At 38.5% G+C, this 51,678-nt stretch carries 49 protein-coding genes and 1 rRNA gene (1 of these 50 cut by a window edge); 48 read left to right on the forward strand and 2 right to left on the reverse strand.

Going from position 1 to position 51,678, the window contains the following annotated elements:
• The 33 genes from Q0E08_RS06820 to Q0E08_RS06980 all read left to right on the forward strand — a co-directional run.
• Window positions 1-764: the 3' portion of an ATPase, T2SS/T4P/T4SS family gene (locus tag Q0E08_RS06820; protein WP_294778292.1), read on the forward strand. Its footprint begins 235 nt before the window's first position; the window shows 764 of its 999 coding nt (coding positions 236-999); its start codon lies beyond the left edge, outside the window; it ends in the stop codon at window positions 762-764.
• A complete protein-coding gene (locus Q0E08_RS06825) occupies window positions 748-1,143 on the forward strand; it encodes a stage III sporulation protein AB (RefSeq protein WP_294778294.1) in 396 nt (131 codons plus the stop codon). Before Q0E08_RS06820 ends, Q0E08_RS06825 begins: the two co-directional genes overlap by 17 nt.
• A gap of 11 nt (window positions 1,144-1,154) precedes the next feature.
• A complete protein-coding gene (gene spoIIIAC, locus Q0E08_RS06830) occupies window positions 1,155-1,349 on the forward strand; it encodes a stage III sporulation protein AC (RefSeq protein ID WP_078768393.1) in 195 nt (64 codons plus the stop codon).
• Between the two features lie 2 nt (window positions 1,350-1,351).
• Window positions 1,352-1,732, forward strand: coding sequence for a stage III sporulation AC/AD family protein (locus Q0E08_RS06835; protein ID WP_294778296.1), 381 nt, complete (start codon window positions 1,352-1,354; stop codon window positions 1,730-1,732).
• Entirely contained in the window at window positions 1,729-2,865 is a 1,137-nt protein-coding gene (locus Q0E08_RS06840; protein WP_294778297.1) for a hypothetical protein, read from the forward strand. Before Q0E08_RS06835 ends, Q0E08_RS06840 begins: the two co-directional genes overlap by 4 nt.
• Complete coding sequence (locus tag Q0E08_RS06845) at window positions 2,862-3,290, forward strand: hypothetical protein (RefSeq protein ID WP_294778298.1); 429 nt, start codon at window positions 2,862-2,864, stop codon at window positions 3,288-3,290. Before Q0E08_RS06840 ends, Q0E08_RS06845 begins: the two co-directional genes overlap by 4 nt.
• Window positions 3,280-3,798, forward strand: a complete 519-nt coding sequence (locus tag Q0E08_RS06850) for a hypothetical protein (RefSeq protein ID WP_294778300.1) — start codon at window positions 3,280-3,282, stop codon at window positions 3,796-3,798. The genes Q0E08_RS06845 and Q0E08_RS06850 overlap by 11 nt, the downstream gene beginning before the upstream one ends.
• Window positions 3,799-3,802: 4 nt before the next feature.
• On the forward strand, window positions 3,803-4,504 hold the full coding sequence (locus tag Q0E08_RS06855) for a SpoIIIAH-like family protein (protein ID WP_294778302.1): 702 nt from the start codon (window positions 3,803-3,805) through the stop codon (window positions 4,502-4,504).
• A gap of 63 nt (window positions 4,505-4,567) precedes the next feature.
• The gene (locus Q0E08_RS06860; protein ID WP_294778304.1) at window positions 4,568-4,960 is read left to right on the forward strand and encodes an Asp23/Gls24 family envelope stress response protein; all 393 of its coding nucleotides are present in this window, start codon (window positions 4,568-4,570) and stop codon (window positions 4,958-4,960) included.
• A 56-nt stretch (window positions 4,961-5,016) separates the two neighbouring features.
• On the forward strand, window positions 5,017-5,400 hold the full coding sequence (gene nusB / locus Q0E08_RS06865; protein WP_294778306.1) for a transcription antitermination factor NusB: 384 nt from the start codon (window positions 5,017-5,019) through the stop codon (window positions 5,398-5,400).
• Window positions 5,400-6,314, forward strand: coding sequence for a peptidase M22 (locus tag Q0E08_RS06870; protein WP_294778307.1), 915 nt, complete (start codon window positions 5,400-5,402; stop codon window positions 6,312-6,314). Before nusB ends, Q0E08_RS06870 begins: the two co-directional genes overlap by 1 nt.
• Window positions 6,314-7,516: an exodeoxyribonuclease VII large subunit gene (gene xseA, locus Q0E08_RS06875; protein ID WP_294778309.1), complete on the forward strand. Its 1,203-nt coding sequence runs from the start codon at window positions 6,314-6,316 to the stop codon at window positions 7,514-7,516. Before Q0E08_RS06870 ends, xseA begins: the two co-directional genes overlap by 1 nt.
• Window positions 7,506-7,700, forward strand: coding sequence for an exodeoxyribonuclease VII small subunit (xseB, locus tag Q0E08_RS06880; protein ID WP_177665241.1), 195 nt, complete (start codon window positions 7,506-7,508; stop codon window positions 7,698-7,700). Before xseA ends, xseB begins: the two co-directional genes overlap by 11 nt.
• Before the next feature lie 2 nt (window positions 7,701-7,702).
• Window positions 7,703-8,587, forward strand: a complete 885-nt coding sequence (locus tag Q0E08_RS06885) for a polyprenyl synthetase family protein (protein ID WP_294778312.1) — start codon at window positions 7,703-7,705, stop codon at window positions 8,585-8,587.
• A gap of 30 nt (window positions 8,588-8,617) precedes the next feature.
• Window positions 8,618-10,453, forward strand: a complete 1,836-nt coding sequence (gene dxs, locus Q0E08_RS06890) for a 1-deoxy-D-xylulose-5-phosphate synthase (RefSeq protein WP_294778315.1) — start codon at window positions 8,618-8,620, stop codon at window positions 10,451-10,453.
• A 2-nt stretch (window positions 10,454-10,455) separates the two neighbouring features.
• Complete coding sequence (locus Q0E08_RS06895; protein WP_294778317.1) at window positions 10,456-11,265, forward strand: TlyA family RNA methyltransferase; 810 nt, start codon at window positions 10,456-10,458, stop codon at window positions 11,263-11,265.
• Between the two features lie 8 nt (window positions 11,266-11,273).
• Window positions 11,274-12,137: an NAD(+)/NADH kinase gene (locus Q0E08_RS06900; protein WP_294778319.1), complete on the forward strand. Its 864-nt coding sequence runs from the start codon at window positions 11,274-11,276 to the stop codon at window positions 12,135-12,137.
• Window positions 12,134-12,586, forward strand: coding sequence for an arginine repressor (gene argR / locus Q0E08_RS06905; protein ID WP_294778321.1), 453 nt, complete (start codon window positions 12,134-12,136; stop codon window positions 12,584-12,586). Before Q0E08_RS06900 ends, argR begins: the two co-directional genes overlap by 4 nt.
• Window positions 12,579-14,249, forward strand: coding sequence for a DNA repair protein RecN (gene recN, locus Q0E08_RS06910; RefSeq protein ID WP_294778324.1), 1,671 nt, complete (start codon window positions 12,579-12,581; stop codon window positions 14,247-14,249). Before argR ends, recN begins: the two co-directional genes overlap by 8 nt.
• Before the next feature lie 87 nt (window positions 14,250-14,336).
• Window positions 14,337-15,560, forward strand: a complete 1,224-nt coding sequence (tyrS, locus tag Q0E08_RS06915) for a tyrosine--tRNA ligase (RefSeq protein ID WP_294778327.1) — start codon at window positions 14,337-14,339, stop codon at window positions 15,558-15,560.
• 17 nt (window positions 15,561-15,577) lie between these two features.
• Entirely contained in the window at window positions 15,578-16,054 is a 477-nt protein-coding gene (locus Q0E08_RS06920) for a hypothetical protein (protein ID WP_294778329.1), read from the forward strand.
• Between the two features lie 127 nt (window positions 16,055-16,181).
• On the forward strand, window positions 16,182-18,155 hold the full coding sequence (ligA, locus tag Q0E08_RS06925; RefSeq protein WP_294778331.1) for an NAD-dependent DNA ligase LigA: 1,974 nt from the start codon (window positions 16,182-16,184) through the stop codon (window positions 18,153-18,155).
• A gap of 1 nt (window position 18,156) precedes the next feature.
• Window positions 18,157-18,993, forward strand: a complete 837-nt coding sequence (locus Q0E08_RS06930) for a hypothetical protein (protein ID WP_294778333.1) — start codon at window positions 18,157-18,159, stop codon at window positions 18,991-18,993.
• 21 nt (window positions 18,994-19,014) lie between these two features.
• Window positions 19,015-20,436 (forward strand): UDP-N-acetylmuramoyl-L-alanine--D-glutamate ligase, encoded by a 1,422-nt coding sequence (gene murD / locus Q0E08_RS06935; protein ID WP_294778335.1) that lies wholly within the window; start codon window positions 19,015-19,017, stop codon window positions 20,434-20,436.
• A gap of 1 nt (window position 20,437) precedes the next feature.
• A complete protein-coding gene (locus Q0E08_RS06940; protein ID WP_294778337.1) occupies window positions 20,438-21,454 on the forward strand; it encodes a M42 family metallopeptidase in 1,017 nt (338 codons plus the stop codon).
• On the forward strand, window positions 21,447-22,454 hold the full coding sequence (locus Q0E08_RS06945; protein ID WP_294778339.1) for a M42 family metallopeptidase: 1,008 nt from the start codon (window positions 21,447-21,449) through the stop codon (window positions 22,452-22,454). Before Q0E08_RS06940 ends, Q0E08_RS06945 begins: the two co-directional genes overlap by 8 nt.
• Before the next feature lie 26 nt (window positions 22,455-22,480).
• On the forward strand, window positions 22,481-23,200 hold the full coding sequence (locus Q0E08_RS06950; RefSeq protein WP_294778341.1) for a GNAT family N-acetyltransferase: 720 nt from the start codon (window positions 22,481-22,483) through the stop codon (window positions 23,198-23,200).
• Entirely contained in the window at window positions 23,197-24,468 is a 1,272-nt protein-coding gene (locus tag Q0E08_RS06955; RefSeq protein ID WP_294778342.1) for a methionine gamma-lyase family protein, read from the forward strand. Before Q0E08_RS06950 ends, Q0E08_RS06955 begins: the two co-directional genes overlap by 4 nt.
• Window positions 24,458-25,168, forward strand: coding sequence for a DUF2461 domain-containing protein (locus tag Q0E08_RS06960; RefSeq protein ID WP_294778344.1), 711 nt, complete (start codon window positions 24,458-24,460; stop codon window positions 25,166-25,168). The genes Q0E08_RS06955 and Q0E08_RS06960 overlap by 11 nt, the downstream gene beginning before the upstream one ends.
• A gap of 5 nt (window positions 25,169-25,173) precedes the next feature.
• A complete protein-coding gene (locus tag Q0E08_RS06965) occupies window positions 25,174-28,518 on the forward strand; it encodes a PD-(D/E)XK nuclease family protein (protein WP_294778346.1) in 3,345 nt (1,114 codons plus the stop codon).
• Window positions 28,511-32,020 (forward strand): helicase-exonuclease AddAB subunit AddA, encoded by a 3,510-nt coding sequence (addA, locus tag Q0E08_RS06970; protein ID WP_294778348.1) that lies wholly within the window; start codon window positions 28,511-28,513, stop codon window positions 32,018-32,020. Before Q0E08_RS06965 ends, addA begins: the two co-directional genes overlap by 8 nt.
• Window positions 32,021-32,136: 116 nt before the next feature.
• The gene (gene rpmE / locus Q0E08_RS06975) at window positions 32,137-32,340 is read left to right on the forward strand and encodes a 50S ribosomal protein L31 (RefSeq protein ID WP_177665206.1); all 204 of its coding nucleotides are present in this window, start codon (window positions 32,137-32,139) and stop codon (window positions 32,338-32,340) included.
• Between the two features lie 63 nt (window positions 32,341-32,403).
• The gene (locus tag Q0E08_RS06980; RefSeq protein WP_294778354.1) at window positions 32,404-33,024 is read left to right on the forward strand and encodes a YigZ family protein; all 621 of its coding nucleotides are present in this window, start codon (window positions 32,404-32,406) and stop codon (window positions 33,022-33,024) included.
• A 40-nt stretch (window positions 33,025-33,064) separates the two neighbouring features.
• Here Q0E08_RS06980 and Q0E08_RS06985 read toward each other — a convergent pair whose 3' ends face one another.
• Window positions 33,065-33,907, reverse strand: a complete 843-nt coding sequence (locus Q0E08_RS06985) for a metallophosphoesterase (RefSeq protein WP_294778356.1) — start codon at window positions 33,905-33,907, stop codon at window positions 33,065-33,067.
• 134 nt (window positions 33,908-34,041) lie between these two features.
• Between Q0E08_RS06985 and Q0E08_RS06990 the strand changes: the two genes are divergently transcribed.
• From Q0E08_RS06990 to Q0E08_RS07055, 14 genes are all read left to right on the forward strand, one after another.
• Window positions 34,042-35,046, forward strand: coding sequence for a deoxyguanosinetriphosphate triphosphohydrolase (locus tag Q0E08_RS06990; protein WP_294778358.1), 1,005 nt, complete (start codon window positions 34,042-34,044; stop codon window positions 35,044-35,046).
• A gap of 36 nt (window positions 35,047-35,082) precedes the next feature.
• Entirely contained in the window at window positions 35,083-36,825 is a 1,743-nt protein-coding gene (gene dnaG / locus Q0E08_RS06995; protein ID WP_294778360.1) for a DNA primase, read from the forward strand.
• 15 nt (window positions 36,826-36,840) lie between these two features.
• Window positions 36,841-37,962, forward strand: a complete 1,122-nt coding sequence (gene rpoD, locus Q0E08_RS07000; protein WP_294778362.1) for an RNA polymerase sigma factor RpoD — start codon at window positions 36,841-36,843, stop codon at window positions 37,960-37,962.
• Entirely contained in the window at window positions 37,962-38,183 is a 222-nt protein-coding gene (locus tag Q0E08_RS07005) for a DUF896 domain-containing protein (protein WP_294778363.1), read from the forward strand. The genes rpoD and Q0E08_RS07005 overlap by 1 nt, the downstream gene beginning before the upstream one ends.
• Entirely contained in the window at window positions 38,171-38,842 is a 672-nt protein-coding gene (locus tag Q0E08_RS07010) for a deoxynucleoside kinase (RefSeq protein WP_294778364.1), read from the forward strand. The genes Q0E08_RS07005 and Q0E08_RS07010 overlap by 13 nt, the downstream gene beginning before the upstream one ends.
• Window positions 38,835-39,728 carry a DUF2156 domain-containing protein gene (locus Q0E08_RS07015; RefSeq protein WP_294778366.1) on the forward strand — a complete coding sequence of 298 codons (894 nt, stop codon included), beginning with the start codon at window positions 38,835-38,837 and terminating at the stop codon, window positions 39,726-39,728. The genes Q0E08_RS07010 and Q0E08_RS07015 overlap by 8 nt, the downstream gene beginning before the upstream one ends.
• Window positions 39,721-40,179 carry a GNAT family N-acetyltransferase gene (locus Q0E08_RS07020; RefSeq protein ID WP_294778368.1) on the forward strand — a complete coding sequence of 153 codons (459 nt, stop codon included), beginning with the start codon at window positions 39,721-39,723 and terminating at the stop codon, window positions 40,177-40,179. Before Q0E08_RS07015 ends, Q0E08_RS07020 begins: the two co-directional genes overlap by 8 nt.
• 2 nt (window positions 40,180-40,181) lie before the next feature.
• Window positions 40,182-40,721: a DJ-1 family glyoxalase III gene (locus Q0E08_RS07025; protein ID WP_294778370.1), complete on the forward strand. Its 540-nt coding sequence runs from the start codon at window positions 40,182-40,184 to the stop codon at window positions 40,719-40,721.
• Window positions 40,690-41,286, forward strand: a complete 597-nt coding sequence (locus tag Q0E08_RS07030) for a 5-formyltetrahydrofolate cyclo-ligase (protein ID WP_294778373.1) — start codon at window positions 40,690-40,692, stop codon at window positions 41,284-41,286. The genes Q0E08_RS07025 and Q0E08_RS07030 overlap by 32 nt, the downstream gene beginning before the upstream one ends.
• Window positions 41,279-42,508: an endolytic transglycosylase MltG gene (gene mltG, locus Q0E08_RS07035; protein ID WP_294778375.1), complete on the forward strand. Its 1,230-nt coding sequence runs from the start codon at window positions 41,279-41,281 to the stop codon at window positions 42,506-42,508. Before Q0E08_RS07030 ends, mltG begins: the two co-directional genes overlap by 8 nt.
• Before the next feature lie 3 nt (window positions 42,509-42,511).
• Complete coding sequence (locus tag Q0E08_RS07040; RefSeq protein ID WP_294778377.1) at window positions 42,512-43,741, forward strand: U32 family peptidase; 1,230 nt, start codon at window positions 42,512-42,514, stop codon at window positions 43,739-43,741.
• A 43-nt stretch (window positions 43,742-43,784) separates the two neighbouring features.
• Complete coding sequence (locus Q0E08_RS07045; RefSeq protein ID WP_294778379.1) at window positions 43,785-45,287, forward strand: penicillin-binding transpeptidase domain-containing protein; 1,503 nt, start codon at window positions 43,785-43,787, stop codon at window positions 45,285-45,287.
• A 39-nt stretch (window positions 45,288-45,326) separates the two neighbouring features.
• Entirely contained in the window at window positions 45,327-46,319 is a 993-nt protein-coding gene (locus Q0E08_RS07050) for a YafY family protein (RefSeq protein WP_294778381.1), read from the forward strand.
• A gap of 109 nt (window positions 46,320-46,428) precedes the next feature.
• A complete protein-coding gene (locus tag Q0E08_RS07055) occupies window positions 46,429-49,962 on the forward strand; it encodes a leucine-rich repeat protein (protein WP_294778383.1) in 3,534 nt (1,177 codons plus the stop codon).
• Between the two features lie 48 nt (window positions 49,963-50,010).
• Here the strand turns inward: Q0E08_RS07055 and metA are convergent, their stop codons facing one another.
• A complete protein-coding gene (gene metA, locus Q0E08_RS07060; RefSeq protein WP_294778385.1) occupies window positions 50,011-50,925 on the reverse strand; it encodes a homoserine O-succinyltransferase in 915 nt (304 codons plus the stop codon).
• A 435-nt stretch (window positions 50,926-51,360) separates the two neighbouring features.
• Between metA and Q0E08_RS07065 the strand changes: the two genes are divergently transcribed.
• Window positions 51,361-51,678, forward strand: a 16S ribosomal RNA gene (locus Q0E08_RS07065); the annotation flags it as partial.

A 51,678-nucleotide genomic window follows, 5' to 3' on the forward strand; every position in this document is an offset into this window, starting at 1 on the left:
ACAGATTGTGTTCGTATTCGATTTACAGCAATATGAATAATCTTAAAAACGGATACATAACACTTGAAAACGGTTCTCGTGTGGGCGTGTGCTCAACAGCCGTATATGAGGATGACAGTCTTGTTTCGGTTAAAGACATATCTTCGGTTAATATTCGTATACCCAGGCAAGCCGTGGGTTGCAGCAGGGAAGTATTGAACAAGGTTTTTGCCGACGGTGTTTGCAGTGTAATAGTTGCAGGTAAGCCATCAGGGGGCAAAACAACTCTGCTTCGTGATATGGCAAAGGAAATATCCGACGGATTTAATAATGAATATAAAAAGGTTGTTATTGTTGACGAACGCAACGAGCTTGCCGGTAAGGTAGGCAATGAATTTACTCTTAAAATCGGAGCCAATGCCGATGTTATCACCGGGATTAATAAGGCAAAGGGCATAGAAAATGCAATTCGTACAATGTCGCCCGATGTTATCGTTTGTGACGAAATCGCAACCCAAAAGGAACTTGACAAAATTCGTTTCGGCTTTTCCTGCGGAGTAAGATTTATGTTGTCCGTTCATATCGGCAAAAAACAGGATTTGTACACAAAACCTTTTATATCTGATTTGCTTTCAACAGGTGAATTTGAAAAAATCATTCTGCTTGACGATAATTATTCGGCAAAAATTCTTGACGCACGGGAGATATTCAATGAAATTCGCAGGTGCAGTAATAATAATTCTTTCGTCATTGATGACGGGAATATATATGGCCGAAAACATTAAAGCCAAAATCAAGGTTTGCCGTGAACTCGTTGACCTTGCAAATTATATTTTGCCCGAAATCAAACTGAAGCAAACCTATGCTTTTGATTTGTTTGAGTCGTCAAAGTTTAAAAATCTCGATTATGTCGGACAACATATGCTCATTTTTGAACAGTCTGCCAAAACGCCGCTGTCGCAGGAAGAAAATAGGGCAATAGGCAGTTTTTTCTATTCGCTCGGCAAGTATGATGTAGATAATCAAATAAAACAAATCGAATTTTTTAAGGAATATATGTCGTCTTCCTTGCGTAAATATGAAGAGATGTATAAGTCAAAGGCAAAAATATATTTGAGCCTCGGATTTTCGATTGGAATTGTAATTACTTTAGTTTTGATTTAGAGGTGTAAAAAATGGAAGTCAATTTTATATTCAAAATTGCGGCAATCGGTATAATTGTCGCCGTGCTCAATACTTTGTTGGTGCGTTCCGGGCGTGATGACCAGGCTATGCTTACAACCCTTGCAGGGGTTATCGTGGTGCTTATGATGCTTATACCGCAGATAAAAGAACTTTTTTCAACCGTTAAATCTCTTTTTAATTTGTAGTTATGGCAAAGGTACTCGGAATATCGTTTTGCGTTTTGATGTGCAGTCTTGTTGTCAGGGAGCATAACAAAAGCTTTGCTTTCATCCTTTCCGTAGCAGGCGGCATACTTTCGTTTCTTACAATATCGGACAAGGTCGGCGAACTTTTTTCTTCTCTTATGAGCCTTTCTGCCTCTGTACCGTCAGGCGTTATGTATGTAAAACTTATGCTCAAGGTTCTTTGTATTGTCATCATTACGCAGTTTACGGTTGATATATGCAGAGATAACGGCGAAAATGCACTCGCCTCGTTCACCGAGGTGTCGGCAAAGGTGCTCGTTTTGTCGCTTGTTATGCCTCTTTTTGAAACGGTAATTTCTATGGTTGTGGGACTTGTTAAATGAAAAAGACAGTTATTTTTTTGTGTGCTTTGTTATTGTTTTTACTTATTCCCGTATCGTCCTATTCAATGGATTACAGCGAGGAAGAATATAACAAAACGCTTTCGTCTTATGATTTGTCGTCTTTTGAAAAAGAACTTGACGCCGATACATACAAAATGCTTGATGAACTCGGAGTTCTTGACTTTTCGTATGAGAGTATAACCGGACTTTCGTTTAACGATATAGTTGATTTGCTTAAATCACTTTTTCAAAAAAAGGCGGAACTTCCGATAAAATCAAGCGTTACGGTTTTGGTTTTTATATTGCTTTCGGCATTTCTTCAAAGCTTAAAGGCTGAATCGGACGATTCTGTAAATATGATTTATTCCACGGCAACGGCACTTCTTGTTGCCACCGTTGTTCTTGTAAAACTCACTTCAACCGTGTCGCTTGCTTCAATGGCTATATCCGTTGCTTCAAATTTTGTTTATGCATTTATACCCGTTTTTTGCAGTATAGTTGTTGCGTCGGGCGGCATAACAACCGGATTTTCAACAAATACAACGCTTCTTATTCTTGCACAGGGGCTTTCGTTTATCTCATCAAATGTTTTTATGCCGATTGTTAATTGCTATCTTGCACTCGGTGTAACATCTTCACTCAGATACGAACTTAACTTAGACAAGCTGCTTTCTTCTGTCAAGAAAATTATTACAACTTGTATATCGTTTGTGTCGGGCGTTTTCGTTTCGGTGTTGTCCGTAAAAACAGCGGTTGCCGGCAGGGCGGATATGCTCGGACTTCGTTCAATCCGCTTTGCGATTAATTCCGTTGTGCCAGTTATTGGCTCGTCAATCAGCGAGGGGCTTCTTTCAATTCAGGCTTATTCGTCGCTTATAAAAAGCAGTGTTGGTATAGTCGGAGTTATGGCGGTTGTTTTAGTATTTTTACCGTCGATAATTGAGGTTGTACTGTGGCGAATTTCGCTTACATTGTGTGTTATAGTGTCCGATGTTTTCGGCGACAAATCCGTGTCTGCGGTTCTTAACGCATTTCTTAATACTCTTTTGTTAATCAATGTTATTCTTATTTTGTCAATGGTAACAACCGTTATATCATTTGGCATTTTGATAGCGGCGGGAGGTGTCGGATGAATTTTGTAAAACAGTGGACCGTCTTTGTTTGCATAACGGTTTTGATGTGTGTTGTTTTTTCGTTTTTAACGCCAAAGGGAAGTATGGGCAGGTTTTATAAAACAGTAATCTCGCTTTTTATTTTTCTGTCGTTTCTTTATCCGTTTACACAGTCAAAAATTAACCTTGAAATCCCTGAATTTGAAGAAATTAATACATACAGTATAAATGATGAAATGGTAGAAAATCAAATCAAATCCTGCCTTACGGAGCATAATGTAACCGGCTCAAATGTAAATTGCACATCAAAAATCAACTCAAACAATGAAATTGAGATAGAAAGCATTATCGTGTCGGTTGCCGATGAATATGATACTTCCGTTGTTCAAAAAATTATTTACGACAATTTGTCGCTCAATGCCGAGGTGGTTCATATTGGAGAATAAAATTAAAGACTGCATCGCTAATTTTAAAAATATGAAGCATAAGGAAAAACTTCTTGTTTTTGTATGCATATTCGGTGTTGTGCTTATTCTTTTGTCGGAGATTTTACCGTCGGGCACTTCGGCAAGAAAGTCTGAAAGCACCGATTATCAACAGTATATTAGTTCGCTTGAAGAAAAAACGGAAAACATTATTTCTTCGATTGACGGCGTCGGCAAATGCAAAGTTATGATTACCTTGCAGGAAACAGACGAAAATTTTTATGCTCAAAATACGGATGAAAATACCGACAGCGGTTCTATTTCCAAAAAGAGCGAATATGTATTGTATGAGGATAACAACAACGATTCTCCCGTTCTTATCAAACAGTCGTTCCCAAAAGTTATGGGCGTTGCGGTCGTTTGTCAGGGCGGAGACAATGCAAATGTAAAAGAAAAGGTTATTTCTGCCGTGTCGTCGCTTTTCGGCATATCGTCGGCAAAAATCAGCGTATCAAAAATTAATAGGTGATTATATGAAAAGAAAAAACGAACAAACCAATCCGGAAGAGCAAAGCGTAAAAACCGAAGAAGAACAATTTGCGGAGTTTGAGTCGGAATTTAACGAAAACAATTCTGCCGAAGAACCGCTTGAACTTGTCAATCCCGAGGATAAAAAAGAGCGTAAAAAGCGTAAAAAATACATATCCGCCGTTGCCGCATTTGTGCTTATTTTGGGTGTCGGTGTTGTAGGTAATTGGTATTATCAAAACACCGATGTTAGTTCCACCATTCAGCCGATTATCGATTCGGCAACTGAAAAAACGCTCGGCAAGGCAGAACTTGTGGATGCAACCACAACCGATGTCAGCGAGGAAAATACATATTTTACAAAGGCTCGTATGGAGCGTAACACCGCAAGAGATACGGCACTTGAAAAGCTGCAAACAGTCATTTCCAACACCTCCGAAACCGAAGCCGCACGCACAGCCGCCGCAGAAAATGTTGCAAGAATATCCAATTTTATCACAATCGAAAATAAAATTGAAACTCTTGTTTGTGCAAAAGGAATCAATAATTGCATTGCCGTAATTAAAGATGACGGCTCGGGTGTGGATATTGTGGTTGATTGCGAAACGCTTGACGATACCACTATTCTTCAAATCAAAGATATTGCAATGTCGCAGCTTCAGTGCGGTTTTGAGGATGTTTCGATTATCCAATCTAATAATAAATAAATTATTCTCTTGTATATTTATTCCTTATGTGTTATAATAATGAACACCAAAGGAGTTATGTATATGGAAATTACACGATCAAACGAAAAAGGCAACCTTATTATCAACGAAGAAGCAATTTCATCAATCGCAATCAATGCCGCAAAGGATGTTGACGGCGTAAGTTCTTTTTCAAGTAAGCCGATGGATGTTGTCGGCACAATTAAAAAAGGAAGCCTTAAGGTAATGAGTCCCGTGCGTATCACTCAGGACGGCGACGATATGGATATAAGCATCTATATCAATCTCCTTCCTAACAAAAAAATCAAGGCTGTGTCCGAAAATGTACAGCGTAATGTACACGAGGCAATCCTTAATATGACCGGCAAAGAAGTTTCTAAGGTTAATGTAATTATTGCCGGCATTGATTTTCCGGAGAGCGGCGACTCCAATGCACCTTTAACAAGTGAAAAATAATAAGTTGCCGACTCGATATTGTGTTGTTTGAGTCGGCTTTTTTTGTAGGAGAATATATGAGCAGAACAGAACAAAGAGAACAGGCTTTTTGCCTTGTGTTTCAAAATCTTTTTAATAATGAGGAAACTCTTGCCATTTATGAAGAAAATGTGGCAAAGGTCGGCAATTATGCCAAGGCACTTTTTGAGGGCGTAGACTCAAAGATCGAAGAACTTGATGAGATAATCAATGCCTATTCAAAAGGGTGGAAAACGAACAGGCTTCCAAAGGTTAACCTTGCAATTCTTCGCCTTGCAATTTACGAAATTAAGTATGTTGACGATGTTCCCGCAAGTGTTGCAATCAACGAGGCTGTTGAACTTGCAAAGAAATATTCGGGCGAGGGCGACTATTCGTTCATCAACGGTGTTTTAGGCTCTGTTGCAAAGGGAGAAGAGTAATGTATATCGGCTTTGATACAAGCAATTATACAACTTCTGTTGCAACTTATGACGGCAAAACCGTTTGTCAGGCTAAGCAGGTGCTCACCGTAAAACCCGGTGAAAGAGGACTTCGTCAAAGCGATGCCGTGTTTCAGCATACGGTCAATATGCCGAAGCTGTGCAAAGAACTTGAGTTTGAAGTACCGCAAGCCGTGGGCGTTAGTACCCGACCTCGTAATGTTGACGGCAGCTATATGCCGTGCTTTTTGGTTGGCGAAAATGTTGCAACCGTGCTTTCAAGTGTGAATGTTGTGCCTATGTACAAAACTTCGCATCAGGTTGGGCACATTCTTGCCGCACTTTATTCGGCAGATATGCTTGAACTGATTAACCAAAGGTTCATTGCATTTCATTTGAGCGGCGGCACAACCGAGGCACTTATTGTTGAGCCCGATGATGAAGAAATAATCAAGGCAACCGTTGTTGCTCAAAGTACGGATTTAAAAGCAGGACAGGCTGTTGACAGAACAGGCGTAATGCTCGGTATGACTTTTCCGTGCGGCAAAGAACTTGACGCTCTTTCACAAAAAAACGAAAAGAATTATAAGATTAAACCCACTATGCTTGACGGCGATTGTTCGTTGAGCGGTGTTGAGAATAAAGCAAGAAATATGATTGACAAGGGCGAGTCGGCACAGGATGTTGCCAAGTTTGTACTTACTTACATTGCCGAAACCGTATCGTCAATGCTCGGCGGAGTTGTGCAAAAGTACGGCGATTTGCCTGTTGTGTTTTCAGGCGGTGTTGCATCAAATTCCTTGCTTCGCAAAATTATTAACGAAAGATATAACGCATATTTTGCCGCAAGCGAGTTTTCGCTTGATAACGCTGCAGGCACGGCGATTTATGCGTATTTGAAAGATAACAGATAATGACTACTCTTACCGTTTCACAAATCAACAGATATATCAAGTCGCTTTTTGACGAAATTCCGCCTATACAAAACATTTATGTAATGGGCGAAATTTCCAATTTTAAGCATTATCGTCAAAGCGGTCATATGTATTTTACGCTCAAAGACAGCTCATCACAGCTAAAATGCGTTATGTTTGCAACCGATAATTATAAATTGAAATTTATTCCCAAAGACGGTATGAATGTTGTGTGCTTCGGTCAAATCGGCGTTTATGAGCGTGACGGTGTTTATCAGCTTTATGTTCGTGACATTCAGCCTAAGGGCGCAGGTGATTTGGCTGTTGCCTTTGAACAACTCAAAGCAAAGCTTGCACAAAAAGGCTATTTTGACGAAGAACTTAAAAAGCCTATTCCGATGTATCCGCAAAAAATCGGCGTTGCCACATCAAATATGGGTGCGGCTGTCGAGGATATAAAAAATGTTATTTCACGCCGCTATCCGCTGTGTGAGATAATTATTGTTCCCACCGTCGTTCAGGGTGAAGCCGCTTCAAAGGACATTGCTTCGTCCGTTAAATTTTTGGATAAACTCGGCGTTGACACAATTATTGTCGGCAGGGGCGGCGGCTCAATCGAAGATTTGTGGGCATTTAATACCGAGGAAGTTGCCGATGCCATATATAATTGCAAAACTCCGATTATTTCCGCTGTCGGCCACGAAACGGATTTTACAATCTGCGACTTTGTTGCCGATCTCAGAGCACCTACTCCGAGTGCCGCCGCAGAACTTGCGGTTCCCGATATTAACAACGAATATATCAATCTTCAGGGACTCGAACTGATGCTTGATAAAAATATAGAAAATATCGTTCAGGGCGAGGAAGCAAGGCTTGATTATATTATGAACAAATCACCGCTTGCCGATATAGACAAGCTGTTTGATTTTCAAACTTCGGTTATCGAAAATTATGAAAAAAATATAAGATTGCATTACGAAACCATACTCAAAAGCAAGGCGTTTGATTTAAAGAAAAATGCCGCTATGCTTGATGCACTCAGCCCTCTTGCCGTTATAGGCAGAGGTTACACCATAACGGAAAAAGACGGCATTGTTTTGACAGATGTATCAAATGCAAATGTCGGCGACAGTATTGTAACAAAATTTAAAAACGGCACGCTTGTGTCCGAAATTACAGAGGTTAAAAATAATGGCAACTAAAAAAGAACTCACATATGAACAGGCAATTTCCCGCCTTGAAGAAATTGTCGGCATTCTTGAAAAAAACGAAGTTTCTCTTGATGAGGCGTTGGCACTTTTTGAAGAGGGCACAAAGCTTACTTCATTTTGTGCCGATAAGCTCAAAAACGCAAAAGCAAAGATTACAGAGATTAATAAGGAGTAAAAATGTTTACTGTTGATGTTAAGAAAAAACTTGAAGAATACAGCGAAGATGTCTCAAAGCATTTAACCGAATATTTACCAAAGGCAAATGACGGTCAGGCTCAGGTTGTAAAAGCTATGAGATATTCGCTTCTCAACGGCGGCAAAAGATTAAGACCCGTATTTGTTCTTGAATTTTGCAAAATGTGCGGCGGAGATGCCGAAAAAGCAATGGCTTATGCCTGTGCAATCGAATATATACATACTTATTCGCTCATTCATGATGACTTGCCTTGTATGGATGATGACGATATGCGTAGAGGCAATCCGTCCTGTCATAAAATGTACGGCGAGGCAACTGCACTTTTGGCAGGTGACGCACTTCTTACTCATGCATTTGAAATCTGTTCGGGTGCGGATTTTGACGATACAAAAAATGTCACGGCTGTCAGCCTTTTGGCACAAAATGCAGGTGTCGGCGGTATGATCGGCGGTCAGGTCATAGACTTAAAGTACGAATCGTGCGACCCTACCGTGTCAGAGATTTTGACTGTTCATAAGCTTAAAACAGGTGCTCTCATTTCTGCGGCTTGCTTGCTCGGTTGTATTGCCGCAGGTGCAGACGAAGAAAAAATAGCACTTGCTTCAAAGTATGCTTATCTTATCGGTACGGCATTTCAAATCAAGGATGATTTGCTTGATATTTACGGAGATGAAGCAAAACTCGGCAAGCATGTTGGCTCCGATGCCGATAATGACAAGACAACTTATGTTACTCTTGTCGGTGCCGAAAAGGCACAGCAGGATGTGGAAACGCTTACCGCTTCAGCAGTTGAAATTCTGCAAAAGTTTGATAATAACGAATTTATGGTGGCACTGTCAAATTATCTCACCACCAGAGAAAATTGAGCGTTACGCTGACAGAAAAGAGTTGAGTTTATGTCATATCTTGAGAATATTAATTCCCCCAAAGATATAAAAAAACTTAATATAGACGAACTTGATGCACTGTGCGGCGAAATCAGAGAGGTTATGATAGATACCGTATCTAAAAACGGCGGCCATTTGGCGTCAAACCTCGGTGCAGTTGAACTTACGGTTGCACTTCATAAGGTTTTTAATTCGCCGAGTGACCAGATTGTATTCGATGTCGGTCATCAGTGCTATACACATAAAATACTTACAGGCAGAAAAGAAAAGTTTTCCACCCTCCGTACCGAGGGCGGTATAAGCGGATTTACCCGTCCGTGTGAAAGTAAGCACGATATTTTTTCTTCGGGCCATTCCTCCACATCCATTTCTGCCGCTATCGGTCTTGCAAAGGCTAAAACATTGAACGGTGACAAAGGCAAGGTTATTGCCGTTATCGGTGACGGTGCTTTAACAGGCGGTCTTGCCTACGAGGCACTTAACAATGCCGGCAATGAGCATAACAATCTTATAGTAATATTAAATGATAATAATATGTCTATAAGCGACAATGTCGGCTCTATGGCAAAGAATCTTAACCATATCCGCATTTCACCAAAATATTTCACCTTTAAGTCAAAGGTTCAGCGTGCACTTGCAAAAATGCCTAAAATCGGTGCACAGGTTCAAAGGTTTATTACCTTGACCAATTCAAAAATCAGAAAAAAGCTTTATCACTCAACAATGTTTGAGGATTTGGGCTTTAGATATTACGGACCTATCGACGGTCACGATATGGAAAGCCTTATTGATGTTTTAACCGTTGCAAAGGCACATAATCACAGCGTCCTTATTCATATCAACACACTTAAAGGTAAGGGCTATGAATTTGCCGAAAAGTATCCGTCAAAATTCCACGGTATCGGTAAGTTTAATATCGAAACGGGCGAACCGCTTTCATCAGGTACAAACTATTCTGCCGTGTTCGGTGATTATTTGTGTGAACTTGCAAACAAGGACAAGCGTATTTGTGCAATCACTGCGGCTATGAGCACCGGTACGGGACTTGTGGATTTTTCCCAAAAGTTCCCGGAAAAATTTTTTGATGTCGGCATTGCAGAGGAACACGCCGTTACATTTTCTTCCGGCCTTGCAAAAAACGGTATGATTCCGTTCTTTGCCGTGTATTCAACATTTCTTCAAAGGTCGTACGACCAGCTTGTGCATGATGTTGCAATGCAGGATTTAAAGGTTATTTTCGGCATAGACCGTGCAGGCTTTGTCGGTGAGGACGGCGAAAGTCATCAAGGCGTATTTGATACGGCTTATCTTATGAGTGTGCCTAATCTTACCGTATTTGCTCCGTCATCATATGCCGAACTGAGGGATATGATGTACCAAGCCGCATACAGAGAACAGCATGCCGTCGCAATTCGCTATCCGCGAGGAGGCGAGGGTAAAATCATTGACGGCTATACATACGAGCGTGCCGATTATGATGTGTTCGGTGACACTTCGGCAGAAAAATGTATTGTCGGCTTCGGCAGAGAATTCCTTAATGTTTATGAAGCCCTCGGTGAACTTGATAATACCTTTGCGATAAAACTAAATAAAATTAAACCTATTAACCCGAACATAACGGAACTTCTTAAAAATACAAAGTATGTTTATTTCTTTGAAGAGGGAATAAAGTCGGGCGGAGTAGGCGAGTGCTTCGGTTCAATGCTTGCCGAAAGCGATGTGTCGGCAAAATACCGCCATATATGCGTTGAGGATGAATTTATTAAGCAGGCGAGCGTTGAAAGCCAGTTGAAAAAATATAAACTTGATAAAGATTCAATTATTAATACAGTAAATCAGGATTAATTATGCAAAAGAAAACAAGACTTGATGTTGCCGTATTTGAGCAGGGTTATGCCCCAAGCAGGGAAAAAGCCAAGGCTATAATTATGGCAGGTATAGTATATGTAAACAATCAAAAAGTTGACAAGGCGGGTTTTGAACTTAAAGAGGGAGATGTTCTCGAGGTAAGAGGTAAAACACTTCAGTATGTTTCCCGCGGAGGATTAAAGCTTGAAAAAGCTATGCAAGAATTCCCTATAACTCTTGAGGGCAAGGTTTGTATGGATGTAGGTGCTTCAACGGGCGGCTTTACCGATTGTATGCTCCAAAACGGTGCAGTTAAGGTGTATTCCGTTGATGTAGGTTACGGTCAGCTTGCGTGGAAACTGAGAACAGACGAAAGAGTTGTTAATTTGGAACGCACAAATTTCAGATATGCAACCCGTGAGCAAATTCCCGATGAGATAGATTTTGCTTCCGTTGATGTTTCGTTTATTTCTCTCAAGCATATTTTGCCTAATTTGAATACGCTCCTTGCTCCCGACGGACAGGCAGTTTGCCTTATCAAGCCTCAGTTTGAAGCAGGCAAGGAAAAGGTAGGTAAAAAAGGCGTTGTAAGGGATTTGAATGTTCATTTGGAAGTTGTTGAAAATGTAATAAATCTTGCCGTTGAAAACGGTTTCAGCGTTATGGGCCTTCAATTTTCTCCGATTAAAGGCCCCGAGGGTAATATTGAATATTTGATTTATCTCAATAAGTCGACAACCCCGATTGTCAGCGAAAATGTAAACGCCAAAGAACTTGTAAATATGTCACATACAGAACTTGATAAGTAGGTGAAAATATGAAAATAGCGGTTTTTCCGAATATATATAATAAGGATGTCGGCAAGCTTACCGAACAAATAGTTGCCGTGCTTTTTGAACTCGGCTTTGAAGTTGAAGTTGCAAAATGTAATAAGGATATTGAAGATATTTCAAAGCCGCTTTTTGCCGAACAGCAGGAGCTTATCAAACGAAATGATGTTATGATAGCCGTAGGCGGTGACGGAACAACATTGAACATTGCAAAATCCGCCGCAGTTTATGACAAACTCACGCTCGGAATAAACGCAGGCAGACTCGGCTTTATGAGCGGACTTGAACGAGATGAACTCGCTCTTTTAAAATGCCTTTCAACCGGTGAATACGAGGTTGAAGAGCGTATGATGATAACCGCTGTCGTTACCGATAAAAACGGTGAACAAAAAGAATATCAATGCCTTAACGATGCCGTTATTTCAAGAGGTGATTTGGCAAGACTTATTGATATTTCCGTTATGTGTGAGGGCAGGCTTGTGTCCGATAACAGAGCAGACGGTATGATTTTTTCTACTCCGACAGGTTCAACCGCTTATTCAATGGCGGCAGGCGGACCTGTTGTCAGTCCGGATAATTCTTGTGTTGTGGCAACTCCTATTTGTCCACATTCGCTAATAAACAGAAGTATTGTTTTTTCTCCGGATAAAACTCTTGATATTTCCGTTGTAAACGACAGAAACAATAATGCGTATCTTTCTATTGACGGCAAGGAATCCATACCGGTTGACGAGGAAACAAAAATAACTATTTCAAAATCACGGTATTCTGCAAAACTTATTAAGATTAAACCCGATAATTTTTACGAAATTCTCAATAAAAAATTGCTCGAAAGGAGAATTTTACCTTGAAAAAAAGAAGACAGGCAAAAATTATAGAGCTTATTTCCCAAAATGATGTTGAAACACAGGAAGAACTTCAGGATATGCTCAACAGCTACGGCTTTGAGGTTACGCAGGCAACCATTTCCCGTGATATAAAAGAACTCAGACTTGTAAAGGATTTGTCACCTAAGGGCAGATATGTTTATTCAACCGGTAAAAAGAGCATTGAAAATGTCAATCACAGAGCCGGCGGAATATTCAACGAAACCATCATAAGCATTGATTATGCACTTAACACCGTTGTAATTAAGTGTTTTCCGGGTATGGCAAATGCCGCTTGTGCCGCTATTGATTCCATGAATCTTGATGAAATTCTCGGCACAATCGCAGGTGACGATACTATCTTTATTCTTTGCAGAAGCGAGGAAACCGCTTCTTATTTTACAAATAAATTGAGGACTATGTTAAATGCTTAAAACCTTGAGTATTGAAAATATAGCTGTTATAGAAAAAGCGGATATAGAGTTTTCAAAAGGCTTCAATGTCCTTACAGGTGAAACGGGTGCAGGTAAATCCATTGTTGTTGATTCGATTAATGCGATTTTGGGTGAACGCACTTCAAAGGAACTTGTCCGTGCAGGCAGCGAAAACGCCTTTGTAACAGCGTATTTTGAAGATATAAACAGCGAAGTAAAACAAAAACTTAATGAATTTGACCTCCCGTGCGAAGATGACGGAACTCTTATGCTTTCAAGAAAAATCTCCGCACAGGGCAAATCGACTTGCAGAATTAACGGCAATGTTTGCACGGTGTCTATGCTTAAGGAGGTTGGCAATCTTCTTGTCAATATCCACGGTCAGCACGACAGTCAAACTCTCCTCAATGCCGATTATCACTACAAATTTGTTGATATGTACGGCTCTCTTGACGGCGTTCTTGATGAATATAAGCAGTCGTTCAGACAGCTTTTGTCCGTCAGAAAACAGTTAAAGGCTCTCACTATGGACGCAGACGAGCGTGACAGACAGATTGAACTTCTTGATTATCAAATCAAGGAACTTACCGATGCCGAAATTAAGGTCGGCGAATGGGACGAGCTCAAAAAACGCAAAAATCTTATTTTGAATTCGCAAAATCTTTTGCAGTCGCTCAATTCCGCTTTGGCGGCATTCAACGGCAGTGACGATTATTCCGGCATTTCAACCTTGCTTTCAACAGCTGTTAAGGAACTCGGTACGGTGTCGGATGTTGACAGCGATATAAAGGCTGTTTACGACAAGGCAGAGGCACTCAACGACAGCGTTGAAGTTGTAAAAGATGCCCTGCTTGATAAGATTAACAGCATTGAATTTGAACCTGAAGAACTTGACAGAATAGAAGAACGGCTCAATTTATATTATACTTTTTCAAATAAGTATGGCGAAACCGAACAAGATATGCTATACTATCTTGATGAAGCTGTTAAAAAGCGTGCCGCATTTGAAAATTCGGAAGAAGAACTTGAAAAACTTAATGTTCGGTATGACGAGATTTTTAATCAAACCGTTGCACTTGCACAAAAGCTTACCGATTTGAGAAAATCGACGGCTGAAAAGCTTGGAACGGAAATTTGCAAACAACTTGAATTTTTGGATATGCCTAAAATCAAGTTTACAACTTCGTTTGAAAAGGGCAATTTGTCGGCTAACGGCTGGGATAAGATTGAATTCCTTATTGCAACCAATGTCGGCGAAACGGCAAAGCCCCTTGCAAAAATCGCTTCGGGCGGTGAACTTTCAAGAATTATGCTTGCTATCAAGAGTATTATTGCTCAAAAAGACAGCATCGACACTCTGATTTTTGACGAGATTGATACAGGCGTCAGCGGTAAGGCAAGCAGAAAAATCGGCTTGAAACTAAAAGAACTCGGTGCATTCACACAGGTTATTTGCGTCACTCATTCCGCACAGATTGCTTCTGTTGCCGACAGTCATTTTCTTATTGAAAAGAATGTTGAAAACGATAGGACATATACCAATGTCACCGTTCTTGATTATGACGGCAGAAAGAACGAACTTGCAAGAATTATGGGTGGTATAAATGCTACCGAATCATTGCTGAAATCAGCGGAGGAATTGCTTAATAATTATGGGAATTAATGTGGAGCAAAAGGTAAAAAACGGCACATGTGTTGTTTTGTCGGCTTGATTTATAATAGATAATTTTATTTTTTGGAGGATATATAAATGGGAGTTTATGAAGAACTCGTTGAGCGTGGACTTATCGCTCAGGTAACAGATGAAGAACATATCAGAGAGCTTGTAAATAACGGTAAGGCAGTATTCTATATCGGCTTTGACCCAACTGCCGATTCACTTCATGTCGGTCACTTTATGGCACTTACACTTATGAAGCGACTTCAGCAAGCAGGCAACAAGCCTATCGCTCTTATCGGTGGCGGTACTGCAATGATCGGTGACCCGTCAGGCAGAACCGATATGCGTCAAATGATGACAAAAGAAACTATCAATCACAACTGCGAGTGTTTCAAAAAGCAGATGTCAAGATTTATCGACTTCGGCGAGGGCAAGGCTATGATGGTTAACAATGCCGATTGGCTTCTTGACCTTAACTATATTGAGGTGCTTCGTGAGGTTGGTGCTTGCTTCAGCGTAAACAGAATGTTGAACGCAGAGTGCTACAAGCAAAGAATGGAAAAGGGACTTTCATTCCTTGAATTCAACTATATGATTATGCAGTCATACGACTTCTATGCTTTGTACCAAAAGTACGGTTGTAATCTTCAATTCGGCGGTGACGACCAGTGGAGCAATATGATTGGCGGTATGGAACTTATCCGCAGAAAGCTCGGCAAAGAAGCAAATGCTATGACTATCACACTTCTCACCAACTCCGAGGGTAAGAAGATGGGCAAAACTCAAAAGGGTGCTGTTTGGCTTGATGCGGAAAAAACAACTCCTTATGAGTTCTACCAGTATTGGAGAAATGTTGATGACGGAGATGTTATCAAGTGTATGAAACTTCTCACATTCATCCCTATGAGCGAGATTAACGAGTATGCAAAACTCGAGGGAGCAGAGCTTAACAAGGCAAAAGAAGTTCTTGCTTATTCTCTTACAGAACTTGTTCACGGCAAAGAAGAAGCAGACAAGGCTCAAGCAGCGGCAAAGGCTCTTTTTGCAGGCGGTTCAGATGACAGCAATATGCCGACAACAACTGTTGAAGATGCAGATTTCGAGGACGGCAAAGTAACTGTTCTTTCTCTTATGATTAAGGCAGGTATGATTAAGTCAAACGGCGAGGGCAGACGCCTTATTCAGCAGGGCGGTATCAGCGTAAATGATGAAAAAATCACCGATGTTTTCACTGCTGTATCAAAGGACGGCATCGCAAACGGTATCGTTGTTAAGAAAGGCAAAAAAGTATTCCACAAGTTCACACTTGCATAATTCACAAGGAGTAAATTATGACGGAACATGATTATAAATATACTATCTCTTTTGGCTTTAAGGACAATATTGTAGCTATTTTAGCCGCTTTGTTTTTTGACGGTCTTGCAATTTTTATGTATCTTAAAAATAACGGTGCGTTTATCGCAGTCGGTGCTTTAGGTTGTTTTGTTACCGTTGTATTACTTGTGAGCGTTTATAGAACATTATTTAACAAAATTTATATTTATGATAATTATTTTGTTCATGTTATGTCACCGTTTAAAAAGATAACTGTTAATGATTGTGAAGTTGAGGATGCTTGGATTCATCAAATGCATACTTCAAACGGTGTAAGCGGATATTACTTTAATTACCGAACAAGGGATGGAATTAAAGGAAAAATTATTGTTTCTCCCGTTAAATATGATTTTGCGGATTATTTGGTTGAAAGACTGAAAGGCAATGATGTTTCCGATTATGAAAAACATATCAATGATGAATATGGATATTAATGTCTTATAAATATAATTTTTTTAAATACCATTTCAGAAATGAAGTGGTATTTTTTTATGCCGTGTAGGTTGATAAAATGTCCTTATAATGTTATAATAATTATAATTATTGCTTTAAGGTGATTGTATGGAAAATATCAAGCAAAAAATTGATGAATTAAGAAAAACTCTTCGCTATCATTCCGATCGTTATTATAACGATGACGCACCTGAAATTGAGGATTACGAGTACGATATGATGATGCGTGAACTTAAGGAGTTAGAAGAAAAATATCCGCAGTATGACGCTGTTGATTCTCCTACAAAAAGAGTCGGAGGCAAGGCGGATAATTCCTTTGAAAGCGTTGAACATACTGTCAGAATGGAAAGTTTGCAGGACGCTTTTTCAAAAGAGGAAATCTTTGATTTTGACCGTAGAGTAAAAGAAAGTGTATCGGATGTTCACTATGTTGTTGAGCCGAAAATTGACGGCCTTTCCGTAAGCCTTGAATATGTCAACGGCGAGTTTGTAAGAGGTTCAACCCGTGGAGACGGAAATGTCGGCGAGGATGTTTCGGGCAATTTGCGTGTGATTCATAACATTCCGCTCAAACTCAATGTTGCCGTTCCTTTTATTGAGGTCAGAGGCGAGGTCTATATGCCTAAAAAGAGTTTTGAACGAGTTGTTGACCGCCAGCTTATCAATGACGAAAAGCCGTTCAAAAATCCTCGAAATGCCGCCGCAGGCTCTCTCCGTCAAAAGGACAGCAGGGTTGCCGCCGAGCGTGGACTTGATATTTTCGTTTTCAATATTCAGCAAATTGAGGGTGCAACTCTTAATTCTCATAAGGAAAGCCTTGATTATCTCAAAAAACTCGGTTTCAACACAATTCCTTATTATGAGAGGGTTGACGATATTCAAACTGCATTTTCAAAGGTTGAGGAAATCGGTGAAAGACGAGGAAGCCTCGAATTTGACATTGACGGTGCGGTAATCAAGGTTGATGATTTTGCTCAAAGAGAGATTTTGGGTTCAACCGCAAAATTTCCAAAATGGGCAGTTGCTTTCAAATATCCGCCTGAGGAGAAGCAGACAAAAATTATTGATATAGAAATCACTGTCGGCAGAACAGGCAAACTCACTCCGACAGCAGTTCTTGAGCCTGTTCACCTTGCGGGAACAACAGTTTCGAGGGCAACGCTCCATAATCAGGATTTCATCAACGAAAAGGGCGTTAATATCGGCGATGTTGTCACTGTCAGAAAAGCAGGTGACATCATTCCGGAAGTCCTTTGTGTGAATGAAAAGCATAGCGATGGCAGTTTTGTTTATCCCGATACTTGCCCGTCTTGCCACGAAAAGGTTATCAGAGAAAACGGCGAGGTTGATATCAGATGTATCAATCCCGAATGTCCGGCACAGCTTCTTCGCAATTTGATTCACTTCTGTTCTCGTGATGCGATGGATATTGAGGGGCTCGGTCCGAGTATTATTGAAACTTTTGTGAATGAGGGTATGATAACCAAAGTAACCGATATTTATCATCTTGACAAAGACAAAATCGCTTCGTTGGACGGCTTTAAGGAAACAAGTGCAAACAACATCATCGCTTCTGTTGAAAACAGCAAGAATAATGATTTGGGCAAACTGATTTTCGCTTTTGGTATTCGCCATATCGGCGCAAAGGCAGGAAAATTGTTGGCTGATGAATTTAAAAATATCGACAATATCATCAACGCTTCAAGAGAAGCAATCCTTGATATAGACGGATACGGCGATATTATGGCTGATGCCGTGTATGACTTTTTCCATACCGAAAACGCAATTGAACTTGTTAATGAGTTAAAGGCAGTCGGTGTGAATATGCAGAGCAAAACTGTTGTTGTTGTTGACAAGAGATTTGACGGTATGACCTTTGTTTTGACCGGCACATTGCCAACCTATAAACGCTCGGAAGCTTCAAAGATTATCGAATCTTTCGGCGGCAAAACTTCATCATCCGTCAGCAAAAAAACAACCTATGTCCTTGCAGGCGAGGCGGGAGGCTCAAAGCTTGATAAAGCTGCGGCTTTCGGCGTTCCTGTGATTGACGAAGACGAATTTAACGAAATGATTAAGTAATATGAGAGAATTTAGAAAAAAGCAAAAAAGATTAAAAAAGATAATGAACTCCGTTGTTATTGTAACAGCCGTTTACCTTTTTGTTTATATCGGCGTTGAGCCCGTTTTGGCTAAATCACTCGGTGCAACGGTGACTATGATTGCCGCTTATTTGAGCGATATTCTTGTTGTTGCGAGTATGGCTGTTTTGTTCCTGTATTTTTCAAAATACGGCAAGAGCGATAAATTTCTTGAATCTGTTGAAAATGAATTGTCCGACACAGGATATTATTTCACCGCAAGGCAGGAAAAGGATATAGACAGTTATTACAACGCTGTTGTTGAGAATTTGCGACTCAATTCTTTTTCGGTTGACGAAAAGGTTGTTGTTGATGATTTTGAATTCACCGCCCGTGCAACAAAGGGCAAGAGTATAATATATATTCTCAAAGAAGATGAAGTTGACAAATACGACTTGATTGCTTATCAAGAGTCGGCAATTTATGATTTAACATCAATCAACCTAAAACGCAAGGCGGATGTTGTTATGCTTTATATTTGCGACCGTGCCGATGACGGTGCCGTTTCGCTGTCAAAAATGATTACTCCGCTCGGTAGAAAAGAGCAAATCAAGATTGCAAATGCCGTTGTTGAGGTTTCAACTTCACGCTGTTATTTCCTCGGAAATAAAGCAACAAAGTGTCAACAGTTGATTGCAAATTACGCTATGAATGTTGAAGTTCCTATCAAGGACGAATTCAAGGGCAAGGAGCAATTACCGTTTCAGGCAGAACTTGAAGAACATATGAAAGAATTTAACATAAAAGACTTTAAAGCAGGAACATTTTATGCACATTGATAATTTTAAGGAGGCGGTTTTATGACACCGGCTGAAGAATATATAAATTCAATAAAAGGCAAAAAAGTTGCATTTGTGGGTATGGGGGTTGCAAACACTCCGTGTGCCGAATTTTTGGCAAAAAACGGGATAGAAACCTATGCTTGCGATATGCGAGATAAAAAATATATCGGTGAGGATGTTTGCAAGCGTCTTGAAAGTTTGGGCGTTCATTTCTCTCTCGGAGAACATTATCTTGATGTTTTGCCGCAGATGGACATTGTTTTTCGTTCTCACGGAATTTTGCCGTTCCAAAATCCTTGGATTGGCGAATGTATCAAAAGAGGACAAACTGTCACAACAGAAATGGAAGTGTTTTTCAAATACTGCCCGTCAAAGATTTTTGCGGTGACAGGCTCAAACGGAAAAACTACCACAACAACACTCATTTCAAAAATGCTTGAAGCAGAGGGCTACAAGGTGTTCCTTGGCGGAAACATCGGCAAAGCTCTTATGCCGTGCCTTGACGAAATTACAAAAGACGATATAGCCGTTGTTGAGCTTTCATCGTTCCAGCTTCTTACAATGGGCAATATGAAAAACAAGCCCGATGTTGCGGTTGTGACAAATATTGAATGTACACACCAGGACCACCACATCAGCCTTGATGAATATGTTGATGCAAAGCGTAATGTCTTGATTTATCAAAACGCCTCGCAACGCACCGTGCTCAATGCGGATTGTGATTATTCAATCGGCAACAGCGTTTATCACGATATGAGATATGATGTAAGAGGACAGCTCTTTGAATTTTCAATCAAGCATCCTGTTGAAAACGGTGCTTATATGAACGAAAACGGCAATATTTATTATGCAGAAAACGGCAAAAAAACGCTTGTTATGAACAAGTCGGATATCATCATTCCGGGTATGCACAATCTTGAAAATTATTGCACTGCAATTTCTGCCGTTTGGGGAATGGTTGGTGTTGACACAATCAAAAATATTGCGCAGACCTTTGGCGGTGTTGAGCATAGAATCGAGTTTGTCAGAGAGTTTGACGGAGTAAAGTATTATAACGATTCTATCGCAACTTCACCAAGCCGTGTAATCAGCGGATTAAAGGCATTCGGTACAAAAATTATTGTCCTTATGGGCGGAAGCGACAAGGGAAATGATATGTCCGAAATGGTGCCGTATATCCTAAAATATGTTAAACTTCTTGTTCTCAACGGTGCAACCGCAGATAAGATTTACGACACGATTGTTGTCGACCCGAATTATAAGGATAGCGGTATCGTAATTGAAAAAGTGCCTACTATGGCAGAGGCTCTTGAAGTTGCCAAGTCCAAGGCACAGCCGGGTGACATAGTTTCGCTTTGCCCAGCGTGTCCTGCTTTTGACCAGTTCAAAACATTTGAATACAGAGGCAGAGAATTTAAAAGATTGGTTAATGAGTTTTGATATGAATACTACTGAACTATTGAAAAAACTGACATCGGCAGTCGGTGTCAGCGGTATGGAAAATAATGTGTCAACTTTGCTTGCCGATATGCTCAGGCAATACGGTGAAGTTACGGTTGACGATATGAACAATGTTGTTTGCACCTTCGGCAACGGAAAACACTTTTTGCTTGATGCTCATCTTGACGAAATCGGATTTATCGTTAAATCAATTACCGATGACGGCTTCATCAAGGTTGATGAATGCGGCGGAATTGATGAGCGTATGCTCCTTGCAAGCGAAGTTTCAGTGTGGGGCAAAAAAGAGGTTAGGGGCGTTATTTCAAACTTGCCTCCTCATCTTCAAAAATCAGGCGAGAAGAAACCGCCAAAGATTGACGAAATCGCAATTGATGTCGGTATGACAAAGGCTGAAGCCGAGAAAATCATTTCTCTCGGCGACCGTGTAACATTCAAGCGTAATTTCAATGAACTTGTCGGCACACAGGTTTGCTCAAATGTTCTTGACGACCGAAGCGGTGTTGCTTCAATCTTGCTTGCGGTTGAAAAATTAAAGAATGTTGATGCAAAGATAACCGTTTGCTTTTCTTCACAGGAGGAAGTCGGCACAAGGGGTGCAAAGACCGTTGCTTACGGCAAAGAAGTTGACGAAGCGATTGTTGTTGATGTGTCTTTCGGCTACACTCCGATGTGCAAAAAGTCAGAATGCGGCGAAATCGGCAAGGGTGTTATGATTGGTGTTTCTCCGATTTTGGATAACGCTATGTCAAACAAAATGCAGGAGATTGCAAAAGCTAAGAACATTCCTCATCAAATCGAGGTTATGGGCGGCGGTCACACAGGCACAAATGCCGATGTGATTACAATCAATCAGTGCGGAATAAAAACTTCGCTCCTTTCAATCCCTGAGAAATATATGCACTCACCGATTGAAATTGTTGATACAAAGGATGTTGAAGCAACAGCCGATTTGATTTGCGAATATATCAAGGAAAGTGTGGGTGATGTAAATGCTTAAGGATTTATGCCTCATTAACGGCACTTCGGGTGACGAGGGCAAGGTGCGAGATTATATTATCACTCAAATCAAAGATTATTGTGAATATTCGGTTGACAATATGGGTTCGATTATTGCGTATAAAAAGGGCAAAAAAGCACCTACGCAAAGGATTAGCATCAACGCCCATATGGACGAGGTCGGATTTATTGTAACAGGCATAACCGATGACGGCTATTTGCGTTTTACTTCTGTCGGCGGTATAGACAGCAGAGTTTGCCTTGACCGAATTGTTACAGTTGGCAAAAATGCTGTTAAAGGCGTAATCGGCGATAAGGCTTTTCATCTTCTTTCTTCCGATGAAAAGGGCAGCTGTCCGAGTTTTGATGATTTGCTTATCGACATCGGTGCAACTTCAAAAGACGAGGCAGAACAATATGTTTCACTCGGCGATTTTGCATATTTTGACTGCGATTATGTTGAACTCGGAAACGGATATATCAAGGCAAAGGCACTTGATGACCGTATAGGTTGTATGCTGATGATTGAACTTATAAAAAGCGAACTTGAATATGACACAGTATTTTGCTTCAATGTTCAGGAAGAAGTCGGACTTCGTGGCTCAAAATGCACTTCATATGCTGTTGATGCGGATATTGCGATTGTTCTCGAATCCACAACTGCGGCGGATTTGGACGGCGTATCCGGTGCAAACAGAGTTTGTGTCCTCGGTGACGGTCCTGTAATTTCGTTTATGGACAATCGTACGATTTATGACCGAAAACTGTTTGAACTCGGCTTTGCCGTTGCAAAGGAAAACAATATTCCTGCTCAAACAAAAACAGCGGTTGCAGGCGGAAACGATGCAGGCGCAATTCAAACAAGCGGTGACGGAGCAAGAGTTATGGCAATTTCTCTCCCAACTCGCTATATTCACTCGGGTGCAAGCGTAGTTAAAGCGTCCGATATAGATGAAACAAGGAGATTACTAAAGGCGTTGCTACCTAAATTGACCGATTAATCGGATAGGTATGCCTTGATGGATTTATGATAGAAATAATAGACTCAGCAGAACAATTTAACGAATGGACAAAGCGTGACATCTACTCAATTAGGGTGTTGTCATTGCTTGAGTCCTATGGAACAAAATATCATTTTGCAACATTTTACCGTCAAATTATTGACGGCAAAATCACGGCAATTCTCTCACGGCTTGACAACGACATAACCCTTGCACTCGATGATGGCTTTGATAATGCGGAATTTGTAAGATTTTTTTGTATAACGGGGCACGGTGCAATTCTTTGCGATCCTGCTTTTGAATTCGGTGCAAAATATGATGAAGGCGTAATTATGTCGTGTGAGCACAAGCTGGAAAGCGTTGTTCACGGAGCAGAAATTGATGAATATCCAAAACTTATGGACCTTTTCAATTTTGTGGATTATGACGGTCAGGATTTCAAGGCTTGGTATGTTGATATAAGTCACAGAGTAAGGCATAATACCGCTAAAGCATATACTTTAAACTTTGACGGAAATATCATTTCAAGCGGTATTTTGTCATCAATTTATGACGGCTACGGTGTGCTTACAGCCGTAAGAACAGCAGATGAGTTCAGGCGTATGGGATATGGCGGACATCTTGTGTCTTATATTTGCTCGGATGTCAAAAACACCGTATATATAATGCGTGAAAAGGACATTAACGAGCATTTTTACACCGAACTCGGATTTGAAAATACAGGTATATGGAGAATGTACAGATGAACCCATTTTTTAATATTGATGAAAAAATAGAAACAATGTCACAAAAAGCTCTCAATAAATGTCAAGATGCTTTTAAAATCATTGATGAAATAACGGAATATAATCAACTCAAGGTGCAAAAAGCTTTTATTGATAACGGTATATCCGAAAGTCATTTTGCATCATCAACAGGCTACGGCTACGGCGACCGTGGCAGAGAAACTCTTGATAAAGTATGGGCACAGGTTTTCGGTGCCGAGGACGCTCTTGTTCGTCATAACTTCACTTGCGGAACGCACACCCTTGCAACTGCACTTTTCGGCGTGCTTCGTCCGGGCAATAAGATGCTTTGCGTAACCGGCACACCCTATGATACCATACATAATGTAATCGGTATTTCAGGTGAGGGAATGGGCTCATTAAAGGATTTCGGAGTTGAATATGACGAGGTCGCTTTAAAAGACAATGTGCCTGATTTGGAAGCTATCAAAAATGCGGTTGATGACAGCGTGACTATGGTTTATATTCAGCGTAGCCGTGGCTATGAACTTCGTCCGTCGCTCACAGTTGATGTAATTGCCGATATTGTCAAAACAGTAAAGGCTAAAAATCCAAATGTAATTGTTATGGTTGATAACTGCTATGGTGAGTTTACTCAAAAACTTGAACCTACCGAGGTTGGTGCGGATTTGATTGCAGGCTCACTCATCAAAAATGCGGGCGGCGGAATTGCAAGCACAGGCGGTTACATTGCAGGCAGACACGATTTGGTCGAAAAGTGTGCTTATAGGCTTACCACTCCGGGACTCGGCAAAGAAGTTGGTTGTACAATCGGTATGAACAGAGAACTCTATATGGGATTGTTCTTTGCTCCGCATACTGTTGGCGAAGCTCTTAAAAGTGCTGTTTACATTTCTGCTCTTTTTGAGGGCTTCGGTTATGATGTAACACCTAAATATAACGAAAAACGAGGCGACATTGTTCAGTGCCTCGGTCTTGAAAATGAAGAAAGCCTTGTTGCTTTTTGTCAGGGTATTCAAAGCGGCAGTCCGATTGACAGCTTTGTTTCACCTGAGCCGTGGGATATGCCCGGCTATGACAGCAAGGTAGTTATGGCAGCAGGTGCCTTTACATTAGGCTCATCAATCGAATTGTCTGCCGATGCGCCTATTCGAGAGCCGTTTTATGCTTGGATTCAGGGCGGACTCAATTTTCATTCGGCAAAAATTTGTGCTAAACTTGCGGCACAATCTATGCTTAATAAGGGGTTGTTAAAAGGTGGAATATAACTATAAAGGAATAAAACCCGAAAGTATTGAACTTCTTTGTCTCAATCGTTTTAACGATTCAAAACCGTTTTATGAGGAACACAAGGAAGAACTTAAACAGGGAATTACCGTTCCGCTTCGCCAAATGGTGCTCGATATGTCGGATGTGCTGTTTGACATTGATGACAAAATGTATCTTGACCCTGTAAGAGTTCATTCCCGTATTCACAGAGATACAAGGGGCAACCGTTCAAAGATTAAATACAGAGAAAATATGTGGGTGTTCTTCAGACGATATAAAAAAGAATATCCGTCTGCACCTTTTTATTATTTTGAATTTTATCCAAATTGTTACGGTTACGGTCTTGTTTTTTGGACTTGGAAAGCAAGCGATTTCAGGCTTGTTCATCAAATGATTGTTGAACAGCCAAAAAGATTCAGAAAAGCACTAAAAGCGTGTGAGGATGCGGGTTTTACCTTCGATGCACACGATTACTATAAAAAAGAAATTTATCCCGACGCTCCAAAGGATTTAAAACCTTATTTGCTTGCGAAAAACTTTTCGTTCACATATAACAGCGTTGATATGAGCAGAATAGCATCAAGCACAATTATTGACGAGATGAGGCTGGCTTTTGACATTGCCCGTCCTATGTATGAGTTTATGATTGAAGCACACGAAAAAATGATGTTTGAGGGTCTTATAAAACCGGAGGAATAATTGCTATGTTACAGCTTGTACTCGGTCGTTCCGGAAGCGGTAAAACCGAATATGTCTTTTCACACATAAAAGAACTTGTTGAAAGCGGAGAACAAAATATTCTTTTGATTACTCCCGAGCAGTATTCTTTCATCAGTGAAAGACGACTTCTAAAGGATTTGGGAGAAAGCAGAGTCAATTCGGTAGAAAATGGCTCTTTTTCCCGTTTGTCAAATGAAATTGCCCGAAAATACGGTGCCGCACCTTTGCCTGTTTTAAGTAAAGGTGCAAAAGCGGTTGTCTTTAAAAAAGCCTGTGAAAGTATCAAGGACGATTTAAAACTTTTCGGCAAAAACACCGATAATGTTGCTTTTATTAATTCGGCAATTAAGATTTATGATGAGATGAAGTCTTGCCGAGTTTCAGCCGAAGATGTTATGAAAGCGTCAGTTAATACCGAAAAAGAAACTCTGTCGCAAAAGTTATATGATATTTCTCTTATTATGTCTGCTTACGATTCGTATATAGCCGACAGATTTCTTGACGGTGCAAGCGAACTTACAAGACTTTATGAAAAACTTTTGAATTTGGACTATTTTGTGGGCAGAACCGTATTTATAGACGGTTTTAACGGTTTTGTTGCTCAGGAATATAAAATTCTTGAGATTATTTTGGCTCAGGCAAAAGCTGTTTATATAACTTTTGGCACAGATTCACATCTGAATAATGACAAATACAATCTTTTTTCATATGTAAACAGCAATATTAATTATCTTAGAGAAGCCGCACAAAATGCCGGCACCTCAATGCTTGCTCCTATTTATTTAACCGAAAATCACAGGTTTAACAATGAAGAACTCAGGTTAAGTGAAAAGTTTGTTTTTTCAAATGTAAAAGAGCCTCGTGAAGAAGTACCGCAAAATATAGAACTTTACGGTGCAAAAAATGTTACGGATGAATGTGATTTTGTGTCAGACAGAATTTCAAAATTGCTTCGCTCGGGTGTCAAAGCGTCCGATATTGCCGTGATTTGCCGTGATTTGGATAAATATCAAAAAGAACTCCAATTTTCTTTTTCAAAATATAATATTCCTTATTTTGATGATGAAAGGCAGAATATTTCGTCCGAGCCTCTTATTATGTTTGTTAATTTCCTTTTAAGATGCTCGATATATTCACTTTCATCAAATGATATTTTTTCAATGCTCAAAACAGGTCTTACCGCTCTTGAGGATGAGGCTGTCAATGAACTTGAAAATTATGCTTTTATATGGAACGTTAACGGCTCAAAATGGAAAAAAGAATTTACAAATTCACCAAAAGGCTTTTCGGAAGAAATGTCCGAAAACGATATAAAAAAACTTAAAAATATAAATGACAGCAGAGAATATGTTGTCAGCCGACTTCAAAATTTTATGGCATCTTGTAAAAAGAAATGCACCGCAGATATTTGCAAGGCTGTGTATTTTACGCTTATTGATTTTTCGGTAGACGAAAATCTCCGTATTCTTGCAAAATCGCTTAATGAAAACGGCAAGTCCGTTCTTGCTTTTGAGCAGGGCAGAGTTTGGGATTTACTTATGAATATTCTTGACAGGCTTGCAACCGTTTCAACAGATGAAGAACTTACCGTTAAGGATTTTTACAAGCTTTTCAATCTTATGATTATGAATGAAGACCTCGGCTCTGTTCCGTCCGGTCTTGATAATGTTCAAATCGGTTCTGCCGACAGAATCAGATGCAACAATCCGTATGCTGTTTTTGTTGTCGGTGCAAATGAGGGTGAGTTTCCTCAAGCTGTTACTTCCTCCGGTTTGCTGTCCGAAAGTGACAGAAATATTCTTATAGACAATAAATTCAAATTATATTCATACGGTGAAACTCTTAATGCACAGGAAAAATATTTTGCTTATATGGCTCTTGCCGCACCGAGCGATAAACTTTATGTATCATTCAGAAACAGCAGTTCCGACGGTGCCGAGAGTATTATTGTCAGCGAATTAAAAGCACTGTTTACAAACCTCCGGGTTAATTCAGCCGATTATGATTATTCTCTTTCAAAAGTTGAAACCGATGCCAATACCTTTGAAATTTTGGCTTCAAACTATGATGACAATGCCGAATTTGTTGCAACATTGAAGCAATATTTTGCCGAAAAACCCGAATATGAAAGCAGACTTTCAGCGGTTGAAAGACTGTCAAAAAATGATAATATAATAATTAAAAATCCCGATTTGGCACGAAAACTTTTCAAAAACGATATGTACCTTTCAGTGTCAAAAATTGAGGATTATTATAAGTGTGCCTTTAGGTATTATTGTAAATTCGGGCTTAATGCCCGTCCGAGAATAAAGGCGGAAATGAACCCTATGCAAACAGGTTCGGTTATTCACTATGTTCTTGAATGTATCATCAAAGAATACGGCTCAAAAGGGATTTTAAGCCTTGATAACGCCGAGATAACGAGTATTGTAAGAAAATACTTAAAAGAGTATTTGGAAACAAAAATGGGCGATTACAGCGAGTTTACAGTCAGGTTTAAGTATCAGTTTATGCGTTTGTCAAAGCTTATTTCGTATGTTGTTTTCAGACTTCGTGACGAATTTGAAAACAGTGATTTTGAACCTCGTGCCTTTGAACTTTCAATCGGTAACGGTGAAAACGGCGAAAGCGTAAAATCACAGGTTATCAATCTTGCGGACGGCGGCACAATTCAAATAAGAGGCTCTATCGACAGAGTAGATACATATACCGAAAACGGTGAGCAATATGTCCGTGTTGTGGATTATAAGAGCGGAACTAAAAAATTTAAACTCAGTGATATTTTGTATGGCCTTAATTTGCAAATGTTCGTTTATTTGTTTACGCTTTGCAAAAGCGACAACGAACTTGCAGGTAAGGAAGCCGGGGTTTTGTATCTTCATTCGGCAAGAAGCATCTATAATGTTTCAAGAAACAGTCTTTACAATGAGGTTTCGGATGGGGATGACAAATCATACAAAATGCTAGGAGTCGTTCTTAATGATGACGAACATAAAATTGCCGAGCATATGGAACATGATTTAAAGGGCAGATTTATAGATGCAAAAGCTTATGCCAAAGGCGGAGTTGGCGGCAGTATCGTAAGCCTTGAGGATATGGGTAGAATTTCGCATAAAATAGACAGTCTGATTGAACAAATGGGTATTAATCTCCATATGGGCAAAATTATGCAGAATCCCGTTGATTCTCCGACACATAACAATACTTGCGAATTTTGCGATTATTCTTCCGTTTGTGCCAACAGAAAAGAAATTGAACCTAAAGAGTTGGAAGAGTACTCTTTTTCAAAGACACTTGAAATACTGAAGGAGGATGATACAAATGCCTAATTGGACAAAACCGCAACAAAATGCTATAGAAGCCCGTGGCAGTAACATTCTCGTCAGTGCGGCGGCAGGCTCCGGAAAAACCGCAGTTTTGGTAGAGCGTGTTATACGGCTTATTACAGATGTTACGCTTAATGTAGATGTTGACAAACTTCTTATAGTTACATTTACAAATGCAGCGGCGGCAGAAATGAAAAGCAGAATTGCCAAAGCTTTGCTTAAAATTATAAAAGAAAATCCAAACGATACCAACGCCCACAAACAGCTTTCGCTTTTGCCTAATGCCAAGGTTTCAACTATAGATTCGTTTTGTATAGGATTGGTTAGGGAAAATTTCTTTAATCTTGATATAGAACAGGATTTTAAAATTCTTGATAATTCCGAAAATTCTATTCTTGAACAAACCGCAATAGATGAAGTCCTCGGTGCTCTTTATGAAGAAAACGGCGACGGATTTAAAGAACTTGTTGATATGTTTTCATCAACAAAGGACGACAAGGGCTTTGCCGAAACAGTAAAAAAAATCAGTCACTTCATTTCTTCGCAGTCTTTTCCGAATATTTGGCTTGATGAAGTTTGCGAAGAATACAATCCCGATGTTAAGTTTGAGGACTCATTTTTTGCTCAGTATGTCTTTGATGAAACAAATGAACTTTTAACGGTTGCAAAAGACCTTTATATACAGTCAAAACAAGCATTGACCCCGTTAAACGATAAGCATTTAAAACTTCTTGATATGCTTGACAGCGATTATAAAATTATAGATGCGTTGCTAAAAAATGCCGCAAACCGTAAATGGGACGAACAGCTTGATGTGCTTGAAAATCTCTCGTTTGTAAGATTTCCGACCGTTAAATGCAATGAAAAGGATTTTGTAAAAGCCAATAGAGATTTGTATAAGGAGATTATTACTAAATCAATTGCTCCTATGTATTCGGTACGAAGCAAAGATTACACAAATGATTGTATGTTGCTTTATCCTGTAATAAAAAAACTTACCGAAGTTGTAAAACTGTTTAATCAAAAAACATATGAAATGAAAAAAGAAATTAACTCTTTTACTTTTTCGGATATTGAGCATTTTGCAATTAATCTTTTGTTTTATCCCGATGAAAACGGTGATATTGTAAGAACCGATTTGGCAAAAGAACTTGAATTATCGTTTTACGAAATTTTAGTTGACGAATATCAGGATACCAATTCGGCTCAGGATATGCTGTTTGCCGTTTTGTCAAACGACAAAAATCGATTTATGGTAGGGGATGTTAAACAAAGTATTTACAAATTCCGCCTTGCAATGCCTTTTATCTTTACAAAGAAAAAGGATGCTTATCAATTATATGATAAAGACAGTAATGCAACAAGGCAAAAAATCATTTTGAGCAATAATTTTCGCTCACGCAAGGGCGTGTGCGATTATGTCAATTTTGTTTGCAAAAATATAATGTCCAAAAAAGTCGGCGGTATAGATTATAATGAAGAGGAAATGCTTAATTCTTCCGCTGATTTTAATGATACGGATGTGCCGTCGGCTCAAATAAAATATGTTTCCGTTCCCGACGGTGAAAATGCCGATGAATACGAAGCACATCAAATTGCCAATTATATTATTAAAAAGGTTAATAATAAAGAAAAAATTAAAGACGGCGATATTTATAGAGAAATTCGCTACGGTGACTTTGCAATTCTTCTTCGCAGTGCAAAAGGAAGAATGAATGTAATTGCCGATGTCTTTGCCGGGTACGGTATTCCTACAGTGTCAAATAACAAGGTTAACTTGCTTGATAATAAGGAAGTTGTAATTTTGCTTAATTTCCTGCGTGTTATAGACAATCCTACACAGGATATTCCGCTTCTTGCAACGCTTATGTCTGTATTTTACGGTTATAGTGCTGATGAAATTTCACAAGCAAAGGTTGATTATCCTTACGGTAATTTGTATTCTTCCGTATCAAAATCCGATGTTTTTTCAAAATTTGTTGACGATTTAAAGATGTACAGAGAATTCGCTTCGTCAATGAGCGTAGAAAATCTTGTTCGCCGAATTATAGGCGATACATCATATTTGTCTGTTATATCCGCTATGGGCAATCATGAGCAAAGAGTGCAAAATGTTAAGCTTCTTATTGATATTGCAAAAAAATTTGATAACGGCGAAAATGTCGGACTGACCGCATTTATCAGATATGTTGATTATATTATTGAAAACAAATTTAATGTGGAAAGTGCTACAGTAAACGATGCGGGTAAAGACGCTGTTGCAATTATGACCGTTCATCACTCAAAAGGACTTGAATTTCCTGTGTGTATTCTTGCCGGAGCAAATCGTAAATATAATAAGGATGATGTTAATAAAGACCTTATTCAGCTTAACGCTCGGCGTGGTATAGGAGTAAAAATCTATGACGATCAAACGCTTTGCAGATTTAATTCGCTTCAATTCAGCGTTATTAAAGATATCAATACATATGAAATGATGAGTGAAAATCTGCGTGTCCTTTATGTTGCAATGACAAGAGCGAAAGAGCAGTTTGTAACCTTTATATCCGTGTCGTCTAAAGGCGGAGTGGAAGCGTATGTTGATTCACTTTCAAAAAAACTTATTTCTTCAAGTTCTTCAACTGTGCCGATAATATCTCCTTTTACGGTAAAAAAAGCCAATACGGACGCCGAACTGTTAACTCTCTGTGCACTTATACATAAGGATGGAAGTATTCTTCGTGATATGTGTTCAAAAGACGATATAGGCTTTGATATGTATTCGGATTTTCATTTGGATATTGAACTTCCCAATAAAGAAATTGAGCCTGAACAGCAGGAAAAATTGCAGGTTCCTTATAATCCCGAACTTCTTTCTCGACTTAAAGATAAACTTAGTTTTAGGTACGAACGCCTCGGAGTGTCGGAATTTACTTCAAAGCGTACCGCTTCATCTCTTGATGCCGCCGAGCAGGATTTTAAATATCTCACTTCATCCAAACCGGCGTTTTTGAACAAAGAAAATATGACTGCGGCACAAAAGGGTACGGCAATGCATACTTTTATGCAGTTTTGCGATTATGATTTTGCAAAGGCAGACCTTGAAAATGAGATTGAACGATTGGTTTCTCTTTCGTTTTTAACCGATGAGCAGGCAAAGAGTCTTGACAGAAAAAAACTTTCGGCATTTTTTAACGGAGCTTTTGCCGAGAGAATGTTCGGCAGTGCACATATTTACCGGGAAATAAAAGTTTCGTCATTCGTTCCGGTTAACGAAATTGAAGATACGGAATTTACCGATGAAGTCCTTATCCAAGGTATTGCCGATTGTGTATTTGAAGAAAACGGAGAACTTGTGCTTGTTGATTATAAAACCGACAAAGCAGACAGTGAGGAAGAACTCATTGATAAATACAAAAATCAAATTGCTTTTTATAAAAAAGCAGTGGCAAAAACATTAATGAAACCGGTAAAAGAAGCGGTATTGTACTCGTTTTCACTAAATAAAGTGTGTATTTACAAATAAATTCAAAAAAACACTTGCATTTTGTGTTAAACTTTGTTATAATTCTTGCGTTATAAGATTTAGTTGAAAACAGCTATATTCTTTCGACTATCGGCAATTTAAGCGAGGTGAAAGTAATGAAAGACGGAATTCATCCAGAATATCAGACATGCACAGTTAAGTGTGCTTGCGGTGCAACATTTGAAACAAAGAGCACTAAAGGCGATATGAAAGTTGATATTTGCTCAAAGTGTCACCCATTCTATACAGGTAAGCAAAAGCTTGTAGATACAGGTGGACGAGTTGAGAGATTCAACAAGAGATTTGCTAAGAAGGGCTAATCAAAAAATAACGGCAACAGTTGGTACAACCTCTGTTGCCTTGTTTTTTCTTTTGGAGGATGTATGGAAGAATACAGAACCGTTGAAATTGCTTCGGATGATTTTTTTATTGAGAAAAAGTCAAAGTTTATAGGTTATGCAAAGCCGGTTAAGACCGTAGAGGAAGCAACAGAATTTATTTCACAAATCAGATCAAAACATTGGGATGCAACTCACAATGTTTATGCCTATATTTTGCGTGAAAACAACACACAACGATATAGTGATGACGGAGAACCCGGCGGAACAGCGGGTGTTCCTATGCTTGATGTTTTGCTCAAGGAAAATCTTGTTGATGTCTGCGTTGTCGGCACAAGATATTTCGGCGGAACTCTCCTTGGTGCAGGTGGTTTGGTTCGTGCATATAGCCATACCTCAAAAATTGCTGTTGAGGCTGCACACATCATCACTATGGCAGAATGTGATGTAATGAGTGTTGCGGTTGATTATTCGTTTTATGAGAGAATGAATAATCTTTTGTCCGACTTTTCGGCAAATATTAAAGATACTGTGTTTGCCGATAATGTAAAAATCATTTTTTCAATAAAGAAGGATAAGGTAGAACCTTTGCAGGAGAAGTTGACGGATATAAGCAATGCAAAATATGCTCTTGAATATCTTAATTCCGAATTCGCAAAAGTATAATAAAAAACAGGAGGCTAATCTGCTTCCTGTTTTCTCTGTTCTATTGGTTGATGTTAATTACATTTATCTCCGGATGATTAAACAGCCTAAAAGGGAATTCTGCGTTTCCGAGTCCTCGTGAAACAATCAACTTCGGTCTGTCACCAAACGAGCCTTTTGCGTATTTTGGAAAAAGTCCTTGACCGGGTGAAAACACAGGACCGATGAACGGCAAACAAAATTGTCCGCCGTGTGCGTGCCCCGACAGTTGTATGTCAAAATCATATTGACTGTAATTCATTTCTCTCACATTTTTAAAATTTTCCGGGAAATGTGAGAGTACAATTTTAAATCCGCTGTTGCTTTTTAATTCAGCAAAATACGGCGACATATCCTTGTAAACAAAAGTTCCGTTCTTTCGTGTCTTGTAGTCTTTAAAGTCTGCTTGATTTTCATCAAGTCCTAAAATATTCACATCAAATCCTTTATCGTTATAAACAGAAATTCTGTTGAGCAAAACGATAAACCCGATGTCAGAAAGTTCTTGCATTATACTTTCAAAATTGTCAAGTCGTCTTTCGTGGTTGCCTGTGATGTAGTAGACCTTTGCAATTTTAACAAGTTCTTTGCCGTAGGCAAGCATTTTGTCCTTGTTTTTGCATCGGTCGTTTATATAATCGCCGGTTATGCAGATTATATCGGGATTAAGTTCTTTTGTTATTTTTAAAACTTTAGCAAACGGTTTTGAATGCAAGTCGCTCAGCTGAACAATTCTGAGTTTGCCGCATTCCGTTGATTTTATATTATGATTTGTAATATCAACCGTGTTATTTTGCAGATATAAAAATATAATCAGCAGTATTAATATAATTAAAGCCGTAATTGTAATTAAAATATATTCCATAAAACACCTCTTATTTTATGATACATTTTTATTTTTTGCCCGTCAAGATAAAAAAATAAAGGATTTTTTATATTTTTAGAGTATAGTATAATGGATAGAAAAATTCAGTAGCATTTTGACGAAAGGAGAGGGGTATGGATAAGTGCATCCGTCAAATTTCCGAGGAAAACGAAAAAATGATTTTGTCACCCAATGCGACATTATCTTCACAAAGCAGAGGAAGACTCAGGGAAGAACCCGAGTGTGATATAAGAACAGCCTTTCAGCGTGACCGTGACAGAATTATTCATTCGCAGTCATTCAGACGATTAAAACATAAAACTCAAGTGTTTCTTGCTCCGTCGGGTGACCATTACAGAACAAGACTTACTCATACGCTTGAAGTTTCGCAAATAGCAAGAACAATAGCAAGAGCACTTCAGCTTAATGAGGACTTAACCGAAGCCATTGCTTTGGGTCACGATTTGGGTCACACTCCGTTTGGACATGCAGGTGAAAGAGCACTTGCCAAACTTTCGCCAAACGGTTTTAAGCATTATGAACAAAGTGTTCGTGTAGTTGATATTTTGGAGAAGGACGGTAAAGGGCTAAATCTTACCGATGAAGTCAGAAACGGCATTTTATGCCACACCGTCGGTGAAGATGCCTATACTCTTGAGGGCCAGATTATTCGTATTGCCGATAAAATAGCATACATAAATCATGATATAGACGATGCTATTCGTGCAGGTGTTATGAATGAGGAGGATATTCCGCTTGATATAAGAATGGACCTCGGTATGACAAAAAGTGAGCGTATAAATAATATGGTGCTCAATGTTATTGAAAACAGCAATGACAAAAAAATTCTTATGAGCGACGATTTTTGGGAGCTTTTTAACGATTTGCACGATTTTATGTTTGTCGCCGTTTACAAAAATCCTGTTTGTAAAGGTGAAGAAGTCAAAGCCGTTGCAATGCTTGAACAGATTTACGCTCATTATATAAATCATCCCGAAGAAATGCCGGAGCAATATGTAGGTATAGCCGAAAACGAAGGAACAGACCGTGCCGTATGTGACTATATTGCCGGTATGAGCGATAATTATTCCGTAAAAATATTCAATCAGTTATATGTTCCGAAGTTTTGGATAGAATAATTTTTATATTGTTAATTTTGAGAAAGGAGCGAGTGTATGCCGTCGCTTTCAGACAGCTTTTTGCAGGAATTAAAATTGAAGACCGATGTTGTGGATGTTGTTTCAAGCTATGTATCATTAAAAAAACGCGGCAATACTTATGTAGGGCTGTGCCCGTTTCATAATGAAAAAACTCCTTCTTTTACAGTATATGAAAATACGCAGAGCTTTTACTGTTTCGGTTGCGGTGCAGGCGGTGACAGTGTCAGTTTTATGCGTAAAATAGAAAATCTTGATTATATAGATGCGGTTAAACTTTTGGCTCAAAGAGCGGGTATGCAAATGCCCGATGACGGATACGATGATTCTATTTCCAAAAAACGCAGAACAATATTGCAGATAAATCGTGAAACAGCTAAGTTTTACCACGCTTATATGATGAGCGAACAAGGCAAAATCGGGTTGCAATATTATCTTGATCGAGGCTTGTCGATAAAAACAATTCGTCACTTCGGTTTAGGTTACGCTCCGAATCAATGGGATGCACTTTTGAAGCATTTAAAATCAAAGGGCTTCAATGTTACCGATATGGCAGTCGCAGGTGTTGTGAGAAAAGGCGAAAAAGGCTATTATGATTATTTCAGAAATCGTGTTATGACGCCTATCATTGATGTTCGCGGTAACTTTATAGCTTTCGGCGGACGGGTTCTCGACGATTCAAAACCTAAGTATATCAATACTTCCGACACGCTGGTGTATAAAAAAACAAATGAAGTTTTCGGTCTTAATTATGCAAAGGACAGCGGCAAAGACAGCTTGATTCTTTGCGAAGGATATATGGATGTTATTGCAATGCATCAGGCAGGATTTACAAATGCCGTTGCAGGCTGCGGAACAGCTCTTACAAATGAGCAAGTACGCTTGATTTCGCGTTATGCAAAGGAAGTTATACTTGTTTACGATAATGACGAGGCAGGTCAAAAAGCACTTAATAAAGCAATTTCATTGTTTGACCAAATTGATATCGGAATAAGTATTCCGACTTTGAGCGGTGGTAAAGACCCTGATGAAATTATTAAAAATCTCGGCAGAGCACGGTTTGAGGATATGCTTGACGGTGCTTCAAATGAGGTTGAGTTTGCAATTATGAAACTTCGCAAAAATTTTAATTTGCAAACAACTCAAGGTAAAAGTCAATTTGCAGGTGAGGCTGTAAAGGTTCTTGCAAACGCAACACCTATAGAACAGGATTTGTATTTGTCTCGTCTTGCCGATGAACTCGGAATAGAAAAGCGTGCAATACAGGCTCAACTTTCCGAATATGTAAGACGCAGGTCAAACGGCAGAAAAAAACGAGAATTCAGCAAGATTATTGACGATGATTTGCGTAAAATAAGAAAAGAAAGCTTTGATGCCGACACTTCAACCGTTTCGCTTAAAGCACAGGAAAGAGTTATCGGACTTTTGATGACATACCCGGATTGTTATTTGTTGTGTAATGATTTTAATGTTGATGAGTTTACACCGGGATTTTACAAAAAAGCTTTTCAAACCGTTAAGGAGCGAATAGAGGATAATTTATCACTTGATTTGATTATGTTCAATGAAGTTTTTACAGATGAAGAAATGGGAAAGTTTACTCAAATAGTTTCCTCATCGCAAAACAGCAGTAATCCAAAAAAGGAGTTTACAGACTGCTTGAATATAATTAACAGGGAATACACAAAACAAAATTCAAAAAGCACTTCTGAAATGAATGATGATGACTTCAGAAACTTTTTTAATAAAAAGAATACATAAAACGAGGAGATTATTATGGAAAAAAAGCAAGTACCCGTAACAGATGCGGAAAAGAAAAAAAACGCATTTAAAAAAATAATTGAAGAAGGTAAGCAGGCAGGCCACCTTACAGCACAGGAGATTGATAATCTTATTGTTGAACTTGACCTTGATGTTGATGAACTTGAAAAACTTAATGAACAAATTGACGCAAATAATATCAGTATTATTGATGATTTTTCATCGGAAGCACTTGACGGAATCTCTCTTGAAGTAGATTTGCCTAAAGAAACTGACGCTGCCGATTCTGTAGCTGTTAATGACAGTGCCCAAATGGATGACCCTGTTAAGGTATATCTTAAAGAAATCGGCAGAATTCCGCTTTTAACCGCTGAAGAAGAAATTGAACTTGCCATGAAGATAGCCGATGATGACGAAAATGCCAAGAAACGCCTTGCAGAGGCTAACCTTCGTTTGGTTGTAAGTATTGCAAAAAGATATGTTGGCAGAGGTATGCAATTCCTTGATCTTATTCAAGAGGGCAATCTCGGTCTTATTAAAGCTGTTGACAAGTTTGATTACACAAAGGGCTTTAAGTTCTCAACATATGCAACATGGTGGATTAGACAAGCTATCACAAGAGCTATTGCCGATCAAGCAAGAACAATCCGTATCCCTGTTCATATGGTTGAAACAATCAATAAGGTAAAAAAAGCACAATCGCAACTTCTTCATCTCAACGGTCACGAGGCAACTCCCGAAGAGATCTCCGAATATCTTGAACTTCCTGTTGATAAGGTAAGAGAGATTATCCGTGTTTCGCAAGAACCTGTATCACTTGAAACTCCTATCGGTGAGGAAGAAGATTCACATCTCGGCGACTTCATTCCGGATGACGATGCTCTTGCACCTGCCGATGCCGCATCTATGAGTCTACTTAAGGAACAGCTTGCAGAGGTGCTTAAAACTCTCACTCCGAGAGAGGAAAAGGTGCTCAAACTCCGTTTTGGTCTTGAGGACGGAAATCCTAAAACTCTTGAAGAAGTCGGCAAGGAATTCAATGTAACCCGTGAGCGTATTCGTCAAATCGAAGCAAAAGCACTTCGTAAATTACGCCACCCAACAAGAAGCAAAAAATTAAAGGACTTTTTAGACTGATGACAGAAGAAAAGATTAAAAGAATTAACGAGCTTGCTCATAAATCCAAAACAGTCGAGGGGCTTACCGAGGCTGAAAAGGAAGAACAGGCAAATTTGAGACAGGAATATATCAATTCGTTTAAGGCGAGCCTTATCGGTCAGCTTGAAAACACATATATTGTTCGTCCTGACGGAACAAAAGAACATCTTGAAAGAAAAAATAAAAAATGGGAAAATTAATTATTATGGAGGGCTTGGACGGTAGCGGAAAGTCTACTCAAACCGACCTTCTTGAAAAGTATATTGCTCAAAATAATATTGAATACAAAAAGATTAAACTTCCGGATTATGACAGTCCGTCAAGCACACTTGTAAATATGTATCTTGGCGGAGAATTCGGCACTAATGCGACAGATGTTAATGCTTATGCAGCATCTGCATTTTATGCCGTTGACCGTTTTGCATCTTTTAAACTGAAGTGGAAAGAGGATTACGAAAACGGAAAACTTATTCTTGCCGATAGGTATGCAACATCAAATCTTATTTATCAAACAGAAAAGATTGATGAAAGCAAGTGGGATGAATATATCAAATGGTCGGAGGATTTTGAATATAACAAAATAGGAATTCCCCGTCCCGACCTTGTAATTTTTCTTGATATGCCTGTAGAAATCTCTCAAAAGCTAATGACCTCACGCTATAATGGTGATGAGAATAAAAAGGATGTTCACGAAGCAAATGTCGCATTTCTTAATGCTTGCAGAAAATCGGCTCTTTATGCCGCAAAAAAACAAGGATGGGCTGTTGTTGAGTGCTCTGACGGAAAAAATCCGTTGCCGATAGATGTAATTCATAACAAAATCATTCAGATTGTAGAAAAGGAAATTAACAATGCTTGAATTTAAAAAGCCTGAAATATCCGATAAAGAATGGGCAAACAAATGCCTTGCACATGCAAACAGTATGAACTGTGAATATACTTTTGGCAATTTGTTTATCTGGCAAAAATCATATTCCACCGAAATTTGTAAGTATAAAGATTTTTTGATTTGCAAATGGAATGATGAGGGCACAACCACTTATTCATTACCGCTTGGTGAGGGTGATTTTACCGATGCTGTAGATGCAATAATAGATTATGCAAAATCACTTGGTGAAACACCTGTTATTTACGGTATCACCGATGGTTATTTAGGCCTTATGCAAGAGGCTTTTACCGGTAAATTCACATATAAATATGATGACGGTAACAACGATTATATTTATTCAACCGAAAAAATGGCTTCGCTTTCAGGTAAAAAATATCACGGTAAGCGTAATCATATAACTAATTTTAAAAAGAACAATCCCGATTGGTCATTTGAAAAACTGTCAAAAGATAATATCCCTGAATGTATCAAACTTCATTCTAAATGGATTGAAAATAAAGACCCTGATGATGAGGATTATTCATTTGAATTTGAGGCGGTACTTTCTGCATTTGAGCATTTTGACGAACTTGATTTTGTGGGCGGACTTATCAGAGTTAACGGCGAAGTTATTGCTTACACTCTCGGTGAGCCGCAAATGAGCGGTCATTGCTTTGTTTCACATTTTGAAAAAGCTCCGGCAGATGTAATCGGTGCTTATGCGATTATCAATCAGGAATTTACAAAAAATTGCCTTATGGAATACGAGTATGTCAATAGAGAGGAAGACCTCGGAATAGAGGGACTTCGCAAGGCTAAGCAGTCTTATCATCCCGAAATCTGGCTTGAAAAATGTACGGCGGTATATAATGATTAAGATAACAAAAAGTGTAGATGATATTGTGCCGCTTTGGTCTGAAGCGTTTGGCGACAGCAGGGAAGACATAGTCTTTTTTATAGAAAATATAAAAAATGCAATTTGCTTTGCATATTTTGAAAAAAACAAAGCAGTCAGTATGTTGTATCTTGTTGATTGTGTTCTTGATGGTAAACAGTCGCATTATATTTATGCGGCTTGTACAACACAGAATTGCAGAAAAAAAGGATTTATGAGTGCTCTCATTAAGCATTGTGTTGCTGAATTTGATGAAGTGTGCCTTATTCCGGCAAATGAAGAATTAATTGAATATTATAAAAGACAAAATCTAACTTTTGAATATTCTGTTGATAAATTAAAATTTGATGAGTGCAGGGAATTGATTGACGAGTATCTCTATGCGGGTTGCTCGCTTAAAACTCCTGTTGTACTTTCAAACAAAGGGGAATAATTATGGTTTATGTATTTTTGGCAGACGGTTTTGAAATTATCGAGGCATTGTCACCGGTTGATATGCTTCGCCGTGCTAAGATTGAAACAAAGCTTGTCGGCGTAACGGGTGAAATTGTTACTTCGTCCTGCGGCGTTGCCGTAAAAACCGATATGCAAATTGATGAGTTCGATTTTTATGATGTAGAGGCTGTTGTATTGCCGGGCGGAATGCCGGGTACTCTCAATCTTGAAAACAATCAAACGGTTCAAAATATAATCGATAACGCAAGTAATACAAATGCTTTTATTTGTGCGATTTGTGCTGCTCCGTCAATTCTTGGACATAAGGGACTTTTGAACGAAAGAGAAGCTACTTGCTTCCCGGGATTTGAAAATGCTCTTGAAGGTGCATCTCTTTCTGAAGATTTTGTTGTAACAGACGGCAAGTTTATTACTGCAAGAGGTGCCGGAGTATCTGTTGACTTTGGTCTTGAAATAGTAAAACAACTTCGAGGCGAGGAACTTTCAAATGAAATCAGAAGCCAAATTCAGTGCAGATAAAAATGAACTTCGCTCATACATAAAAACGAAGCGAAAGTCTATTGAAAATAAAGTTGAAAAAGACAGCCTTATTGCACGAAATCTTTTGTCACTTGATGAAATAAAAAAAGCCGATACTGTTTTGTGTTATATTTCTCTTGATGATGAAATTTGCACAGATGGGTTAGTCAGTGCTCTGCTTGCTTCAGGCAAAAGAGTCGGTGCACCTTATTGTTTAGATAATAAAGGCAATATGGATTTTTATTATATAACCGATTTTAATGATTTAAAAATTCAATCATTCGGTGTTCGTGAACCGGTTATCGAAAAATGTAAAAAGGTTGCTTCTTTTGACAATACAATTATCATCTTGCCGGGGCTTTGCTTTGATAAAAACGGCAATCGTCTTGGTTACGGAAAAGGGTATTATGACAGATTTTTGCAAATTCACTCTTTAATTTCTGTCGGTTTGTGTTATAATAGCCTTATTGTAAAAAATGTTCCGACAGATATATACGATAAAAAAGTTGACCTCATCGTTTCTGAAAACGGTGTTGTCAATGTCAACGGAGGGAAAAATGGATAAGTACGGTTTCAATAACGGAAATAAAAATAATCCGGATTTCTATTTTTCAAACAGCGAGGTAACGCCTCCTGTTAATAATAAAAACAATGCCCCAACCAATACCAAAACAAAAAAGAAGAAAAAGGCTTCAAGCGGTGTAGGTTCAACCTATCTTTTCTTTATAATTGTTATTGCCGTATCGGTTGTTATATCAATTTATGCAATTTTTTGTATGAATGATATTTTTGCAATTACAAAGACAAAGTCAAATGTAACTCTCTCTTATTCGCAGGCAGTTGAATCATCGGATGATGCGGTTGATATGCTTGCCGATAAAGGTCTTATAAGATGCAAAAATTTTTGTAAGTTTTTTGTTAAGTTCAGGGATAAAATGATTAAAACTTCTCGACTTGGCGGTCCGTATGAGGCAGGCGTTTATTATCTCAACGGTAAAATGGGACTTGAGGGTATGCTTGTAACAATGCACGGTGACACCTCATCAAGCGAAACGGTTACTTTAACTTTCCCTGAAGGTCTTACAGTTCCCGAAATTGTTAATAAACTGTCGGAAAATGATGTTTGCGACAAAACAGCACTTCTTTCCGTTATTCAGTCAACCGATTTCACTTATTCACTTGTAACAAATCTTAAAGCGAGTGATTCTGTTCCGTATAGACTTGAGGGCTTTATGTTCCCGGATACTTATGAGTTCTTTATTAATGAAAGTGCCGCAAGTACCGTTCGTAAGTTTCTTGAAAACGGTGATTCAAAGTTTACTGAAAAATACAAGCAAAAAGCAGAAAAGATGGGATATTCTACCTATCAAATCATAACCATTGCTTCTATTATTCAAAAAGAAGCCGCAAACGATGACCAGATGAAAACGATTGCTGGTATACTTTATAATCGTTTGGAGGATACCGTTAACTTCCCGACCTTGGGTTGTCAGTCCACTTCCGACTATATTACAAACAAGGTTGCACCTAATTTGTCGTCAACTTCATCTCATACTTCGGAATACTATATGACATATTACAATACCAATTTGTCATCAACTGTTGTCGGTTTACCGGCAGGTCCTATTTGTAATCCGGGTATAAATGCAATTCGTGCCGCTTTGTATCCAAAAGAAACATCCGCAAAGTTCTTTTTCCACGATACAAAAGGCAATATGTACACAGCAAAAACATACAGTGAATTTAAACAAAAGGTACAAACCTACGCACCTTATTTGGAATATTAATATATGAATCAAAAATTAGAATTACTTTCTCCGTCGGGAGATATAGACAGATTAAAATTAGCGGTAAAGTTCGGTGCCGATGCCGTTTATGTCGGCGGTGAAATGTTTGGTATGCGAACAAATCCGTCGAATTTCAATGCCGAACAATTAAAAGAAGCGGTGAATATTGTTCACTCGGCGGGTAAAAGACTTTATTTAACATGCAACACCTTGCCGAGGAATAATGAACTCGGTGCGTTGCCTGATTATCTTAAATATGTTGCCGAAATCGGTGTAGATGCTCTTATCATTGCAGATATGGGTGTGCTTTCATTAGCAAAAAAGTATGCACCCGATACCGAAATTCATATGTCAACTCAAGTCGGTATTGTCAATTATGCGGCGGCTAATGCTCTTTATGATATGGGTGCAAAGCGTATAGTTACCGCAAGAGAACTTTCGCTTGATGAAATTAAAACTATTCGTGAAAAAACAAATCCTAATTTGGAAATTGAGGTCTTTGTTCACGGAGCTATGTGTATGTCTTTTAGCGGAAGATGTATTTTGTCGGATTATATGGTAGGCAGAGATGCCAACAGAGGCGATTGTGCTCAGCCTTGCAGGTGGAAATATCATCTTGTTGAGGAAACTCGTCCCGGTCAGTACTTTCCTATTAATCAGGACGAAAACGGCACTTATATTTTCAACTCTCGTGATTTGTGTATGATTGACCATATCCCTGAGCTTGACCGTGCCGGTATTGATTCATTTAAGATTGAGGGCAGAGCAAAGAGCGAATATTATACCGCTATTGTAACTTATGCTTATCGTCATGCTATTGATGAATATTTAAAAGGCGGCAGAAAAGAAGATTTTGTTCCGTCACAGTGGATTCTTGACGAAATGGAAAAAATGAGCCACCGTGAATACACAACAGGCTTTAATTTCGGACCGATTAAAAACGGTCAAGTGCTCGATACAGGCGGATATATCCGTAATTGGGATGTGTGCGCACTTTACAAGAGCCAACAAAACGGACGCCTAACAGTTACACAGCGTAACAGATTTTATCAAGGCGACATCCTTGAGGTGGTTGAGCCGTTTAAGCAACCGTATCAAATTACTGTTGAAGAACTTTATAATGAAAAAGACGAAGAATTTGTTGATGTTGCAAACAAGGCAACCGATGTGTATTCTTTTAAGTGCGAAAAAGAAATATCACCCGATGCAATTTTCAGAGTGGAGCGTAAATAAAATTAACCCCTTTTGTACATAATCAGTACAAAGGGGTATTTTTATGTATAAAAGAATTTTGTCGTTTTCACTTGCGATAACCTTGCTGCTTTGTGGAATTTGCGGAAGAATCGGTTACATTATATTCAGCAAAAACTATGTTGTTTCGGGCGGAAAAAATTCGTATTCCGTAACTATTGATCGGAAACAACCAACAGTTTATTATCGCTCAGGGATTGTTGCAACAAATAATGCTTATAAATATATTGCTGTAATTCGTCCTAATCCTCGTTCAATCGGCGAACTTGAAAAAGTTTTCTCAAAATCTGAACAAAAAGAAATTATCAACGAATTGAAAAACGGAAAACCTGTTGTTCGTTTGCTTGATGAGTATCCGTCACAAACATTCAAATCAATTAAGGTATATAAAAGATATGACGATGACAACAATCTTCATCAAATTATTGCAAAGCAATCAAACGGGTTGCTTAATCATACAGGCGAAGAAATAGGTAAAAGCACGGTTATGTTCGGTGTAGACGCAAACGGAAGAATTCTTGACGGTGACGGAGGAACTCTTGAACAAACTAATTATGATTCAAAAGAAGGTTATCGTCTTTCTGTTGATAAAAGAATTCAGGATATAACAGTTGATGCTTCTTCAAAAATGAAAAACGGATGCGTAATTGTTATGAATACCAAGGATTACTCAATTCTTGCGTGTGTAAACAAGCCGTTTGATAATTATTTAATCAAAGCATTCAGTCGGTATTCTGTGGGTTCTGTGTTTAAAATAGTCGTTGCCGCCTGTGCTCTTGAAAATAATGTGAACATTAAATATAATTGCACCGGTAAAATTAAGGTAGGTGATACCGAATTTTCCTGCCAAAATAATCATATTCATTCAAATCAAACACTCAAACAGGCACTTGCCAATTCGTGCAACTGCTATTTTGTAAATTTAGCAAATACTTTGGGTAGTGATAAATTGCTTGAAACTTGCGATAAGTTGGGCTTTAATGATTATACAAATCTATTTGACGGATGGAATATAGTCAATTCATATTTGCCGACAAAATCGGATTTGCTCTCAAAAGGCGAGCTTTCTCTTTTCGGCTTCGGTCAAGGTAAGTTAACCGCTTCACCGCTTCAAATCGCTTCCGTACTTTGCACAATAGCAAATGACGGTTACTATTCACAGCCTAAACTTGTCCTCTCAAATGTAAACAATCAAAATGTGCAAACTGATATTGTTTATCCCTCAAAAGAAAAAGTTTTGAAAACAAATACTTGCAAAAAACTTATTGAATATATGCGTTATGTTGTTACCGACGGAACAGCCCGTATTGTTATGAACGGCGACAAAAAGTCGGCAGGTAAAACTGCAACTGCTCAGACAGGACAGTATTATAACGGTGTAGAAAAATTAAACACTTGGTTTGTAGGCCTTTATCCGTATGATAATCCCCAATATGCCGTTGTTGTTATGACAGAACAGGGAAGTTCCGGTGCTGAGGATTGTTGTCCGATTTTCAGTACTATAGTTGGACAACTTGAAAATTTGTGATATAATATAGCCATAGCATATGTTAAAGGAGAATACACTATGGCAGGAGCAAAATTAAAGACATTGCTTGTTTTCAAATATCTTGATGAATATTCGGATGAAAACAATCCGCTTTCAACAAGTCAAATTATTGAAATGCTGGCAAGCGAGGGAATTAAGTGCGAACGCAAGTCGATTTATGCCGATGTTAAAACATTAAAGGAAATCGGCTACGATATTATGTCGATAAAATCGCCTAAACGAGGCTTTTTTATGGCAAGTCGTAAATTTGAAATACCTGAAGTTCGCTTGCTTATTGACGCTGTTACTTCAGCGGGATTTATCACACCAAAAAAAACACAAATCCTTGTTGAAAAACTCGAATCGCTTGTGTCAAAAAATCAGGCGAATTCTATTGTAACACAGGTATATATCGACCCGAACGCAAAATGTGATAATGAGGAAATTTATTATATCATCGATACGCTCCACAAGGCTATTCAAGACCGTAAAAAAGTTAAATTCATATATAAACGCCGTAATATTGATGTTGAAAATAAAAAGAATTATACCGAAAAAACATTTACCGTTTCGCCTTATGCGCTTATTTGGAAGGATGACCATTACTATTTAATTTGCAACAATCAAAAGTACAATAATATAATGAATTTGCGTGTTGACCGTATCAGAAAGGTTAATACTCTTGATGAACCTGCCAGACCGGTCGGTGAGGTAAGCGAGTATAAGATTTCTTTTGATGTTGCCGATTATTCAAAAAAGATGTTCAATATGTACAGCGGCAAGTCGGATAAAATCAGAATTTCCTGCGAACTTGAACTCCGTGAGCAAATTATGGACCGCTTCGGTGCAAAAGTTCCGCTCTCGGCATACGACAGTTCTCATTTTGAAACAACCGTTGATGTCGCCGTATCCGACGGCTTAATTGCATGGCTTATGTCTTTCGGCAAAAAGGTTAAGGTTCTCGAGCCGCAATACCTTGCCGATGCCGTTAAAGAGCGTGCACAGCAAATCGCAAAATTGTATGATGAATAATATATATGTTACTGCATAACGGATTTTAGGTAACACCCAAGTAACATATTGCAAAATTTTCTCCTTTGTGTAACAATACTTATGTATTAAAAACAAAGGAGAAATTTTTATGAAAAAAGTTATTAGTTTACTAATGTCGTTTGTTATGCTCCTCAGCGTAACAGCCGGAGTGAATTTGTCTGCATATGCGGCTGATGCCACTTCCGGTAAATGTGGCGATAGTGCTTATTGGAATTATGATGAGGATACTAAAACTCTAACAATTTCAGGTTCAGGAAGGATGAATAATTATTCTAATTCTTCAGATACTCCTTGGGAACGAATTTACAAAAAAATTAAAAAAATTTATATTAAAAATAATATAATCAGCATTGGTGATCATGCGTTTGAATGGTTTGAAAATTTAACAAGTGTAAAAATACCAAATAGTGTAACAAGTATTGGTGATTGTGCGTTTTTTACTTGTAGAAGTTTAACAAGTGTAACAATACCCGATAGTGTAACAATCATTGGTGATTTTGCTTTTTGTTATTGTTCAAGTTTAACAAGTGTTACAATATCAAATAACGTAACAAGTATTGGCTATTCTGTGTTTGATTCTTGTGATAATTTAGAAAGTGTAACAATACCAAATAGTGTAACAAGCATCGATGATCATGCATTTGAAGGTTGTCGTAATTTAATAAGTGTAACAATACCAAATAGCGTAACAAGCATTGGTGATTTTGCATTTTATATTTGTGATAGTTTAACAAGTGTAACAATACCAAATAGCGTAACAAGTATCGGTGAAAATGCATTTGATTATTGTTTAAGTTTAACAAGTGTAACAATACCAAATAGTGTGACGACAATTGGAAATTATGCATTTGCTGAATGCAGTAGTTTAATAAATATTGAGGTAGATTCCGATAATTCGAATTACTCATCAAAGGATGGAGTGCTTTTTGACAAAAACAAGTCAAAATTGATTCAATATCCGATAGGTAATCAAAGAACAGAATATACTGTACCAAACAGTGTAACAAGCATTGGTGATGGTGCATTTTATAATTGTTCAAGTTTAACAAGTGTGACAATTCCTGATAGTGTAACGAGTATTGGTTATTCGGTATTTAAAGATTGTAAGAATTTAAAAGATGTATATTATTCAGGTTCAGAAGAGCAGTGGAAAAAAATTTCAATTAATAATAATAATGAACCTTTAACCAAAGCAACTATCCATTATAATTCTTCACCGCAAAGTTTTAAAGTTGTTGATAAAACATATAAAGATAAATACGGCTTTTATTACACAGATGATTATTTCAAAAAGCCTGCTACAAAATACAACCAAAGTCTTGCTACAATGTCGTTGTGCCTTGCATTAAGTACATATCAAAATGAAGATAAAAAAATATATCATGAAAATGTATCTGATGTTTTTGGTAAATGCGGATTCGTTGTAGACGGTGCAGACAGTACTTTCCAACAACAAAATTATGATATAAAAACGGGCACAGATACAATCGCATGCTCATTTGCAAACAAAAAAATCGGCGACAGCACGCTTGTTGCCGTTGCAGTAAGAAGCGGTGGATACGGTGCGGAATGGGCAAGTAATTTAACTCTCGGTCTTTCAGGTGACCATGCCGGATTTGATGACGCTTCAAACAAAGTGTATAAATACCTTGCTGAATATGTAAACAGTAGAAATATTACCGGAAAGGTGAAGTTCTGGATAACCGGATTTAGCCGTGGAGGAGCAACTGCAAATCTTCTTGCCGCTAAACTCGATAATACTATTGATTCTCATCCGAAAATTACTTATTCAAAAGAAGATGTTTATGCCTACACATTTGCAACCCCTGCCGGTGCTGTGAAAAGCAATAATCCTCACAGTAAAAAATATAATAATATATTTAATATCATAAATTTCCATGATCTTGTTCCGCTTGTGGCACCGTCTCAATTTGGCTGGAGCTTTGACAGATACGGAATCACAAAGGTATTGCCGTTTAGCGAGTCAAATAAAGGGGCAGTTAAATTTCAGCAAAAAATGATTAAATATCTTAACGGAATGGGATGTGAATATAAAGTTAATAATTTTAAAAGTTATATTTATAATTATTTAAATCCTCTTGGATATGCTACGGCTATTGAACAGAAAAATAATCACGATACGCTTGGTGTATTCAACAGAAAATTTATAAAATCGGTTGCAACTCAAATTGGAGGAAGACCAGCATATGTGTTGACGTATCAAAATGAACTTAGAAGCTTTGCTTCAAAAAACGCTGTTGGCATTGCTAATGGTGTTTTAAGTGAAGTAGAGCGTGCTAGATTAATCACTTTGTTGTTAGGTGAAGGTATACTGCATCCGCATTTAACAGCAACAGCAATAAAAAATTTCGATTTGTTGACTGTGGTTCATTCTGAAAACGAAAACTATCTTGCATGGATGATGTGCATGGATAAAAATTATGACTCTTCAAATCATGAATATTTTACAAACGGTGATTACAGAGTTGTAAAAGTTAATTGTCCGGTTGATGTTAATGTTTATGACGAAAGCAATAATCTCGTTGCTTCTATTATTAATGATGTTCCTCAACAAATTGATGGAAGCACAATTATTTCCTCAATTGATGAAAACGAACAAAAGGTTGTATATTTGCCGGTAGACGGTGAATACAGAGTAGAAGTTAAAGCAAGAGAAAATTGCCAAACAACTTATACTGTAAATGAATATACAGGCTTCAGTTCTGATCTTTCAAAAGTTGTTGCATATCAAGATGTTGATATGAAGAAGAACGAAACATTAATTTCAAATGTTGATTCATATACAAATGAAGAAATAAGTGATGAAGAAGGCACAACAAACGGTAGTTCTGTTGATTATAATCTTGAGTTAAATAATAAAGAACTTACTCCTGAAGTTAATGCAACAGGTGAAGAAATCAAAAATGTTACATATACAGTAAATGTATCGTATGACGAAAATCAAGGTGCAGCTTCCGCCGGCGGAAAATTTACGGCAGGTGATTTCTGCTTGCTGACAGCAACTGCAAAAGAGGGATATACCTTCGACGGTTGGTATATCGACGGCAAAAAAGTTTCTTCCGATGCGTCATATAGATTTGCCGTAAAGTCAAATGTTAATGTTGAAGCAAAGTTCAAATCTGCTGAAACAGGTGGTTCAACAGGCGGTTCAACAGGTGGAGGCTCTACTGATCCGACTCCAACACCTGGTGGTGGCGGTGGCGGAGGTGCAATTCCTGCACCAGAACCAACTCCAAACGACACAGATAAAAAAGATGATGAAAATAAGCCTGAAACAAAGCCAAATCAATCTCAAAACACTTCAACTTCAGCAACACAGAAGTTAAGCGTTAAAAAGCTTGTTTCAAAGAAAAAGGCACTTGTAGTTTATTGGAACAAGATTGCAGATGTTTCGGGTTATCAAATTCAAGTAGCTACCGACAAGAAGTTTAAGAAAAACAAAAAGACCGTTACCGTTGCAAAGCAAAACGCAAGCAAGAAAACCGTTAAAAAGCTTAAATCAAAGAAAAAGTACTTTGTTCGAGTAAGAGCATATAAAAAAGTTAACGGCAAAAAGTCTTATGGCAAATGGTCAAAGATTAAATCGGTAAAAACCAAATAAGGTAATAAAGAAATAACCCTATGATGAAATTTCATCATAGGGCTTTCTTTATAAAGTATTCAAATCATAAGGTGTCTTTTGGTAAACAAAGTAGTTCAACCAATTATTAAACAATATATTCGCCGTGCTCTTCCATTCCATCTGAGGAGTAGCATTTACATCGTCGTTTGGAAAATAATTGTAAGGAATATCAATATCAAGACCTTTTTCCTTGTCACGGAAGTATTCTCTTGCGAGAGTATCTCTGTCGTATTCGCTGTGACCGGTAACAAAAAACTTCCTGCATTCCATATCCGCAACAATGTGAATTCCTGCAAGTTCGCTGTAGGATAAAATTTGCAAATCCTTAACCTGTGCAATGTCTTGCGTTTTAATTTCCGTGTGGCGGGAATGAGGTGCATAGTAAATATCATCAAGACCTCTCATCAAAGGATGAGTTTCATCAAGGCACTTGTGTGGGAAAATGCCAAAAATCTTTTTCTTGGTCGGATATTTCTTTATACCGTAATGATAGTAAAGCCCGGCTTGGGCACCCCAGCAAATATGAAATGTGGAATAAACATTTGTTTTACTCCATTCCATAATCTTGCAAAGTTCGTCCCAATAGTCAACTTCTTCAAATTCCATTTGCTCGACAGGAGCACCTGTAATAATCATTCCGTCATATTTTCTGTTTTTAACTTCGTCATATGTTTCGTAAAACTTGTCCATATGACTTTTAGAAACATTTTTTGCTTCGTGGGTTGCAACTTGTAAAAATTCCACATCAACCTGAAGCGGAGAGTTACTCAAAAGCCGAAGCAGCTGAGTTTCGGTTTCCAATTTTGTAGGCATCAGGTTGAGTATCAATATTTTAAGTGGGCGAATATCTTGCGTGTCGGCACGCATATTGCTCATCACAAATATATTCTCTATTTCAAGTCGCTGCTTTGCAGGCAATTCATTATCAATTCTGATTGGCATAACTCAACCTCCTTTAAAAGTGTTTTAATATTATATCAAATATATTTTATTATTTCAAGTGTATTATATATTATATACATTATATATAGCATTTAATTATCTATGAGTAGATTTAAACAAAAAGTTTATAAATATAACAATCTTTGTGTCTATTTTGTTGTAATCTGAAAAAATTCAAAGTTTTTTCAAAAAAAGTGTTGACATTTGGTGTATGAGGTGGTAATATGTACAAGTCGTCAGCGAGAGAGCGAGACGGCAAGGACCTTGAAAATTAAACAACGACGAAAAAGTAAGGAACCCGATTAAGATAATTGAGTAACTGAACTCCATGTTCTAAGGAACATAAAATAACAGTAATGAAACGACAGGTTCGAGAGAACTGAGAGGTTTCGAATGATTAAGATTAGTACATTCCATACGGAATGATTAATACAAAGTTTTAAGAGTTTGATCCTGGCTCAGGACGAACGCTGGCGGCGTGCCTAACACATGCAAGTCGAACGAAGCTTGACGAATGATTACTTCGGTATGAAATCTGATATGACTGAGTGGCGGACGGGTGAGTAACGCGTGAGCAACCTGCCCTTCAGAGGGGGATAGCGTCTGGAAACGGACGGTAATACCGCATAACATATATTGGTGGCATCATTGATATATCAAAGCTATTGCGCTGAAGGATGGGCTCGCGTCTGATTAGATAGTTGGTGGGGTAACGGCCTACCAAGTCGACGATCAGTAGCCGGACTGAGAGGT

The organism is uncultured Eubacterium sp. (assembly GCF_934561735.1).
Taxonomy (GTDB): Bacteria; Bacillota; Clostridia; order Oscillospirales; family Acutalibacteraceae; genus Eubacterium_R.

Bases quoted from the DNA above. Each gene is read 5' to 3' on its own strand.
- Q0E08_RS06985 (WP_294778356.1), bottom strand. From the start codon at position 33,907: ATGGAATATATTTTAATTACAATTACGGCTTTAATTATATTAATACTG.
- Q0E08_RS06920 (WP_294778329.1), top strand. From the start codon at position 15,578: ATGACGGAACATGATTATAAATATACTATCTCTTTTGGCTTTAAGGAC.
- Q0E08_RS06930 (WP_294778333.1), top strand. From the start codon at position 18,157: ATGAGAGAATTTAGAAAAAAGCAAAAAAGATTAAAAAAGATAATGAAC.
- recN (WP_294778324.1), top strand. From the start codon at position 12,579: ATGCTTAAAACCTTGAGTATTGAAAATATAGCTGTTATAGAAAAAGCG.
- tyrS (WP_294778327.1), top strand. From the start codon at position 14,337: ATGGGAGTTTATGAAGAACTCGTTGAGCGTGGACTTATCGCTCAGGTA.
- ligA (WP_294778331.1), top strand. From the start codon at position 16,182: ATGGAAAATATCAAGCAAAAAATTGATGAATTAAGAAAAACTCTTCGC.
- Q0E08_RS07040 (WP_294778377.1), top strand. From the start codon at position 42,512: ATGAATCAAAAATTAGAATTACTTTCTCCGTCGGGAGATATAGACAGA.
- Q0E08_RS06980 (WP_294778354.1), top strand. From the start codon at position 32,404: ATGGAAGAATACAGAACCGTTGAAATTGCTTCGGATGATTTTTTTATT.
- Q0E08_RS06940 (WP_294778337.1), top strand. From the start codon at position 20,438: ATGAATACTACTGAACTATTGAAAAAACTGACATCGGCAGTCGGTGTC.
- Q0E08_RS06855 (WP_294778302.1), top strand. From the start codon at position 3,803: ATGAAAAGAAAAAACGAACAAACCAATCCGGAAGAGCAAAGCGTAAAA.
- Q0E08_RS06990 (WP_294778358.1), top strand. From the start codon at position 34,042: ATGGATAAGTGCATCCGTCAAATTTCCGAGGAAAACGAAAAAATGATT.
- Q0E08_RS06945 (WP_294778339.1), top strand. From the start codon at position 21,447: ATGCTTAAGGATTTATGCCTCATTAACGGCACTTCGGGTGACGAGGGC.
- rpmE (WP_177665206.1), top strand. From the start codon at position 32,137: ATGAAAGACGGAATTCATCCAGAATATCAGACATGCACAGTTAAGTGT.
- Q0E08_RS07010 (WP_294778364.1), top strand. From the start codon at position 38,171: ATGGGAAAATTAATTATTATGGAGGGCTTGGACGGTAGCGGAAAGTCT.
- xseA (WP_294778309.1), top strand. From the start codon at position 6,314: ATGACTACTCTTACCGTTTCACAAATCAACAGATATATCAAGTCGCTT.
- Q0E08_RS06825 (WP_294778294.1), top strand. From the start codon at position 748: ATGGCCGAAAACATTAAAGCCAAAATCAAGGTTTGCCGTGAACTCGTT.
- dxs (WP_294778315.1), top strand. From the start codon at position 8,618: ATGTCATATCTTGAGAATATTAATTCCCCCAAAGATATAAAAAAACTT.
- nusB (WP_294778306.1), top strand. From the start codon at position 5,017: ATGAGCAGAACAGAACAAAGAGAACAGGCTTTTTGCCTTGTGTTTCAA.
- Q0E08_RS06885 (WP_294778312.1), top strand. From the start codon at position 7,703: ATGTTTACTGTTGATGTTAAGAAAAAACTTGAAGAATACAGCGAAGAT.
- Q0E08_RS06860 (WP_294778304.1), top strand. From the start codon at position 4,568: ATGGAAATTACACGATCAAACGAAAAAGGCAACCTTATTATCAACGAA.
- addA (WP_294778348.1), top strand. From the start codon at position 28,511: ATGCCTAATTGGACAAAACCGCAACAAAATGCTATAGAAGCCCGTGGC.
- Q0E08_RS06835 (WP_294778296.1), top strand. From the start codon at position 1,352: ATGGCAAAGGTACTCGGAATATCGTTTTGCGTTTTGATGTGCAGTCTT.
- murD (WP_294778335.1), top strand. From the start codon at position 19,015: ATGACACCGGCTGAAGAATATATAAATTCAATAAAAGGCAAAAAAGTT.
- Q0E08_RS07025 (WP_294778370.1), top strand. From the start codon at position 40,182: ATGGTTTATGTATTTTTGGCAGACGGTTTTGAAATTATCGAGGCATTG.
- spoIIIAC (WP_078768393.1), top strand. From the start codon at position 1,155: ATGGAAGTCAATTTTATATTCAAAATTGCGGCAATCGGTATAATTGTC.
- Q0E08_RS07020 (WP_294778368.1), top strand. From the start codon at position 39,721: ATGATTAAGATAACAAAAAGTGTAGATGATATTGTGCCGCTTTGGTCT.
- Q0E08_RS06950 (WP_294778341.1), top strand. From the start codon at position 22,481: ATGATAGAAATAATAGACTCAGCAGAACAATTTAACGAATGGACAAAG.
- mltG (WP_294778375.1), top strand. From the start codon at position 41,279: ATGGATAAGTACGGTTTCAATAACGGAAATAAAAATAATCCGGATTTC.
- Q0E08_RS06965 (WP_294778346.1), top strand. From the start codon at position 25,174: ATGTTACAGCTTGTACTCGGTCGTTCCGGAAGCGGTAAAACCGAATAT.
- Q0E08_RS06955 (WP_294778342.1), top strand. From the start codon at position 23,197: ATGAACCCATTTTTTAATATTGATGAAAAAATAGAAACAATGTCACAA.
- Q0E08_RS07005 (WP_294778363.1), top strand. From the start codon at position 37,962: ATGACAGAAGAAAAGATTAAAAGAATTAACGAGCTTGCTCATAAATCC.
- Q0E08_RS07015 (WP_294778366.1), top strand. From the start codon at position 38,835: ATGCTTGAATTTAAAAAGCCTGAAATATCCGATAAAGAATGGGCAAAC.
- rpoD (WP_294778362.1), top strand. From the start codon at position 36,841: ATGGAAAAAAAGCAAGTACCCGTAACAGATGCGGAAAAGAAAAAAAAC.
- Q0E08_RS06840 (WP_294778297.1), top strand. From the start codon at position 1,729: ATGAAAAAGACAGTTATTTTTTTGTGTGCTTTGTTATTGTTTTTACTT.
- metA (WP_294778385.1), bottom strand. From the start codon at position 50,925: ATGCCAATCAGAATTGATAATGAATTGCCTGCAAAGCAGCGACTTGAA.
- Q0E08_RS07045 (WP_294778379.1), top strand. From the start codon at position 43,785: ATGTATAAAAGAATTTTGTCGTTTTCACTTGCGATAACCTTGCTGCTT.
- Q0E08_RS06845 (WP_294778298.1), top strand. From the start codon at position 2,862: ATGAATTTTGTAAAACAGTGGACCGTCTTTGTTTGCATAACGGTTTTG.
- Q0E08_RS06895 (WP_294778317.1), top strand. From the start codon at position 10,456: ATGCAAAAGAAAACAAGACTTGATGTTGCCGTATTTGAGCAGGGTTAT.
- Q0E08_RS06900 (WP_294778319.1), top strand. From the start codon at position 11,274: ATGAAAATAGCGGTTTTTCCGAATATATATAATAAGGATGTCGGCAAG.
- Q0E08_RS07030 (WP_294778373.1), top strand. From the start codon at position 40,690: ATGAAATCAGAAGCCAAATTCAGTGCAGATAAAAATGAACTTCGCTCA.
- Q0E08_RS07050 (WP_294778381.1), top strand. From the start codon at position 45,327: ATGGCAGGAGCAAAATTAAAGACATTGCTTGTTTTCAAATATCTTGAT.
- dnaG (WP_294778360.1), top strand. From the start codon at position 35,083: ATGCCGTCGCTTTCAGACAGCTTTTTGCAGGAATTAAAATTGAAGACC.
- Q0E08_RS07055 (WP_294778383.1), top strand. From the start codon at position 46,429: ATGAAAAAAGTTATTAGTTTACTAATGTCGTTTGTTATGCTCCTCAGC.
- Q0E08_RS06870 (WP_294778307.1), top strand. From the start codon at position 5,400: ATGTATATCGGCTTTGATACAAGCAATTATACAACTTCTGTTGCAACT.
- xseB (WP_177665241.1), top strand. From the start codon at position 7,506: ATGGCAACTAAAAAAGAACTCACATATGAACAGGCAATTTCCCGCCTT.